The sequence below is a fragment of the Rubritalea sp. genome (genome assembly GCF_051252225.1).
GTDB lineage: Bacteria > Verrucomicrobiota > Verrucomicrobiia > Verrucomicrobiales > Akkermansiaceae > Rubritalea.
In genome coordinates this window covers 1-57,671 of record NZ_JBPOGE010000013.1, presented here as the reverse complement: position 1 = coordinate 57,671, position 57,671 = coordinate 1, and the positions used below count along the sequence as shown (strand labels likewise).

General features: G+C 48.4%; 41 protein-coding genes, 3 tRNA genes and 1 pseudogene (1 of these 45 running past the window's edge). 19 read left to right on the top strand and 26 right to left on the bottom strand.

Features of this window, described 5'->3' with window-relative positions; genetic code table 11:
• The 4 genes from ACSHX2_RS11640 to ACSHX2_RS11625 all read right to left on the bottom strand — a co-directional run.
• Nucleotides 1–567, bottom strand: partial view of an efflux RND transporter periplasmic adaptor subunit gene (locus ACSHX2_RS11640; protein WP_435693121.1) — the 5' portion only. It extends 549 nt beyond the left edge of the window; only the first 567 of its 1,116 coding nucleotides appear in the window; the start codon lies at nucleotides 565–567; its stop codon lies beyond the left edge, outside the window.
• Between the two features lie 38 nt (nucleotides 568–605).
• Nucleotides 606–1,910 carry a TolC family protein gene (locus ACSHX2_RS11635; protein ID WP_435693120.1) on the bottom strand — a complete coding sequence of 435 codons (1,305 nt, stop codon included), beginning with the start codon at nucleotides 1,908–1,910 and terminating at the stop codon, nucleotides 606–608.
• A gap of 173 nt (nucleotides 1,911–2,083) precedes the next feature.
• Nucleotides 2,084–2,452 carry a hypothetical protein gene (locus ACSHX2_RS11630; protein ID WP_435693119.1) on the bottom strand — a complete coding sequence of 123 codons (369 nt, stop codon included), beginning with the start codon at nucleotides 2,450–2,452 and terminating at the stop codon, nucleotides 2,084–2,086.
• 113 nt (nucleotides 2,453–2,565) lie between these two features.
• Complete coding sequence (locus ACSHX2_RS11625) at nucleotides 2,566–3,759, bottom strand: hypothetical protein (protein ID WP_435693118.1); 1,194 nt, start codon at nucleotides 3,757–3,759, stop codon at nucleotides 2,566–2,568.
• A 203-nt stretch (nucleotides 3,760–3,962) separates the two neighbouring features.
• On the opposite strand from ACSHX2_RS11625, the gene ACSHX2_RS11620 reads away from it, so the two are divergent.
• A complete protein-coding gene (locus ACSHX2_RS11620; RefSeq protein ID WP_435693117.1) occupies nucleotides 3,963–4,583 on the top strand; it encodes a hypothetical protein in 621 nt (206 codons plus the stop codon).
• 52 nt (nucleotides 4,584–4,635) lie between these two features.
• Here the strand turns inward: ACSHX2_RS11620 and nagA are convergent, their stop codons facing one another.
• From nagA to nagZ, 6 genes are all read right to left on the bottom strand, one after another.
• Nucleotides 4,636–5,778 carry an N-acetylglucosamine-6-phosphate deacetylase gene (gene nagA, locus ACSHX2_RS11615; RefSeq protein ID WP_435693116.1) on the bottom strand — a complete coding sequence of 381 codons (1,143 nt, stop codon included), beginning with the start codon at nucleotides 5,776–5,778 and terminating at the stop codon, nucleotides 4,636–4,638.
• Between the two features lie 27 nt (nucleotides 5,779–5,805).
• On the bottom strand, nucleotides 5,806–6,387 hold the full coding sequence (gene pgsA, locus ACSHX2_RS11610; protein ID WP_435693115.1) for a CDP-diacylglycerol--glycerol-3-phosphate 3-phosphatidyltransferase: 582 nt from the start codon (nucleotides 6,385–6,387) through the stop codon (nucleotides 5,806–5,808).
• A 128-nt stretch (nucleotides 6,388–6,515) separates the two neighbouring features.
• The gene (locus ACSHX2_RS11605) at nucleotides 6,516–7,277 is read right to left on the bottom strand and encodes a succinate dehydrogenase/fumarate reductase iron-sulfur subunit (protein WP_435693114.1); all 762 of its coding nucleotides are present in this window, start codon (nucleotides 7,275–7,277) and stop codon (nucleotides 6,516–6,518) included.
• Nucleotides 7,278–7,456: 179 nt separating this feature from the next.
• Nucleotides 7,457–10,582, bottom strand: coding sequence for a preprotein translocase subunit SecA (gene secA, locus ACSHX2_RS11600; protein ID WP_435693113.1), 3,126 nt, complete (start codon nucleotides 10,580–10,582; stop codon nucleotides 7,457–7,459).
• An 88-nt stretch (nucleotides 10,583–10,670) separates the two neighbouring features.
• Nucleotides 10,671–11,093, bottom strand: coding sequence for a transcriptional regulator MntR (mntR, locus tag ACSHX2_RS11595; protein ID WP_435693112.1), 423 nt, complete (start codon nucleotides 11,091–11,093; stop codon nucleotides 10,671–10,673).
• A 38-nt stretch (nucleotides 11,094–11,131) separates the two neighbouring features.
• Complete coding sequence (gene nagZ, locus ACSHX2_RS11590; RefSeq protein ID WP_435693111.1) at nucleotides 11,132–12,232, bottom strand: beta-N-acetylhexosaminidase; 1,101 nt, start codon at nucleotides 12,230–12,232, stop codon at nucleotides 11,132–11,134.
• A gap of 95 nt (nucleotides 12,233–12,327) precedes the next feature.
• On the opposite strand from nagZ, the gene gpmI reads away from it, so the two are divergent.
• On the top strand, nucleotides 12,328–13,863 hold the full coding sequence (gene gpmI / locus ACSHX2_RS11585; RefSeq protein ID WP_435693110.1) for a 2,3-bisphosphoglycerate-independent phosphoglycerate mutase: 1,536 nt from the start codon (nucleotides 12,328–12,330) through the stop codon (nucleotides 13,861–13,863).
• An 83-nt stretch (nucleotides 13,864–13,946) separates the two neighbouring features.
• On the opposite strand, the gene ACSHX2_RS11580 is transcribed toward gpmI, so the two are convergent.
• On the bottom strand, nucleotides 13,947–15,179 hold the full coding sequence (locus ACSHX2_RS11580) for a hypothetical protein (RefSeq protein WP_435693109.1): 1,233 nt from the start codon (nucleotides 15,177–15,179) through the stop codon (nucleotides 13,947–13,949).
• 202 nt (nucleotides 15,180–15,381) lie between these two features.
• On the opposite strand from ACSHX2_RS11580, the gene ACSHX2_RS11575 reads away from it, so the two are divergent.
• The 6 genes from ACSHX2_RS11575 to ACSHX2_RS11550 all read left to right on the top strand — a co-directional run bounded on the left by ACSHX2_RS11575 (nucleotide 15,382) and on the right by ACSHX2_RS11550 (nucleotide 20,884).
• Entirely contained in the window at nucleotides 15,382–15,717 is a 336-nt protein-coding gene (locus ACSHX2_RS11575; protein ID WP_435693108.1) for an MmcQ/YjbR family DNA-binding protein, read from the top strand.
• 87 nt (nucleotides 15,718–15,804) lie between these two features.
• Nucleotides 15,805–16,788: a DHH family phosphoesterase gene (locus ACSHX2_RS11570; RefSeq protein ID WP_435693107.1), complete on the top strand. Its 984-nt coding sequence runs from the start codon at nucleotides 15,805–15,807 to the stop codon at nucleotides 16,786–16,788.
• Between the two features lie 130 nt (nucleotides 16,789–16,918).
• A complete protein-coding gene (gene truB / locus ACSHX2_RS11565) occupies nucleotides 16,919–17,638 on the top strand; it encodes a tRNA pseudouridine(55) synthase TruB (RefSeq protein WP_435693106.1) in 720 nt (239 codons plus the stop codon).
• 42 nt (nucleotides 17,639–17,680) lie between these two features.
• Nucleotides 17,681–18,610, top strand: coding sequence for a riboflavin biosynthesis protein RibF (ribF, locus tag ACSHX2_RS11560; RefSeq protein WP_435693105.1), 930 nt, complete (start codon nucleotides 17,681–17,683; stop codon nucleotides 18,608–18,610).
• A gap of 64 nt (nucleotides 18,611–18,674) precedes the next feature.
• Nucleotides 18,675–20,657 carry a DNA gyrase/topoisomerase IV subunit A gene (locus ACSHX2_RS11555; protein ID WP_435693104.1) on the top strand — a complete coding sequence of 661 codons (1,983 nt, stop codon included), beginning with the start codon at nucleotides 18,675–18,677 and terminating at the stop codon, nucleotides 20,655–20,657.
• Between the two features lie 17 nt (nucleotides 20,658–20,674).
• Nucleotides 20,675–20,884 (top strand): hypothetical protein, encoded by a 210-nt coding sequence (locus ACSHX2_RS11550; RefSeq protein ID WP_435693103.1) that lies wholly within the window; start codon nucleotides 20,675–20,677, stop codon nucleotides 20,882–20,884.
• Between the two features lie 34 nt (nucleotides 20,885–20,918).
• On the opposite strand, the gene ACSHX2_RS11545 is transcribed toward ACSHX2_RS11550, so the two are convergent.
• The 7 genes and pseudogenes from ACSHX2_RS11545 to abc-f form a co-directional block, all read right to left on the bottom strand.
• Nucleotides 20,919–22,259: an MATE family efflux transporter gene (locus ACSHX2_RS11545; RefSeq protein ID WP_435693102.1), complete on the bottom strand. Its 1,341-nt coding sequence runs from the start codon at nucleotides 22,257–22,259 to the stop codon at nucleotides 20,919–20,921.
• Nucleotides 22,260–22,516: 257 nt separating this feature from the next.
• A pseudogene (locus ACSHX2_RS11540) lies at nucleotides 22,517–22,717 on the bottom strand (hypothetical protein); the annotation flags it as partial.
• A gap of 132 nt (nucleotides 22,718–22,849) precedes the next feature.
• Nucleotides 22,850–24,103: an aspartate aminotransferase family protein gene (locus ACSHX2_RS11535; protein ID WP_435693101.1), complete on the bottom strand. Its 1,254-nt coding sequence runs from the start codon at nucleotides 24,101–24,103 to the stop codon at nucleotides 22,850–22,852.
• Between the two features lie 124 nt (nucleotides 24,104–24,227).
• Nucleotides 24,228–24,992, bottom strand: a complete 765-nt coding sequence (locus tag ACSHX2_RS11530) for an Hsp33 family molecular chaperone HslO (RefSeq protein ID WP_435693100.1) — start codon at nucleotides 24,990–24,992, stop codon at nucleotides 24,228–24,230.
• A gap of 165 nt (nucleotides 24,993–25,157) precedes the next feature.
• Complete coding sequence (locus ACSHX2_RS11525; protein WP_435693099.1) at nucleotides 25,158–25,520, bottom strand: Hsp20/alpha crystallin family protein; 363 nt, start codon at nucleotides 25,518–25,520, stop codon at nucleotides 25,158–25,160.
• A 25-nt stretch (nucleotides 25,521–25,545) separates the two neighbouring features.
• Nucleotides 25,546–25,917, bottom strand: coding sequence for an Hsp20/alpha crystallin family protein (locus tag ACSHX2_RS11520; protein ID WP_435693098.1), 372 nt, complete (start codon nucleotides 25,915–25,917; stop codon nucleotides 25,546–25,548).
• Nucleotides 25,918–26,215: 298 nt separating this feature from the next.
• The gene (gene abc-f, locus ACSHX2_RS11515) at nucleotides 26,216–27,826 is read right to left on the bottom strand and encodes a ribosomal protection-like ABC-F family protein (protein ID WP_435693097.1); all 1,611 of its coding nucleotides are present in this window, start codon (nucleotides 27,824–27,826) and stop codon (nucleotides 26,216–26,218) included.
• 173 nt (nucleotides 27,827–27,999) lie between these two features.
• Here abc-f and ACSHX2_RS11510 point away from each other — a divergent pair, with 173 nt between their 5' ends.
• The 3 genes from ACSHX2_RS11510 to ACSHX2_RS11500 all read left to right on the top strand — a co-directional run bounded on the left by ACSHX2_RS11510 (nucleotide 28,000) and on the right by ACSHX2_RS11500 (nucleotide 31,251).
• Entirely contained in the window at nucleotides 28,000–30,858 is a 2,859-nt protein-coding gene (locus ACSHX2_RS11510) for a DEAD/DEAH box helicase (protein ID WP_435693096.1), read from the top strand.
• A gap of 194 nt (nucleotides 30,859–31,052) precedes the next feature.
• Nucleotides 31,053–31,126 (top strand) — tRNA-Arg (locus ACSHX2_RS11505).
• A 51-nt stretch (nucleotides 31,127–31,177) separates the two neighbouring features.
• Nucleotides 31,178–31,251: transfer RNA gene (locus ACSHX2_RS11500), tRNA-Arg, on the top strand.
• Between the two features lie 69 nt (nucleotides 31,252–31,320).
• On the opposite strand, the gene ACSHX2_RS11495 is transcribed toward ACSHX2_RS11500, so the two are convergent.
• The 7 genes from ACSHX2_RS11495 to ACSHX2_RS11465 form a co-directional block, all read right to left on the bottom strand.
• Entirely contained in the window at nucleotides 31,321–32,343 is a 1,023-nt protein-coding gene (locus tag ACSHX2_RS11495) for a class I SAM-dependent methyltransferase (protein WP_435693095.1), read from the bottom strand.
• Between the two features lie 45 nt (nucleotides 32,344–32,388).
• Entirely contained in the window at nucleotides 32,389–32,895 is a 507-nt protein-coding gene (locus tag ACSHX2_RS11490; protein WP_435693094.1) for a hypothetical protein, read from the bottom strand.
• Nucleotides 32,896–32,920: 25 nt separating this feature from the next.
• Nucleotides 32,921–33,820 (bottom strand): site-specific tyrosine recombinase/integron integrase, encoded by a 900-nt coding sequence (xerA, locus tag ACSHX2_RS11485; RefSeq protein ID WP_435693093.1) that lies wholly within the window; start codon nucleotides 33,818–33,820, stop codon nucleotides 32,921–32,923.
• 73 nt (nucleotides 33,821–33,893) lie between these two features.
• The gene (locus ACSHX2_RS11480) at nucleotides 33,894–34,322 is read right to left on the bottom strand and encodes a Fur family transcriptional regulator (protein WP_435693092.1); all 429 of its coding nucleotides are present in this window, start codon (nucleotides 34,320–34,322) and stop codon (nucleotides 33,894–33,896) included.
• A gap of 43 nt (nucleotides 34,323–34,365) precedes the next feature.
• Nucleotides 34,366–35,079, bottom strand: a complete 714-nt coding sequence (locus tag ACSHX2_RS11475) for a transglycosylase domain-containing protein (protein WP_435693091.1) — start codon at nucleotides 35,077–35,079, stop codon at nucleotides 34,366–34,368.
• A gap of 145 nt (nucleotides 35,080–35,224) precedes the next feature.
• Nucleotides 35,225–36,874, bottom strand: coding sequence for a hypothetical protein (locus ACSHX2_RS11470; RefSeq protein WP_435693090.1), 1,650 nt, complete (start codon nucleotides 36,872–36,874; stop codon nucleotides 35,225–35,227).
• A gap of 18 nt (nucleotides 36,875–36,892) precedes the next feature.
• Nucleotides 36,893–37,876, bottom strand: a complete 984-nt coding sequence (locus tag ACSHX2_RS11465) for an ABC transporter ATP-binding protein (RefSeq protein WP_435693089.1) — start codon at nucleotides 37,874–37,876, stop codon at nucleotides 36,893–36,895.
• A gap of 116 nt (nucleotides 37,877–37,992) precedes the next feature.
• On the opposite strand from ACSHX2_RS11465, the gene bioA reads away from it, so the two are divergent.
• The 8 genes from bioA (at nucleotide 37,993) to ACSHX2_RS11425 (ending at nucleotide 56,769) form a co-directional block, all read left to right on the top strand.
• Complete coding sequence (bioA, locus tag ACSHX2_RS11460) at nucleotides 37,993–39,285, top strand: adenosylmethionine--8-amino-7-oxononanoate transaminase (protein WP_435693088.1); 1,293 nt, start codon at nucleotides 37,993–37,995, stop codon at nucleotides 39,283–39,285.
• Nucleotides 39,286–39,384: 99 nt separating this feature from the next.
• Nucleotides 39,385–39,461, top strand: a tRNA-Cys gene (locus ACSHX2_RS11455).
• A 286-nt stretch (nucleotides 39,462–39,747) separates the two neighbouring features.
• Nucleotides 39,748–40,524 carry a LuxR C-terminal-related transcriptional regulator gene (locus tag ACSHX2_RS11450; RefSeq protein WP_435693087.1) on the top strand — a complete coding sequence of 259 codons (777 nt, stop codon included), beginning with the start codon at nucleotides 39,748–39,750 and terminating at the stop codon, nucleotides 40,522–40,524.
• A gap of 313 nt (nucleotides 40,525–40,837) precedes the next feature.
• Nucleotides 40,838–41,005, top strand: a complete 168-nt coding sequence (locus tag ACSHX2_RS11445; protein ID WP_435693086.1) for a hypothetical protein — start codon at nucleotides 40,838–40,840, stop codon at nucleotides 41,003–41,005.
• 453 nt (nucleotides 41,006–41,458) lie between these two features.
• Nucleotides 41,459–48,052 carry a YDG domain-containing protein gene (locus ACSHX2_RS11440; protein ID WP_435693085.1) on the top strand — a complete coding sequence of 2,198 codons (6,594 nt, stop codon included), beginning with the start codon at nucleotides 41,459–41,461 and terminating at the stop codon, nucleotides 48,050–48,052.
• Nucleotides 48,053–48,093: 41 nt separating this feature from the next.
• A complete protein-coding gene (locus tag ACSHX2_RS11435; protein WP_435693084.1) occupies nucleotides 48,094–54,240 on the top strand; it encodes a YDG domain-containing protein in 6,147 nt (2,048 codons plus the stop codon).
• A gap of 9 nt (nucleotides 54,241–54,249) precedes the next feature.
• Nucleotides 54,250–56,001 carry a ShlB/FhaC/HecB family hemolysin secretion/activation protein gene (locus tag ACSHX2_RS11430; RefSeq protein WP_435693083.1) on the top strand — a complete coding sequence of 584 codons (1,752 nt, stop codon included), beginning with the start codon at nucleotides 54,250–54,252 and terminating at the stop codon, nucleotides 55,999–56,001.
• Nucleotides 56,002–56,019: 18 nt separating this feature from the next.
• Nucleotides 56,020–56,769 (top strand): FKBP-type peptidyl-prolyl cis-trans isomerase N-terminal domain-containing protein, encoded by a 750-nt coding sequence (locus tag ACSHX2_RS11425; RefSeq protein ID WP_435693082.1) that lies wholly within the window; start codon nucleotides 56,020–56,022, stop codon nucleotides 56,767–56,769.
• Between the two features lie 675 nt (nucleotides 56,770–57,444).
• Here the strand turns inward: ACSHX2_RS11425 and ACSHX2_RS11420 are convergent.
• A partial coding sequence (locus ACSHX2_RS11420; RefSeq protein WP_435693081.1) for a GNAT family N-acetyltransferase occupies nucleotides 57,445–57,671 on the bottom strand: 227 nt, incomplete at its 5' end.

Genomic DNA, 57,671 nt, shown 5'->3' with positions numbered 1-57,671 from the left:
TGCTTCAGAACCCATACGGATAAGTTTTCCTTCAAACTCTTCATCGCCGAGTGAGATGACTTTGATGTGCGCTTTAGTGCCGATTTTAAGCTTGGAGGCTTGGCTTTCAGGAACACTGGCTACAGCCCAGACTTGCTTGAGGTCTACGATGTCCATCAGCTCTTGTGCTGGTTCTACTGGCTGACCGAGTGTGACGTGGCTTTCTGTAATGACGCCGCTCATAGGGGATTTGATATCAATGACTGGAGGTGGGGAACCTGGTTGGCGGCTTTCGACTCTGAGCAGGGTTTCATCCTTGCTTACGATATCTCCAACAATAGGTGGCGTCTGGACTACACGACCTGAAAATCGAGTGCTAATGACGGCGTGTTTGTTAGGGATTGGGCGGATATGGCCAATCGCGAAAACAGTTTGTTCGAAAGAAGTTTTTTGAGTTTTGATGGTTTGAATCCCAAGGTTCTCGACACCTTGTTCGGTGAGAATGACGGTGCTGGTAGCATCCACGCTTTCTTCGGCGTGAGTGAAGCTGATGGCGATAGCGCTGATTATAGCGAAAATAAATTTCATAGAAGTGGTGTGGTTAGAGAACCACGATGTAAGAGGTGTTAGAGCGCAGAATCTTGTTGGCCGATGGCTGCAAAGTAGCGGACGAGAGCAGTATGGAATGCCTGCTGGTTATTGATGTTTTGCGACTGGAGTGTGAGCTGTTGGCTACGGGCCTTGAGCACAGAAGTGAATGGGGCTTGGCCGTTCTTGTAGGCTTTTTCTAACTGGGCAGCATTTTCATCGGCAAGTGGGAGAATTTTAGAATTGAGCTTCTGGGCTTGATTCAGCCAGCTCTGCATTTCTGCATGCTCAGTGGCTACTTCTTGTTGGATAGATAGAGCGAGCGCAGACTTCTCATTGCTAATGCGTGTGGCGGCGGCTCGAGCAGACTGGATATTGCCTTCATTTTTATTATAGAAAGTGAGCGGTACGCTGACACCTACGCCGACGGTTCCTCCAGTTTCGATTCCTTCTGGAGCGTCTTCTTCACGGTCGACAAGGGTGAAGAGGCGTCCTTCTACATCTTGGTAGCGGTTCGCCTTGGCTAGAGCAATTTGGTGTTCAGATTGTCCAATTTCTAACAATTTAGCGCGATACTCGGGACGGTTACTGAGGATAAGCTTTGATGTTGGCATCTGGAGCTTTGGTAAATTGCCTGTGAGTTGAAGCGGGCGGACGGGGTTCAAGCCGATGTAAGCTTTGAGTTTATTGAGCAAAATGGCTTCCTCGGTGCGAATACGTTCGAGCTCGGCATCGAGTGTAACGGCTTCCACTTTCGCTTGATTTGCATCGAGAGAGGAGAGCATACCTTCTTTGACCGAGTCTTCGATTAACTCGGCGAACTCATTGAGAACATCGCTTTGTTTTTTGAGGTAGGCGACACGCTGACGGTTGTATTGTATTTCGACTGCTAGAATTTGTGCTTGGGTTGAAAGTGCCCGTTGAGCGACTTTGACCTCTTCTTTAGCAATGGCGAGTTGCTGGGTGGAAATGTGTTTTTCTAATCGAAGGCGGTTTGTGATGGGGAAGCGCTGCGCGAAAGTGACCTCTAGGCCACCCTCAGAGCTGTCCACGTTCGTATAGAGGTTAAATTCTAGTTCAGGGTTGGAGAGGCGGCCAGCTTGTACGACTTGCCCTTGGGCTTCTTGAATCCGTAGGCGCGCTGCTCGTAGCTGTGGGTTATTCTGGCTGACTCGGGTGGCGATGTGGCTCATGTCGAGCTTGGACGATTGGTCGATTGCTGCATCCTTGCTGAGCGATAAGTCTGCAGCTTCAGGTTTAGCAATGATGAGCTCAGGTGTAGAGCTACAGGCGCTGAGAGCAAAGGCTCCGCTGAGCGCTACTCCGATGGTGAAATTTTTCATAATCTTTGAATCAATGCTCCTCATGGCATTGTTAGAAATGGTGTGTCTATTGGACTGGGGATAACGGATATTCCGTTAGAGTGCCTCATAGTAAAAACGTAGAGAGGCTGAAGTGTGATAGACGGTGTCGTGGGTCAAGAGTACGACACAAGTCTCCTAATCAAGTGAGGAGATCAAAGAAGAAAACGGCAGTGCTGGGAGCAAAATTCTACAGCACTACTAGGAGGGGGGAGAGAGAGGTTCTGGGCAATCGGTGGAGCCTTGTTTATATGAGGGGCAAAGTCAGGAAGGCTATTCCATGTGAAGATTTCCATGAACTCAGGAGCTTCATAATCCATGCGTGGAGCAGGCATAGAGGCTGGCTCTACAGGAGCGTGGTCATGGCATATACAATCACAATCTCCCTCGTGCTCATGATGAGTGTCATCTAGAGTGATCACTTCATTGAGTCCGTCGATCGACTTTTCTATATGCACATGCTCATCATGCTGGTGATGTTCACCATGTCCATCACAGGCATAGATTCCTTGGAGAGAAACCAAGAAACAGAGTGTGAATATGGACCATAAAGAACGCATTGCTATGGCAAGCAATAGAGTAGGATGAGAATTTCGGCAAGAGAGATTTGTGATGTAAAGCTTGAATGACTACTCAGCTAGTTGATGAAAAAGGAGAGTCCTAGGAAGTTTCCGTTGAAGCTTTGGTCGAGTTGTCTCCAGAGCGAATCTTTGGTGAGTTCTCCTTTTTCTAGGTAAGGGACCGCGGCGTGACCGGTGATCCAGAGTACGACATCGGTTTCTGTGCTCTCTTCGATCACACGCTTAATATTGATGCCTTTTTCCTTAAAGCGCCAATGGGGGACGAGCTTTTCACCGTTGAGAATAGCCTGGTATTCTGTGAGGAAGAGGTGCCAGTCAGTGATCATCTGGGCAGTGATTTTGATGCCAGTGACTGAGTTTTGCTGAGGTGATGGAAGCCATTCCTTGCGGTCGTCTGTCTCGGCTTGGATAGAGACCCACATCTGCTTGCTGTTCTCTACCATGTTGAGCAAGTGTTGGCGTGCTTCCTTAAGACGCTCTGGTTCAATCACTGGCATTTGGGCTAGATGTAGGGTGGCAATGAAATTGGCAATGTCATCGTATTCTTTATCGTCAGCGCCAAAAGAGCTGAGAGCATTCTTGGGTTTTTGGAAGAGGTTGGGCGAGATGGCATTGAAGGCTTTTTCGAAATCATGGGCGAGGACGAGGTCGGTAAGACCGAGACTGACCTGCACATAACCTTTTAGCCAAATGAGATCACTGCGGTCGAAACCTATCGTGCCGTCAAATTGCTCTAACTCTTTAACTGCATCTTGATTCACTGGTTGATTGGAATTGAGCTGGAGGAAGAGCGCCATGGAGCTTTCGAGCTCAGTTCTCTGGCCATCTTGGTCAACGTCGAAGCGTACTTTAGTGAGGTCGAGCGGAAGGTAGAAATCGTCATCGCCCACATTGGTGAGAGTTTTCTCAATAGTGTGGAGGTCTTGGTGAAAGTTGTCAATGAGCGCTCTAAACTTCGTGTAATCGATCTCTTGAGGGTTTGGGTTATGGGAGATAGGTGTGAGGTTGCGAATCCCCATTGTCTGGCTATTGACCTCAAACCCGTAGTTGTAGAGACCTTGCTGGAGCGTCTCTATACTGGTTCCAAGTTGGCATAGAGCTGAGGTGAATTTGCTTTGATTGCTAGACTCCTGAGCATGCTCGGTGGCAGCTTGTTGGAATGCGCCTTTTTCCAACGTGACTTGTAAATCAGAGGGGGAGGCGGCGTTTAGGTAACTGGAAAAGAGCAGAGTGGCGTAGATCGCTTTCATAGTGCTCGCTACTCTAACGAATTTCTTTAATTTGAGAAATCGATTTTATTTATGGAAGTATCGACGGGGGTGATGATGGGTAGTGTGACTTTGATGCTTTAGCTTTGAACGTATTCAAGATTACTTACCGCTTGTCACCAGCGTTCTATATTTACCATAATGGTTTAATACAAATATGTGTCGAATCAAGAATGCTCTATGAAATGAAGTATCTCCTAATATCTTTAACTTTATGTTTGGTCTATTCCTCTTGCCGCGAAAGGCTCGATGAAACCACAGTTGAAAGAACTCTAGAGAGTGAGCTTGAATCCCCTAGGGTGGTTATTAAGGGGATTGATTTTGAAAATGCTGAAAGTATTGCCGCGGTTCTTAAAGGGGTGAACATGGTTAGAGCTAAACAAAATGTGACTCTATATTTGGATGGTACCAGAGAGTTAGATATTATTGAGGAATCTAATTTGCTAGAGTGTGGAATGGGGTTTTGGGTATATAATGACGGCATTTTATCAGAGGGTGATACGGCTAAAATGAGTCGTGATGAATTCATGTTGAGAATTAAGGGCCTAGTTGAAGCGCTTAAATATTCCGGAACCTCTAAAATTCCTTTGTTTATTAATTTTGATAAAGATGTTTCGGGATCAGATGGCTTTCAGTTACTTAAAGATTTATGTGATCATGGGATTGCGCTCACCCTTTCAAGAGAGAAGACAAAAGCAGAACGAGCATTACAGCTTGAAAGAGAAATTAAGAATAGATCTAAAAGCCCCCCTAGCGCCCCAAGTAGCGCTGCTGTAGGAGGCCTGATTTTCGGAGAATCACACTAAACAGTGTTGTCTCTATATGGGCCTAAGACAAATGTAGCTAAGCTCAGCTATCTCAGAACCTCTGCTCGCCATCGACGAATGTGGCGGTGGGGTGGAAGTCCTTATCGAGGATTGCAATGTCGGCGGTGTGGCCTTGTTCGATTTTTCCGTGATTGGTGAGGCCGAGTGCTCTGGCTTGATTGAGAGAAGTGGTTTTGACGAGCTGGGTGAATGGTAGGCCGGTGATTTCCGCAGCTCGCTTGAAGCCTTGGTTGAAGGTTAGGGTGGAGCCGGCGAGGGCTCCGCTGTTCTTCAACCTTGCGACTTTGTTTTTTACGGTGACTTCGAGTCCGCCGAGAGTGCAGTTGCCATTATCAATCCACGAGCCGGCCATGGAGTCGGTGATCAGCTGGATGCGGTCGATGGATTTGACTTTAAAGATGAGCTGGATGAACTCGGGTGCGAGGTGGATACCATCGCAGATGAGTTCTAGGCTGAGATCGTCGTCGAGCAGTCCTGCGCCGACTGTGCCAATTTCTCGGTGATGGAGGCCGGACATGGCATTACCGAAGTGGGTGAGCTGGCTGAGTCCAGCCTGCTTGGCTGTTGCGATTTGTGCAGAAGTGGCAGCTGTGTGTGCTGCGGAGCATAGAATACCGAGTTGCTTAGCGGCTACGATGAGTTCGCAGGCATTTGCTTGGCAGGGAGCGAGAGCGAGAACGCGAATGGGGGTGATGGCGTGGATAGCTTCGACTTCTTCCAGCACTGGTTGACGGACGAATTCTGGATTCTGGGCACCAGCTTTGTTGACATTAATATAGGGACCTTCGAGGTGGATGCCAGGGGTTTTGGCGAATTCTTGGTTCGCTCGGTATTGCTCACATTTCTCTGCGATCTCTAGTAGCCGTTGCTGTGGCTGGGTGAGAGTGGTGGGAAGCCAAGTGGTGACGCCTTCAGCGAGCTTGCGCTGGGCGATGTGACGGAGCGAGTCGAGCTTATTATCACAGACGTCGCAGCCATCGGCACCGTGAGAATGGATATCGATGAAGCCGGGAAAGGCATAGTGGCCTTTGGCGTCGAAGATAATGTCAGCGGGCGGAAGTGGTTCGCCTGACTGATAGACCTCTGAAATGTAGCCATTCTTGAGAAGGATAGCGCCGTTCTCTATTTCAAGATCGGGGGAGATGATGTGTGCATTTGCAATGAGGGTGGTCATAGCTATTTGGGCTGCACACTGGTGATGCTAGTGCTGGAGGAGTTTGCGGTTATTGTAGATGTAGTTGTAACCAGAAATAAGAGTAAGCGCAGCAGCGAGCCACATGGTGGCAGGAATGATGTGGTGCTCTGGATCTGCAATCCATGAGAAGGCTGCAACAGCGGGGTTCTCAGCATTGAGATAGCCAAAGCTAATGTGCGTGAGGCAGCCGATAACGAAGATGAGCTGGAAGGTAGTTTTCCATTTTCCCAGTTTGTCAGCGGCAATGACGACTCCTTGTTCTACTGCAATTTGGCGCAGGCCTGTGACCATGAATTCGCGACCAATGATGAGGCAGGTTACCCAGACTGGGCAGAAGCCTTGAACGGATAGGTAAATGAAACCAGCTGAAACGAGGATCTTGTCGGCTAGCGGGTCGAGCAGCTTGCCGAGAGATGTGACGAGGTTGAGTTTACGCGCGAGATAGCCATCGAGCCAGTCAGAGATAGCGGCTATTACGAAACTCCAAAGTGCAAGGTGTGCTGCCCATGCTGCATCAAATGAGACAGCCGCGATAAAGATCGCTGTTAAGAACAGTCGTAGAACGGTGATGGAGTTAGGCAAGTTCACTCAAACCACTGTGCATAATGTTAGGAATGGGGCAAGGCTAATGAAGGGGTAAGGTGGTCTCGCGCCCCATAAAAAACACCTTCAAGCAGAACGCAGGAAGGTGTTTTTGAAATTTGATGGAGCTGAGCTTAACCGAGTCCGTCTTTCGCAGAAGCGAGGAGGTAGTCACGGTTGAGTTTAGCAATATTGTCTACGCCGATTTCCTTAGGACAAACAGCTTCACATTCGTACTGGTTAGTACAGTTACCGAAGCCTTCTTCGTCCATTTGAGCTACCATAGCGAGGGTACGCTTAGTTTTCTCTGGTTGGCCTTGTGGAAGCTTATTGAGGTGTGCTGCTTTCGCTGAGACGAAGAGCATAGCTGAAGCGTTCTTACATGCTGCAACACATGCGCCACAACCGATACAGGCAGCTGCGTCAAATGCTTCATCAGCAAGTTTCTTCTCGATCGGCATGGAGTTTGCGTCAGGAGCAGAACCGGTGCGGACGTCGATGAAACCACCAGCGGACATGATGCGGTCAAAGGCACTACGGTCAGTGATGAGATCTTTAACTACTGGGAATGCTTTTGCGCGGAATGGTTCGATCCAGATGGTCTCGCCGTCCTTAAACTTACGCATGTGAAGCTGGCAAGTAGTGATGCCTAGTTCTTTAGAGTGTGGCACACCATTGATGGTGAGTGAGCACATACCACAGATACCTTCACGGCAATCATGGTCGAAAACGATTGGGCTACCACCGTCGTTGATGACGCGCTCGTTAACGATGTCGAGCATTTCGAGGAAGGACGCTGAGGTAGGTATATCCTTCGCCTCGTAGGTTTCGATAGTACCACGGTCATTTGCGTTCTTTTGACGCCAGACTTTGAGTGTGAGATTGAGGTTGGCCATGTCTGTGTAGTGAGGGCTGCGTTAGACGCAGCGCATCGGTGTTAAGTTGAAAGTGTGTGCGGTTGGATGAGTCCTACTGGTCTGGCATTTTTAAAGGCCAAATTCAGTATTTTGAAAAGAAGGAAACAACAGGTTTGTAAAATAATTTAAAATCTCGTTCAGCTTCCGAATGAATTTAATTAATCCTCTTTCTTGAAATTCTTCAATTGGATTGGCTTGCGTTTTGGTAATGTGATTTTCACAGGCTTGCCGTTCTTCATTGGTTTGAGTGCGATTTGCTGTGACGCCATTGCCTGCCCCATATTTGACTCAGTGATTGGATTGTCACTAGGTCCGTCGAGCTGCTGCGGGAGGCTCTGAAGGAGTTGCTCAAACTGGTCGAGGCTCTGGGTGGAGCGGAAGAGGTTTGTAAGTGCATCTCCCTTGATGGAATCCATTAAGGTTTCGAAGAGTGCGTATGCCTCATTCTTGTACTCTACTAGTGGGTCTTTCTGACCTTGTGCGCGGAGGTGTACACCCTCGCGAAGTGCATCCATGTTGTAGAGGTGTTCCTGCCAGAGGCGATCGATAGCGGTGAGTATGATCTGACGCTCGAGGTGGTCGAGGTATTCTGCAGGTTGGTCTGCGACCTTGAGCTCGTATGCTTTCTTTACTTCCGCAATGAGCCACTCGGCATTGCCGTCAGCATTGCGGTCTTGAAGACCACTTTCCTCCATGCTGAGTGCAAGCGGGAAAGTGGAGTTAATCCAACCAAGAAGTTCTGTGTAGTCAGGAGCTCCTTCATCGCGCTCTTCCATGTATTCATAGACAGTCGCAGGAATCATCTCTTCGATGACTTCGTTGAGGAGTTCGCGTGGATCTTCGGATGAGAGCACTTCATTGCGGTAGCCATAGACTACTTCACGCTGCATGTTCATGACATCATCAAAGTCGAGCACGCGCTTACGCCATTGGTAGTCGCGCTGTTCAACACGCTTTTGTGCAGTTTCGATGGAGCGGTTGAGCCACTTGTGCTCGAGCGCTTCACCTTCTTCCATGCCGAAGCGTTCCATCATGGTAGTCATGCGGTCTGCTGCTGCGAAGTTACGCATGAGATCATCTTCGAATGAGATGAAGAACTGTGAAAGACCTGGATCGCCCTGACGAGCACAACGACCACGGAGCTGACGATCAACACGACGTGAAGGGTAGCGCTCACAACCGATAACGTAGAGGCCACCAAGTTCGGAAACGCCTTCACCCAGTTTGATGTCCGTACCACGACCAGCCATGTTTGTAGAAACCGTGACGGCTCCTTTTTGGCCAGCATTGGCAATGATTTCCGCTTCTTGCTCGTGGAACTTCGCGTTAAGAACCTTGTGGTTAATCTTATTGCGCTTGAGGAGGCGGGAAAGGGTTTCAGAAGCATCGACAGATGCAGTACCCACGAGAATAGGCTGACCACGTTCTTGCGCTTCAGTGATACTCTTCACCACGGCATTGTATTTCTCGCGACGAGTCTTGAAGACTTGGTCGTTGTCATCTACGCGGGTGTTAGGCTGGTTTGTTGGAATCGGGAGAACATCGAGACGGTAGATGTCGTGGAACTCCGCTGCGTCAGTTTCCGCAGTACCTGTCATTCCTGCGAGCTTTTCGTAAAGTCGGAAGTAGTTCTGAATGGTGATGGTCGCGTATGTCTGCGTCTCACGCTCTACTGTAACGCCTTCTTTGGCTTCGATTGCTTGGTGGAGACCGTCTGACCAGCGGCGTCCTGCCATTTTACGGCCAGTCTGCTCATCGACGATGACTACCTTATTTTCCTCGATCACGTATTCTACGTCTTTTTCGTAGATACAGTATGCTTTGAGGAGTTGGGAAATGGAGTGCATCTTCTGCGCCTGGTTATCTAAGCGGTTTTGGATATGCTCTTTCTGTGCCGCTTTATCCTCAGCACTGAGTTCTGAGTTCGCGTCGATGTCAGCATACTCTTCAGCTAGATCAGGTAGGACGAATGCTTCAGCGTCACTCGGGTCGAGGAAGTTGCGGCCGTGATCCATGAGGTCAGCGTCGTGACCTTTTTCATCGATCGTGTAGAAGAGTTCTTCTTTGACAGCATAGAGATCTTTTTTCTGCGTGTCCTGATACATGTCGAGCTCAGTTTTATCAATGAGTCGACGAGAGTCAGGGTCCTGCATGAAGCGGGCTAGCTGCTTGGAGCGTGGCTGACCGAGTTTAATTTTAAAGAGTGCACGGCCAGCTGTGGCGTCGTCGCCAGCTTCGAGAGCTTTTTTAGCTTCTTCAGCGAGTTCGTTACAGAGAGTGTTTTGTTTCTTAACGAGAGTTTCGATACCGCCTTTGTAGACATTGTATTGCTCAGCGTTTGAGATGGTGGACGGGCCGGAAATGATGAGAGGAGTACGGGCTTCATCAATGAGGATGGAGTCCACTTCATCAATGATAGCAAAGTAATGACCGTGTTGGACCTGTTCATCCTTCGAGGAGGACATGCCATTATCACGGAGGTAATCGAAGCCAAACTCAGAGTTCGTGCCGTAAGTAATATCACAGAAGTACTGAGCCGCGCGCAGATTTGGTGGTTGTTGGTTCTGGATACAACCAACTGTGAGGCCGAGGTATTGATAGAGTGCGCCCATCCATTCGGAGTCACGCTGAGCTAGGTAGTCGTTGACTGTGACTACGTGTACGCCAAGACCGGTGAGGGCATTGAGAAATACAGGGAGAGTTCCGACGAGTGTCTTACCTTCACCAGTTTGCATTTCTGCAATCATTCCATTGTGTAGTGCGATGCCACCAACGAGCTGGACATCGAAGTGAACCATGTTCCAAGTAGTTTCGCTGCCACCGAGATGGATAGTGCGGCCACACATGCGACGCGCTCCGTTCTTCACTACAGCGTAGGCTTCAGGGAGGATTTGCTTGAGATAAGTGTCACGCTTTGCTGGGAATTCACCTTCGATGTCAGTAAAAGCAGTTTTGGCAGCTTCGATGGATGCTGGAGTGGCTTCTACTGTAGGGAGAGATGCATACTCAGTACGTAGGTCTGCGAAGCGGATTTCAAGGATTTCAGCGAGAGAAGCGAGTGCTTCTGGGTCCATGGACTCGATGGTGCGCTTAGTCGGTGCATCGAGTGGAAGATAGCGATGGAGATGGTGCTGCCATGCGGTAACTTTAGCTAAAACAGTAGCTTCTGACTCTTGCTGGAGAGCTTCCTCTATTTCGTTGATCTTAGCAACGATCGGGTTCATGCGCTTGATCTCGCGCTGATTCTTATTACCGACGATTTTTTGGAGAATCCATTTAAGCATAGCTGTGTGCCCGGATTAGAATGATGGGCTCGAGCTGCATACACCCGTTAGTCCCGATAGGCAAGGGACTTTGTGTTTATGCTGAGGCTTAAATTTTAGCCTTCAGTTTGGTGAGGAGCTCAGGGTTACTTTTGAGCTCGGCAACGAGGGTAGTGATGACGCCTAGAGTCGATTTAGAGATGTGGTGCTCCATACCTTCGACATCTGCATAGATAGTTTCTTCATCAATATCGAAAAGGCGTAGAAACTCAGTGAGTTTGTCGTGACGCTCGATGATGGCATTAGCTATGGTGTGGCCTTTTTCTGTAAGCACGGTGCCGCGGTATTTCTCGTGATTCACGAGACCTTCGGTGTCGAGGCGGCGTAGCATGTTGGTGACTGATGCCTGGGAGATGCCGAGATTTTTTGAAATGTCGATAGGCCGGGCATAACCTTTTTCTTCGATCAGATTGAGGATCTGTTCGAGATAGTCGTCCATGGCTACTGAGCCAGATGTGCGGGATGAGCTCACTGCGTTGGAATGTTGAATGTTAAATGATGGGTGTTGAATTAATAATCTTCGACGGGGCTGCGGGAGTTGGCTATGGAATCGCTCTGATCGCCACGTGCAGCTTCTTCTCCTAGTACTTCGATACGAAGTTCCATGATTTCCTCATCAACTTTGTCCCAGCGTTTTTGGTCAAATACGGAAAACTTTGGTAGCTTTTTCTTCACTTTTCGCACGCGCTTGAGTGAGGCTTGGACATCGTAGATAGAAAGTTGATTGAGCGCTTCAAGTGCCTTTTCAGCTGTATCAGTTTGATGGCAAATGAGCGCCATGTCGTTGCCCGCTTTGATGGCCATCTGTACATCTGTGCCGCGGCCGTAGGTGTTAATGATCGCGCCCATGTCTAGATCGTCAGTCATGACTAGACCGTTGTATCCGAGTTGTTCGCGTAGGAGGCGCGTTACGACATTGTAGGAAAGAGAGGCCGGGAGACCCGGTGTTTCTGGATCGAGCTCAGAGAAATGGGTGTGGGCTGTGAGTATGCCATTCATTTCTGGTGAGAGTGCGGTGTAGGGGATGAGGTCTGTGGCGAGGAGCTCGTCTTTTGTCTTGTTAGACGTAGGGAGCTTGATGTGTGGATCGACATCTGCGAGCCCACAAGACGGAAAGTGTTTGCCGCAAGTGAGAGTTTTCATGCGGCGGAGGTTTCGATTATAAACGCCGGCATTATTGATCACTTCTTGGGCATCGCGTCCATAGCAACGACCGCGCAGCGCATTGTCAGCATCTGGGTCATAGGAGATGTCTAACACGGGCGCTAGATTCATGTTGATTCCTAACATCGAGAGAATTTGGCCTGTCTGGATGCCGTGCCAGGCGAGAGATTCAGGTTTGCCTGCGATACGGAACTGTTCAGCGGAAGGGGGAGTATTACCAATTTCTTTCGTGCGGGTAACGCGGCCGCCTTCTTGATCAATCGCTATAATCGGTGGCACGTCGCAAATTTCACGGAGTGAATCTGTAAGTGCACGTACTTGCTGAGGACTCTCTACATTTCTTCCGAATAGTACAAATCCACCAGGTTGGATGCGGCTGAGATAGTGCTTCTCATTGCTTGAGAGTTCCGTGCCTTTGATGCCGAGAATGAGAAGTTGGCCGTACATGCGGGGAAGCTTGTCGTAGCTTCCCTAAGTTGCAAGTTTGAAGTTAGTAGTTCCCAGTTGCCACTCAGGGGAAATGGATCTATAAACCGCCTTATATGGCCAAGCAACCAGTAGTACTGATTATTCGCGACGGCTGGGGTGTGAACCCCGGTGGCATAGAAACCGCAGAGCGCGATGGAAACTCCACACTCCTCGCCGATACACCATTTCATGACAAATTGTTAGAAACCTACCCTCAAGGTTTTGTCAGCGCATCCGGCATGGATGTCGGTCTGCCAGATGGGCAAATGGGTAACTCAGAAGTGGGGCACCTCAACCTTGGCGCAGGGCGCATTGTTTATCAAAGTCTGACCCGTATTAATAAGTCTATTGATGATGGTGATATGCCAACTATCGAGTCGCTCAAAAAGGCCTTTGAAAAGGCAAAGGGTGGCACACTGCATCTCATGGGCTTAGTTTCCGATGGTGGTGTGCATAGTCATCAAGACCATCTTGCAGCCTTTGTTAAAGCTGCAGCAGAAGCTGGAGTTAAGAATATTTCCATTCACGCTATTACTGATGGCCGTGATACTTCACCTACAGGTGGTGTAGATTATCTTAAAAAGTTAGAGGCTGATATCGAAGGAACCGGAGCAAAGATTGTCACGGTGATTGGTCGTTATTATGCGATGGACCGCGATACACGCTGGGAGCGTAATAAGCTCGCGTGGGATGCTATTGTGTTAGGTCGCGGCAAGAAATTTGAAGGAAAAGCAAGTGAGGCGCTCGCGGCTGAATACGCAGCGGGTGAGACTGATGAATTCATTAAGCCCATCATTCTTGCGGATGCAGATGAACAGCGTATCACTGATGAAGATGTGGTGTTCTGGTTCAACTTCCGCGCGGATCGAGCACGCCAGCTCTGTAATGCATTTCTCAACGGTGAAGCCTTTGTCGCTTTCGATAAAGAGGTGAATCCAAATCCGTATTTCCTCACACTTACTGAGTATGATGAAAACTACGAATGTGACGTGGTTTATCCATCTAGCAGTATGACGAACGTGTTAGGTGAGGTTGTTGCAGATGCTGGTCTTAGTCAGCTTCGTATCGCGGAAACTGAAAAGTACCCGCACGTGACCTATTTCTTCAATGGTGGAGCTGAGACTCCATTTATGGATGAGGATCGTGTGATCGTTTCATCACCGAAGGTGGCGACTTATGATCTTCAGCCAGAGATGAGCGCACCAGAGGTGACTGAAACCTTAGTCAAACAGCTTAAGGATTATGACCTAGTGATTCTCAATTTTGCCAACCCAGATATGGTCGGACATACGGGAATCGTAGAAGCGTGTAAAAAAGCGTGTAATGCGATCGATCAAGGTGTGCAAGCTGTGGTGGAAGAAACCTTGCGCCTCGGTGGTAAGCTTCTGATCACTGCAGATCACGGCAACTGTGAGAAGTTGATTAACCCAGATGGTTCACCGCACACAGCGCACACCACTAACTTAGTGCATGCTATTTATGTGGGAGCAGATCACGAAAATGTGAAGGTCAAGGACGGCATCCTCGCTGACGTTGCTCCGACGCTTCTCGATATGCTTGGTGTTGCTCAGCCTAAAGAAATGACTGGCAGCAGCCTGCTCGGAAAATAATTTTCTAACTTATTTAGAACTCTACAAAAAAGCCTCAGCAGAATGTTACTGCTGAGGCTTTTTGTTAGTTAGAATGTGCGGGGCTATGCTTCAGCCGGAGCTTCTTCAGCTGCCTTTTCTTCAGCTGCCTTTTCTTCAGCTTTTTCCTGCTCTTCTAAAGCCTTCATTGCTTCTAGGATTTGCTGTTCGATAGTTTGAACGCCGCGTTCAGACCAGAGGATGCCTGTGGAATCTGTTGTTAGGAGTTGTGCCGCGCCATGAGTGACTTTAGTCATGTGTTTGCGTGCGGTGTTTAGTTGGTTTTTAGTGACTTCGTCAGCACCATCTAACATGCCTTGTTGTTCCATGCTGCCAATAGCTTGATCAAAGAAGTTATAGAAGCTCTTTGATGCGTAACCGAATATTTGCCCGTCTGATGGAAGGCCTTTCATCGTGGCCTTGAAGGCATCGCTTTGAGCGAGAGTATTTTCTCCGCTAGAGCATTTATTCAAGAAATCACTGGTTGAACTGAGCCAAATGAAGTCACCAGCTTTATCAACTTTGAGTACTGGTGAGTAGCCCATGAACTGAGCTGCCATTTCTTCTGGAAGTGCGTAAGTACTGGTCTCACCTTCGTCAGTTTTTGAAAATGGTAGACCGCTGCCGCCGATCACCATAGGTCCTACCTTTTCCCAGATCCAGCTGAGACCATCTATGCGGATGGTGAGATTCGGCTTATCGAGTTCGCCAAATGGAGTTGGGATTTTTTGTGCTTCATCGAGATCGAGGACAAAGTTGAGTCTTAGGTCGAGCTTCTTGAGAAGGTCGGAACCAGTCATGCCGAGTTGAGGGACTTCTTCCTTCATTCCATTTTCAATTTCAGCAAGGTCTTCTTCACCGCTAAGTTTAGCAATGCTTTTGATCATTGGCTCTACACTTGCGAGGTTGAAACTGATTTGGCCGGCTAGGTCGGCTCCGGCGGGCGCGATGTCTGCAGCGGAGAGCCCTTTATGTTTACTGCTGCTCAGGAGTTTGAAAATTCCTTCATGGTTACCGCCATTATCAAGTTGGATTTTATTGATCCACTCGGTGCCATCTGGAGAAGATGACTGAGAGTACGATTTGATAGATTCAAGTCCAAGAATCTTGTAGAGCTCTTCTTTGTTGAGGTCTTCTGGTAGTTCGTCTTTTGCTGAGGTGTCGAGCGCTTTACCGATGAGATCTGTGTAATCGCTGATGGGTCCTTGTTTGTAGTTAGCAGCGGATTTATCAACTCCTTGAGCGTAAATAGGTGCGGCTGCTAGGCCTAGTGCGAGGTATATTGGTGTTTTCTTCATGTGATATAAATGTGTGGAAATCCCTAACAAGAAGCGCATGGTTATGCGACTACAAGATGTGGGAAGGTTTGTATTCGATGAAATAATGTTGTGAGCTTGGTCGCAAGAAGAAAGACTAAGTTGGTAACGATTGGGGGTAGTTTTCGCCTGAAATCTGTGATAATTCGAGAGGGTGGATTTAAGAGATATGATTGATGGCTGTATGGCATTGCCAGAGGTCGAAGAAACAACGCCTTTTGGACCCGACGCACTAGTTTACAAAGTAGCGGGGAAAATGTTTGCCGTGACGCAGCCTGATGATGTGCCATCACGGATGAATTTAAAATGTGATCCGGATCGCGCGTTAGAGCTTAGAGATCAATATGATTCGATCAAGCCTGGCAGGCATATGAATAAACGCCATTGGAATACCGTGTTGCTAGATGGGGGAGTTCCAGATGAATTACTGACGGAACTAGTTAAGCATTCTTACGAGCTGGTTGTTGCTAGGATGAAGAAGGTAGAGAGAGAACGTATACAGCAGCTTTTAGTAGATTAGCGGGTAATTGGCTGTAGGTTTCGCTTGCTAGAAATGCCTCACTGGAGAGAATGCCGCACATTCGAATCCTCTCAATCACACTTTTTTATGAGCAACGCAACCTTCGCAGAAATCGCCCAAGCTCTCCGTGAGCATAACTCTTTCATTATCATGAGTCACGTCCGCCCAGATGGTGATGCTATAGGCTCCCAGCTCGCGCTCGGTCACGCTCTTGAAGAGATGGGTAAGACGGTACACTACATCAACGAAGATGGGTTGCCTGAGAATTTGGCGTTCTTGCCACACTCTGATCGCATCGTTCAGCCGCAAGGCGAAGTGCTCGATGTGGAAGTCGCGATCGCTCTCGATTGTGCCACCAAGCCACGTCTCGGTGACAATGCTCTCAAGGCCGCATCCAAAGCAAAGCTCTGGATCAATATGGATCACCATAAATCCAACCCTGGATATGGCGACCTCAACTTCATCGATTCCAGCTCACCGGCGACGGGCCAAATTCTCTACAATTTCATCACTGCTGAGAATTTCCCGCTATCGGATGTTACTCGTGATGCTATCTATGTAGCCGTTTCCACTGATACAGGATCTTTCCAGTACAGGGGGACTACTGTAGGTACCTACGAAATGGCTGCTGATCTAGTGCGCCGTGGACTTAATGTTGGTGAGATTAACGCAAAAACTTACGACAGCCATCCGTACCGCCGAGTTGAGCTTACTCGCAGACTTCTAAATACTCTAGTAATGGCTGAGGACGGTCGTCTTGCTGATTGGCAGCTGGTCTATAAGACTCAAGAAGAGCTTGGACTTAAGCCTGAGGATAGTGAAGGCCTCATCGACATGATTCGCGCGATTGAAGGAGTTGAAATTGCTGTCTTTTTTGAGGAACTTCAAGACGGTCAGATCCGAGTCAGTATGCGTTCAAAGAACCCTGCAGTGGATGTTTGCGAAGTAGCAAAAGTGTTCGGCGGTGGTGGTCACACGCTCGCTGCTGGTATTCGTACAGAAGGAACGCTTGAAGGTGTGCGCGAACAAGTTCTCGCTGAGCTTCGCAAGCGTCTCGATGCCTGTGCTTAATTGACTCGCAGATCATTTATTTTTTGAGCACCGAGGTCTAAGTGATTCCGGTGTTCATTTTTTCTAGTAATAGAATATCTTTCTCAAGGGTCGCCTCGGTGGCCACACACACTCCAATAATAGTAAAAGTATGTTAGAAGAAGTTCCAAGTGGTGTTCTCGTAGTCGATAAGGACTCAGGTATGACCTCGCACGATCTGGTGGCGATCACTCGTCGGCAGTTGAAATTCAAGAAGATTGGTCATTGCGGTACGCTCGATCCTATGGCGACAGGTGTCATGATGTTGGTCATTGGCAAGGCCACCAAGCTCCAAGACCGTCTGATGTGTGAAGACAAAGTGTACGATGGCTCACTCAAGCTTGGTGAAACTACTGGGTCGCAGGACAAGGAAAGTGACATTGTGGAAGTGAAAGAGGTGCCTCCGCTAACGGATCAAGATGTCGATGACGCTTTCAACCATTATGTCGGAGACTTCGAACAAATCCCTCCAATGGTGTCAGCGATTAAGCTCAATGGCGTGCCGCTGTACAAGCTTGCGCGACAGGGGAAAACAGTGGAGCGGAAGCCGCGTGCAGTGAAGGTGATGGATTACAAAATTCATCGAGTTGAACTCCCCGAGGTCGACTTCACCATTAATTGTACCAAAGGCTTCTACGTGAGAACTTACGCGCATGATATTGGGCAACGATTAGACTGCGGTGCGCATTTGATCGCTCTTCGTCGCACGCGCTCAGGGAAATTTGATCTGAGTCGTGCTATCAAAACCGAAGATCTCAAAGTCGCCACACGCGAGCAGATTATTGAGAAAATGATCAAGTTAGACGAGATCGCCGAGATGCTGGCGGAGTAAATAGTTTTACGTGTCTGGTATTAAATTTTACGCTGTTTCTTAATGCAAGTTTTCCACTCCACCGCTGAGCTATCGAAACTCAATGCCCCGTTACATTTGGCGCTAGGAGTGTTCGATGGTGTGCATGTGGGACATCAAGAAGTGATCCGCTACGCTGTGGAAGGCGCGCGCGCTGAAGGTGGACTCGTGGGAGTGATTACGTTTGAGCCACACCCTATTCGAGTGATGGCGCCAGAGCGCGCTCCTCGTAGGATTCTTGCTTCTATTGAACATAAGGCGAATTTACTAAAGGACCTCGGAGTTGATTTTCTCTGCGTGCAAGAATTCACATTGGATTTTGCTCAGTGTGAGGCTCGAGATTTTATTGATGAACTAGCAGGTTCCGCTGGGATGCTCAAGCGCGTCGCTGTCGGTGAAGACTGGATTTTTGGCAAAGCAAGGGGTGGAAATGTCCAGCGCCTTCGCGAGTGGGGGAATGAGCTTGGCTTTGTGGTGAACGCCGCTCCACCGGTGATGATACAGGGTGAGCGGGTGAGTAGTACTCGTATCCGACAAGCCGTTCGTGATGGTAATCTAGCAGCTGCGAAAGAAATGCTAGGCCGTGATTACACGGTGCAAGGAACCGTGGAAAGAGGACGCCAGCTTGCTCGCCAGTTAGGTTTCCCAACAGCGAATGTAGTGGCGCACAATGAGCAGCTTCCACCTGATGGTGTGTGGCAGCTAGAAGCAGTCATCGAAGGACAGCATTACAAGGCGATTGGAAATCTTGGCCGACGTCCTACTGTCGAAACAGAAGCAGCACGACGCTTGCTAGAAGTCCATGTTTTTGACTTCGAGGGAGATCTCTACGATCTGGTGATCGAAGCGAAGTTTATTAAATACATCAGGCCTGAGCAGAAGTTTGCCTCCGTTGATGAATTGAAAGCGCAGATTGAGGCTGATGTCGCGTCTGTTCTTGTTGAGTCCGCTTAAGGGGGCGCGAATCCCCTTGACGCTGAGGGTAGGCTTGGAGAGATTAAACTATCTTAAATAATTTATGAGCCAGGAAGAATTACCAGAAGTCACATTGCGCGATATGTATTCGGACTATTTCCTCGATTACGCGAGTTACGTGATCTTGGAACGAGCCGTGCCGTATGTTGAGGATGGTTTGAAGCCGGTTCAGCGACGTATCCTTCACTCGCTCAACGAACTTGATGATGGTCGTTACAATAAGGTGGCAAATGTCGTGGGTAACACGATGAAGTACCACCCGCACGGTGACGCTTCCATCGGTGACGCCATGGTGGGTCTCGGCCAAAAAGAGCTCCTCATTGATACTCAGGGTAACTGGGGAAACGTTCTTACGGGCGACAGGGCTGCCGCTCCTCGATACATCGAAGCGCGTCTCACACCATTTGCGAAAGACATCACTTTCAACCCAAAGACGACAGTCTGGACTGCAAGTTACGATGGCCGAAACCAAGAGCCAGTCTGTCTTCCTGTAAAATTCCCACTCCTGTTGGCGCAGGGTGTTGAGGGTATTGCCGTTGGTTTGGCATGTAAGATTCTACCACATAATTTTAATGAGCTGATTGATGGATGTATCTCTATTCTTCGTAAAGAGGTCGTAGATATCTATCCGGATTTTCAAACCGGCTGCATCATGGATGCTAGCGATTACCGCGATGGGCTCCGTGGTGGCAAAGTACGAGTCCGTGCACGGATCGAGATCGACAGCAAAAAGCTATTGCGCATTATAGAAGTTCCCTACGGGACGACTACTGGTGGCCTGATGGATAATATCGTCAATGCCAATGAAAAGGGGAAAATAAAAATCTCTAAGGTGGTCGATAATACAGCGGCAAATGCTGAAATTTTAGTGCATCTTCCAGTAGGTGTGGAGCCTGAAGTAGCTCGTGACGCGCTCTATGCATTTACTGATTGTGAAGTGAGTATTTCGCCTAACAGTTGCGTGATTCACGAAGGGAAGCCAAAGTTCATGGGGGTAAATGATATCCTCAAGCATAGTGCATTTCATACCAAAGACTTACTTCAGAAAGAGTTGGAGATTCGTCTCGCGGAGCTCAATGACAAGTGGCACTTTAGCTCACTTGAGAAAATTTTCATCGAGAATGAAATCTATCTGAAGATGAAGCAGTGCTCTAGCATGGAAGAGGTGATCTCTGTGATCGATGAGGGGCTAACACCATTTAAGAAGTTACTCTTACGCGAGGTCATGGAAGACGATATTGTCAAACTCTCCAAGCTGCCATTCCTGCGCATGACTAAGTTTGACAGCACGAAGGCTGATGAAGCTCTCAGAGCGCTCGAAGACAGTATTGCAGAGGTGGAGAAGCATCTCAATAGCCTCACGCGCTATACCATTTCTTACTTTAAAAATTTACAGAAAAAGTACGGAACTGGGCGTGAGCGCAAGACCGTGATTTCTAGTTTTGAAAAGGTCGACCGTACGCAAGTAGTAGTCGCGAATGAGACTCTCTTCATTGATCGCAAGAACGGTTTTGCTGGCTTTGGTCTAAAGAAAGAAGAACCTCTGGAGAAATGTTCTGAGCTCGATGACTTCATAGTGATCGGCACTGATGGTAAGATGAAGGTGATGAAAATCGCTGAGAAACTTTTTGTCGGCAAGCGCCCGCAACACATCGCAGTCTTCCGTAAGGATGAAGATAAAGTTTATTCTGTGATTTACCGTGAAGGTCGTGAAGGGCCAGTACGAGCAAAGCGATTCAAAATCGGCGGGGTGACTCGCGATAAAGAATACGATCTAGCGACCGAGAGTAAGGGTACTCGCATTCTCTACTTTGCAGTCCACGAGAATGAGGCTGAGTCTAACGATAACGTAGTATTAGTTCACCTCAAGGCTCAGCTCCGACTGCGCAATCTCGCACGGCCATTCAAGTTCGAAGACATTGCAGTAAAAGGTCGTGGCGTTCGCGGGAATCTCGTCACTAAGCACGGTGTGGATCGGGTAGTGCGTGCTCCTAAGAATCAGGAGCTAGATCTAGGCGAATCCTAAGGATGAATGGGGCTCCAATGGATCGCTCCGAGTACTGGATTCGATTCGTTTGCGGATTCATCGTCTTAGGCTTACTCAGCTTTTTTTCCATTTTTAAATGGATCGAGAGTGTTGACCTCTGGGGGATTGTCGGCTACTTCCTGACCCTGCTCGGCACATGCCATTACGCGGCAAAACACGGCGATGACGCGTGGCGCAGCCTGTTAGGCTGGTTTCACTGGTGGTGACTTTGTTTAGCCTGCGCAAGTTCGAGTGGTTCCTCTAGCGTAACTTCTTGAGCACACTTTCTGCATAAGCAACGGTAACTAGCGCCATCGCTACGTTGATCGCACACATTGCGATCCAGAAGCCAGTGAGGTTCACGTCGAAATGGTAGACGGCGATGCTGAAGACGATAACTGGCAGGAGGAGCTTGCGAATGACTGCCTCAATAAAGCCATACATCGGTCTCTTCATCGCCTGAAGGAAGCCAATGTAGACAAAGCCGACGACGTAGGCCCACTGGATGCAGGCGACGATGCGGACGTATTGCTTACCAAGCTCTCTAACGGTTGGGTCATCGGTAAAGAGCATGACGAGTGGCTCCGCAAACACGAAGAGCAATAGGGATGCGGTGATGATAAGGTAGATGCCGTATTTGAGACAGAGGCGCACGCAGTCGTGCACGCGATCGAGCTCTCCCGCTCCATTATTTTGTCCAACAATAGCGACAATGGCGGAGCTAATGCCGATCGCTGGAAGGAGAGCAATCTGTTCGATGCGTGTACCGACTCCGAACGCTGCAACTGCGGCGTGGTCGAAGTATTTGAGGAAGTAGGTCGTCACAAAGAAGCCAAGGGCGATGGACATGAGGTTGAAGGCAGTAGGGATGCCTTGGCGCAAAATTTGAGCGTAGATATTCCACTTGGGGAGAAGGTGGTGAAAGCAATGAAGTGTGACATAGCCGCGCTTCACCACCACAGTACAGAGAACCAGAGCGCTGAGTGCTTGAATGCAGACAGTGGCCCAAGCAATCCCGCGGATGCCCATGGCTGGGAGGCCAACTCCTCCATAAAGAAACCAGGGGTCGAGAATGAGGTTTGCAAAGAAGCCTACGATGAGTATGCGGCTATAGGTTTTGCTGTCACCATGCGCCAGCAAGATCGCATTCATCATACTACAGAGCATAAAGAATAGAGCGCCACTAAAGAGCGGGCGGATGTACTGTGTGGCGATCTCTAGGTAGTTCCCCGATGCTCCGAGAATCTGGAAAAGTGGGGTTGAAAAACACAAGCCAATGGTCGCTACAATGGCAGAGCTAATACAGGCAAGGGAGAAAATTTGCGCGGAGAGCGCCACCTCGGCCTCTTTGTCTTTTGAACCAATCGCATTGGCAATCAAGGCGGAAGACCCACGTGAGAGACCACCGCTAATAGCGATAATGATGAAAAAGACAGGGAAGGAAAGCGCCATGGCGGCGAGCGCCTCGGTAGAGATCCGCCCTGCGTAAAAGGAATCCACCACATTGTACATGGTGTTGAAGAAATAGCCGACACTCATGGGGAGTGCGATCCGGCGAATGTGTCCAGGGAGTGGACCAGAAGTGAGCGAAGGACCTGCCATATGCCGTGCGAAGCTGGAGGAGATCTACCAGAAATGCAAGCCGAGCGCGTAGGGAACGCTGGGTTTGTTGTTGCTGAGCTAAGTCTCGGTCGCTTTATGCTCCCCAGAAAAAGCTTATACCAAACTGAGTTCCAAAAGAGACAAATGTGATTTTACTGAAGCTTGGGGAATAGCGCGTTGCGGAAGAAGTGAAGGCTGGGCGCTATCCTGTTGAATCTGCGTTATTCCTCAGTCACGGTGCTCGCACCGCTCCTTCGTCACGCCTTGATTGACCAGGAAATCACTCCAGAATTAGTCTCTTTTGAATCGCAGAGTGGTATTAGGCTGGTGGTGTCGGTGAGGGGTTGTTGGGTGGTTTTGGCGGATTGGAGATTGGCTTTGAGGGTGTCGCAGAGGGTCATGAGTGAGTCGACTTTGGCGACGATGCGGTGTTGCTTGGCTAGTGGAGGTATTGGAATTGAAAAACCTCTCTTTAAAAGCGAGTGAGGCAGTCGGCTATAGGGATGCCTGCCATCGCATTGAAGTAAAAAGCGCCTCGAGCAGGGGTGCTGCTGAGGCGCTTGGGTGATTTTTGATTGGAAAACAGGAGGTTAGGCAGCGAGCTCGTCGAGTGCTTTTTTGAGAAGCTCGAGGGCTTGCGCGACTTCGTCTTCGGTGACGTTGAGGGCGGGGAGCCACCGGAGTGTCTCTGCGCCGGCTGGGACGGTGAGTAGGCCTTTTTCTGTGAGCTTCAGAACCAATGTCAGTGCTGGCGTGATGCCTTCGGCGTTTTTGATCGCCTCAGGATTAAGAGCAAAGCCTAGCATGAGGCCCTTTCCTCTCAGTTCTACGATCGCTGGATGATTCCATTCACCAATGGCAGTTCTGATTTGTTGTTCTCTTGCGAGGACATTGTCATTGAGTTTGGAGGCTTTAATTTCTCCAAGAACCGCGAGTGAGGCTGCGCACCCGAGTGGGTTTCCGCCGTATGTAGAGCCGTGTGTTCTAGGGCCAAGTTGGCTGCTGAGGTTTACTCCCTTAGAGATTTCTCTGTCACTTACCCAGAAAGCTCCGATTGGGAAACCGCCGCCCATGCCTTTTGCCCATGAAATGGCATCAGGTTTCACGTCGGGAGCTATCGCTCTCCACGCCATGCCGTGACCGAGCCTGCCGAAGCCTGCCTGGACTTCGTCGAGCATTAGCAAGAGGTCGTGATCGATGCAGAGTGCTTGGAGGCCATTGAGGAATTCCTCAGTGGCTGCGAAGATTCCGCCTTCGCCCTGGATAGGCTCTAGTAGGATCGCAGCAGTCTTATCCGTGATCTGAGCTTTGACAGAGTCTAGATCATTGTAGATGGCATAGTTGATTCCAGGGAGGATAGGGGCAAATCCTTCTTGGATAGCGTCCTGACCAGTGGCTGTCAGCGTGCCCATGGTTCTTCCGTGGAATGAGTTCCTGAAGGTGATGACCTCATGTCTAGGGCTGCCATCAGTAGCTGGTTTGGCATTGCCAAATTTCCTAGCGAGCTTGATGAGTCCCTCGTTCGCTTCAGCTCCGGAATTTGAGAAGAATACCTTCCCTGGAATTTGGACGAAGTCTTCTACGATCGTTTTAGCGAGCTCAGCCTGCTGAGGAATCTCATAGAGGTTCGAGCAATGCATGAGCTTGGCTGCTTGATCTTGAATTGCAGAGACGAGTTTCGGGTGACAGTGACCGATCGAGCAGACGGCTATGCCTGTGCAGAAGTCGAGATACTTCTTTCCTTGGTCGTCCCACAGGTAGGAGCCCGAAGCCTTTTCAGGAACGATGGGAAATCTGCCGTAGGTAGGAAGTACGTATTGAGTGAATGTGTCGTGGGTGGACATTAAAAAAAAATGGTTTGGTTGAAAGTGGGTTTGTTAGACTTTTTCTAACATCTATCAGCATGGTAGCGAGTGCTTAGTCTGAAGACCGAACACTACCAACTGAAAGCTCGAATAGGCAAGCCGCCTATTCGTCGAACATATCAGGTGTGATGATATGCTTGCCTCCGCAGCGGGGGCAAGTGATCTCTAGTGCGTCATCGTCCTGGAAAAGCTCTTCTGTGTTGCCTTTGTATTGGCCAAGCGCAGGGAGGAATCTGTCAGGGGAGCAACCGCAGTGGAATCGGAATTTGCGTGTTTCCAAAACCTTGGTTTTCTCTGTTTCCAAGATTTTTTCTACGTCTTCAGTAGTGAGCTCATTGAGCCACTCGAGGTCGCAATCCGGCTGGGCAGCGATGAGGACAAAGTTTTCATCAGGTAGACGGAATGCTCGTGCTGGTCGCTGCTCGCTTTGCTGGTAGTAATTTTCGATCCATGTGAGTGGGTCGTTGTTCTCGATTTCGATCGTAGAACGACGAGCTTCCGCTCCCTCAACCACTGTCTGGCTGTAGAGAATGTTCCGATCAGCTTCCTTTACTCCTTCAGTAAATAAGTGACCAGTGACGCTTTCCTGTATGGAGCCACCGGTTACGAAGAGATTCACACGGGGCGCGCGGAGGTTTACGGTCCACGCTATCGTTTCAGCCCACGGGCGAGCCACGAGATGAAGAGTCAAAAATGCCAGCTGCTCCTTGAGCATCGTATCAAGCTGCTCTTTATGGCGCAGCTTACTCTCCATGAGATGGATGTAGTAGTCTGTATAAATGGGCGCAAATTGGCCACGCACCATCAGTGCATTCCGTTCGCGGATGAAAATGGATTCTACTTTGGTGAAATCTTCTACTGTGTCCATGGCTTCTCAGGGTATATTGGTCAACTGGGTGTGTTCATAACTTGGAACTCGAAACTGGCAACTTCAAACTCGATTTCATCGTCGATCAAAAAGAATACTCCCACACCCTCGGAAGGGTATGGGAGACCTATTCTACTACACAATGAAAAGTGAATTATTGAGAAATCAATCAGTGACGTTTATTTGTCGCGGTAGGCTTTCTTCGCGCTTGGAAAGGGAGAGTTTGAGGACTCCATGCTCGAGTTGGGCTGTGGTGGAGCTGAGATCGAAGTCGCTATGGACATTCAGCTTGAGCTGGTAGGAGCTTGGTCGTTCCACTTGATTTAAAAGTGTCCATGCTTCCGGCTGAGCATTCTCTCTAGTGGCGGAGATTTTTAGCTGTGTTTTCTCAGAAGTGATGGAGATGTCTTGCTTATTCACACCGGGTAAATCGATATGAATGTGCACGCCTTTTTCGTGGGTGACTGTATTGTATCGCGGGTTGAGTGTGGTGGATTTCTGTGGGGAAGTTGTGTTTGTTTCGCTCATTTGCTTAATCTTTCTATTTTTAAATTTATTGAATGTTGATGGACTTGCTCTCGAGCTCTTGCTCCTCTTTTCGAGGTAGTGTGATTTCAAGGACGCCGTCTTCGAGTTTCGCTTGAATGTTCTTCGCATCTACTTCTTCGCCCAGGGCGTAGCGTTGGGTCACTGATGGTCGCTTATTTTCCTGTTCAGTGTTTTGCTCCGCTGTGAGCACGATTGCTTTATCTTCGAAATCGAGACTGAGATCTTCTTTTTTGAAACCAGGCAGATCGATTCGGATCAACCAGCCTATGTCGGTGGAGAAAAGTTGGTGGTTTGATTGCGGGCGAGCTGTCGTATCGAAGAAGGTGTTAAATTCGTTTAGCAAGCTGCGTGTCGTGAATGGTGATAATGTTCTCATATTGTTTTATTTGGGTTATCTTCATAATTGCAGGTTGTGTGCCAAAATTCGACACGATAACTTAAATTGGTTAATTATAAGTAAGTTACAGTTTTTATGTGTAATTCTACTAAAACTGTACCAATCAAATATTGAAACAAAATGACACCATGTGTGACAAAATGACGTGAATATTTGTCACACATAGTATCAATGATTGTATTAGCCCCATTCTCTTATCTTTGAGAGCTAGGGTCACAAAAAAAGCGCAACCTCGGTTAGAGACTGCGCTTTTAAAGAAGATGTTAACTAATCGCTATTAGTCAGCTGTGACTGCTGATCGGTCATCGTTGAGGCCGGACTTCTCTAGGAAGTAGTCATAGCCACCACTGTACTTGGTAAGTTTACCGTTGTTCACGTGGACTGTAGTTTCTGCGAGGTTACGGATGAAGTGCACATCGTGTGAGATGAACAGGAGTGTTCCTTTATAGGACCTGAGCGCCTGGACTAGAGCTTCAATAGAAAGAAGGTCTAGGTGAGTAGTAGGCTCATCCATGAGGAGAAGGTTTGGAGGATCAACGAGGAATTTCACCAAGTTAAGACGGGACTTTTCACCACCAGAAAGGACGCGAATACGCTTGAGCACATCGTTCTTACGGAAGAGGAAAGAACCGAGGATGGAGCGCGCTTCGTCTTCACGGAGATCAGGGTTGGATGCGAGTACCTCATCTAGCACTGTGTTTGACTCATTAAGTGTGAGGGCACGGTGCTGTGAGAAGTAACCGATCTTCGTAGCATAGCCTACTTCGACTGTGCCTCCCTGGACTTCTTCATAACCCGCAATGATTTTCATCAAGGTGGATTTACCCGCTCCGTTAGGGCCAACGAGAGCAATCCTGTCACCGCGCTCTACGATGAAGTCGGTCTTATCATAAATGACTTTTTCTCCATATGCTTTGTGGACCTTTGTCAACTCGGCGAGGATTTGGTTAGAGCGTGGTGGATCAGGAATGTTGAAACGGAATACTTTACGCATCGAGATCGGCTTCACGAGATCACCCTTGAGTTTCTCGATCATTTTCATGCGCTCGTTCACCTGAGAAGACTTAGAACCGACGTTGCGGAACTTATCGACGAACTCTTGGATTCGCTCGATTTCCTTTTGCTGGTTACGGTATTTCTGAACCTTCTGGTCGTAGCGCTTCTCGCGCTCCTTCTCGAATTCAGAATAGTTTCCTGTGTAGTTGACGAACTTCTGATCATCGATCTCGTAGACGGTTTCGATGATTTCATCCATGAAGTCACGATCGTGAGAAATGACTAACAGGGCACCAGGGTAATTTTTGAGGTAGCGTTGGAGCCAGATCAGGGAGATGAGGTCGAGGTGGTTTGTCGGCTCATCGAGCATGAGAAGGTCTGGCTCTTGGACGAGAAGGCGCGCAAGATTCGCGCGCATGATCCAGCCACCAGAGAAGGTGTTTGCTGGCTCATTGACTTGCTCTTGCTTGAAGCCTAGACCCGCGAGAATTTTCTTAGCTTTTGGCTCTAGTGCGTACCCATTATTCGCATCAAATGTGTCTTGTGCGTCTGCATAGGCTGGGTCGCTTTCCTTACCAGCAGCTTCTAGCTCACGCATGGTTTTGATGGCTTGAGCCATTTCAGGAGTGACGCCGATAGCGAGCTCGAGGATGGTTTCTAGACCTGGATTACCCGCTTCCTGAGCGAGATAGCCAGTGATAGCGTATTCATCGATGTCAGCTTCACCGGAGTCTGACTCATCTTGGCCGAGGATGATGTGGAAGAGAGTGGACTTGCCGGCGCCGTTAGGACCAACGAGGGCAACACGTTCACCCCAGTTAATGGTCATTTTAGCATCTTCGAAAAGAGTTCTCCCACCGATTGTCTTGGTGAGGTTGCGGATCGTTAACATGGGTGACACTTGCCGTGGATTAGCGAGTTTTTCAATCACAATTTAGGTATTATCAGGATACAGGATTTGTGATTTCACTGATCAATTGCTTTGAGCCTTAGGTCGGGCTGAGTAGGAGATTAATATTTCTCTGTGATTGCTGCGCTGGAGTGTCATTGATACAAGTCCTCTAGATGTCTAACAGAGCATTGATACAGTGGCTTAGCGCCTGCTACCGTGAGGACCGTATTCGAGTCGGTATACGCGATTTTTTTGGTCCGGTGAAGTACCGTAGAATGAGCAAGGGGGAGGAGATGCTCCTCAACGGTGTGATGCCTGATGCTGTCTTACCGCCAAGTTACGCCAGTGATGTCAGTAGCTATAGTGAAATGCACCGACGCGAGCGCGAGTTACTCTACGGGGCATTATTTGTATGTGGGAAAACCGCAGAGGGCGTGCACCGTGCTCCATTGTTATTATTTAGCGCAAAAATAGAAGAAGTTGGAGACTCGTATTTTAGTCTAAAAATAGCCCTTCGTGGTGCGCGGCTGAATCCAGTGGCAGTTGATGCTCTACAAGGACCTAAGGAGCTTAATGAAGCACTTCGAGATATTGCTATAGGCGATGGTTTGAGCGAAGCTATGGTCGGCGAGATTCGTACTGTGATTGAGGAATATTGTCCGCATGTGGATTGTGAAAGTTTACTGCAGTGGCCTTATCTCGAAATGTCAAAAGACGTGGAGTCAGCGGGGAAAGCTAATGAAGTGAAGGTTCTCTCAGCTGCTGGTTTGGCGAATATTGAGCGCCAGGTTTCGACCCGAGGTTTGGTGCAGGAGCTAGTTGATCTGGCTGAGGTTGATGATGCGAAATTGAGTCCAGCCTTGAGGCGGGTGCTGGGAGGTGTTGTGCCTGTAAAGCGTGAGGGGAAGCAGAGTACACATTTTATACCTGCGTCTTTGAGCAGTCAGCAGGAGAAGGTTGTGCGTTCTGCCCGTTATCAGCCACTGACTGTATGTCACGGCCCTCCAGGGACTGGAAAGTCATACACTATCGCTGCGATCGCTTTAGATCATGTGATTCGAGGTGAGAGTGTCTTAGTGACATCACGTGGTGATCACGCAGTCAATGTGCTGCACAAAAAAATAGATAAAATGTTGGGTTCATTGCACGCCACTGTTCGCGCAGGCAGAAGTGAGCATTTACGCAATTTAAAGAGCTTATTGAGCGAGCTGATGGAAGGTGGGGACGGTTTCGTAGTAGACGGTCCAGTATCGATGCATGTGCTTTACCGAGAAGTAGAGAAAACCGTGGAATTGATCCGAGATGCTGAGCGAGTACTCGAGAAAGAATTTGAGAAGGCTATAAAACGCGCGGATACGCACCTAGATCCTTCGCCAAATCTTGTGGATAGTCTTAAAAAAGTTTGGGATAACTACTCGATTAAGCGTCGTCCTTTGTTGTCGGAAATGCGCTACCATTACCAGGAGTTGCAGCAGGAAAGAGAGAGACAGCTTGCTTATTATTTAGAGCTCAAGCTGAAGTGCCAGATCACGAAGGTGCTTGATGAAAAGCACTCTCGAGAAGAGCTGAAAAAACTGTGGGCTGGAGTGCGCAAAAGAAAAGGAAAAGCTCAGCAAGAGATTCTAAGTAAGGTTGATTACAGTATTGTTCTTAAGGCATTGCCAGTTTGGCTTACGAGTACGGAGGATATGCACCGAGTACTACCAGTGACTCCAGAATTGTTCGATGTACTGATAGTCGATGAGGCGAGTCAGTGTGATTTAGCGAGTATCCTTCCTGCGCTTCAGAGGGCTAAGAGAGTAGTTATCGTGGGTGACACGAAGCAGCTGCGTCATGTGAGTTTCTTATCCAAGCATGCATTGGTGGCTGCAGCTAAAGATTACGCAATAAGCAAAGAGAGAGTAGAGAAGTACCATTATCGGAAACGCAGTTTGATGGATTTGGCGATTGATCTCGTAAATGATCAAAAACAAACGAGCTTTCTCGATGAACATTTCCGATCTCAGTATGGCATCATTGCTTATAGTAATCGCCGGTTCTACGGTGAGCGCCTGCAGATCATGCGCGACAGACCTTGGCTGAATCATCGTGGAGGAGGAGTCTCCTTAATATCCAAGCATGTTTTTGGTGGAAAGCGGGATGCTAGGGGGGTGAACCAGCCAGAGATCAAAGCTGTTCTGAATGCTTTAGACGCGATGTTAAGTAAACACCGCAGAGGTGAGCTGCCATCTATTGGAGTTCTGTCTCCTTTTCGTGCTCAGGTTGATGCACTCACTCAAGCCGTTTTTACTGAGTTTCGAGGAAAGAAGCTTCATCGGCTTCAGCGAGAGGGTAAGCTATTGGTTGGCACTGCACACAGCTTTCAGGGTGAAGAGCGCTCGGTTATGCTGATTTCTCTGGTGGTTGATCCAGACACAAATGCTGCGAGCTTGAGGTTTTTAGAACGAGAAGATGTCTTCAATGTGGCAATCACTAGGGCTCGTGATGAACAATGGGTTTTTCATTCAGTGGATTATAAAGATCTTAAACATGATTCCATGCTGGCTGATTATTTGATGCATATTGAAGCAGGAGTGTCTGACGATCGTGTCAGCTCGCTGGAAAGGGATGCGTTTGCAGCTGAGGTGTTAGTCGAGCTTAAACTCATGGGCAAGAAAGCGACTTTAGGAGGCGAGGTTGCTGGTGTGGTCATCGATATTGTTGTGCATCACCCTGAACAACCGATGGCTATTGATTTGATCGGTTACCCTGGCGACATGCAAGCTGCAGTGCATTCTAAGAAAGCCCATATGCTGAGTCGCGCTGGTCTGAGCTTATTGCCGCTGGGTTATTTCGAGTGGCAAAAGCGGCGGGAGGAATGTCTCGTCTTACTCCAGCAGTATCTTCCCGAGTATGATGCAAAAGTGGAGGGAATTGAGATAAATGCGCAGCAAACGTCACCGGTGAAGAGGCTAAAAACGTTGAAATTGTTGTCCTATGTGAAAAAGAACAATCACCGCCATTACGGAATGAAGCCACCGAGCAATAAGTGAAGCGCGCATGGTGTATTTTTTTCCATTCGTTGAAGTAGAGGCAAGTCTCTCTCTTTTAGGTTTGAGTGCGCTTTAAGGCTTGGACATACGTAGCGATTGGCTGATTCAATATCAAAAAAAGTGTAGCGTTTTCTTGACGTGGTGGGGGGAATGTGGTTTTCTCCGCCCGCCGCAGCACACAACGTGTTCTAAAAGCACCCGTAGCTCAATTGGATAGAGCATCTGACTACGAATCAGAAGGTTAGGGGTTCGACTCCCTTCGGGTGTATTTTCTCTCTGAGAAAAGGACACAAGTTTCGGCGCATTAGCAATATTAAAGGCACCTGTAGCTCAATTGGATAGAGCATCTGACTACGAATCAGAAGGTTAGGGGTTCGACTCCCTTCAGGTGTACTTGCTAACTAAAAAAGCGAAGCTTAAACAGCTTCGCTTTTTTGTTTTAATGAGAGATGTGTTCGAAGCTTATGCTCTGGCAAAAATGCATTTGAAGCCTTTGTCCTCGCCTAGAAGGCGGTGGGAACGAAACTCATCACGGATGAGCTCTTCGTAAGGCAGGTGGAGGTTGGCCACGAGATAAAGTGAGCCGCCAGGCTTGAGGATGCGTGCTGCTTCACGGATGAAGGTCTTACCTAGCTCGAAGCTCTGGTCCTGCGCTTCATGGAAGGGAGGATTCATGATGACCCAGTCGAACTTGCGAACGTGGTGGGTGCCACCGGTGACATCACACCATTGGTAGAGAGCATTGTCGTGGTCCGCTAAATTTTGTTGAGCGCAGTCGAGAGCACGCTTATCGAGTTCGTAGAGGACGACTTCGCGGATGCGATTGCGCGGGGTTTCGAGAACTGCTTTACTCAAAAATCCGTAGGCTGCACCGAGGTCGGCACCCGAGCCATAGAAGGATTCTTTCTTTAGAATTTCAGCGAGAAGTAGTGAGCCTGTGTCTATTTTCTCTGCAGAGAAAATGCCGGGAGTGGTGAGGAAATTTGTGTCTTTGATCGCTTTAACACGCCCGAGGCTGGCCCATTTTCGAGCGAGTGTGGCATCGAAAGCTGCGCTGGTATCAAAGATGCGGCATTTTGACTTACTGCAGGTTTCAACATCTCCAAAGAGCTTGGTGATGTCTTTCTTGAGACGTGAGGCTCCCATGCGGTTAGGCACGACAGAAATCCAGCGTCCGCCGGGATTGAGCTGTTGGCAGAGCTTACCGATTTGCGCGAGATTCTCGGTGGCAAATTTAGTCGCGAAATGGATGATGAGATCGTACTTTTCCTGTGTTTCTTGCACAGGTGTAGTCCCTTTCTGGGTCCAGCGTACGTTCTCGTTAGCGAGGTAGCTGATGACGTCAGGCTGAGTGTCGCTGAGTGACTCTAACCAGACGCCTGGGGTGCCTTGTACGATGAGAGTTTTGCCAGTAGGCTTGGGGATTTCATCCTGTTGGAAGTAGAACTTGAGTGCGCTGGCTGAGAGTTGAGTCGCTTGAGTCATAGAAGATGCTTTTCAATAGTGAGGCTCGAAGGTTTTGGCGAGTGCTTATTCGAATTTGGCAGCAGCAAGTAGCCAGCGGTTATTGGTATAGCTGAATTCAAAGGTGCCTTTGAGCTTCGCGCTTTGTTGCGGTTTCTTGTTTAGTTTCGCATCAAGCTTGAAGCTAACATCTACGATTGCTGAGCTTTCGTCATGCTCACGTAGCTGAATCTCTGTATCGGTTACAGTGATCCATTCGGCGATTTCTGTAAGGTAGAGCAGTGCTGATTTCGCTCTATCACGAGGGAGGGTGATTGCTTCATTTGTAGAAAAAGGATGTTTGAAACTGGTCTGCATTTCTGGGTAGAGAATGGTCAAATGTTCATCGATTAGATCGCGGAGGTTTTCTGCTTTGAATGAACGCTCTAAGCGGCCTGTGCCCGGCTCCATTGCTACGCAGTCAATAATGGACGCGCTCCTTCGCATGATGACCTGTGGGGCGGAGAACCACCAGAAAAGGAACGCTAGGATAAGTGCTAGCGGGGTGAGGATGAGAATGAGTTTTTTTTGCATGAGTGTGGCAGAGTAATTGTTTTGTTTATTTCGCTCGTGGGTGCGCTTTATCGTAAGATTCTTTCATGCGCTTAGTACTGACGTGGGTGTAGATCTGCGTTGTTGAAAGTGACGCATGGCCAAGGAGTTCCTGAACCGATCGCAAGTCTGCTCCATTATCCAATAAGTGAGTGGCGAATGAATGGCGCAACTTATGGGGAGTGATGTGAAACGGGATGCTGGTCATGCGCAGATATTTCTTGAGCATGGAGCCAATGGATGTGGTGGAAATTTGACGGCGGCTTTTATTGATGAATAGTGGGCCTTCATTGATGCCAGATAAGACCCTGTAGTTTTGGATGGCGCTAAGCGCGTGGTTGCCGATGGGAACGATGCGTTCTTTCGAGCCCTTCCCGATGACGCGTGTGATTCCTGCGGAGTGGTCAATGTCTTCGACTTTGAGCTCAGCAAGTTCGGATAGACGTAGTCCAGTTGAATAGAAAAGTTCCAAGATCGCAGTGTCTCGGAGTGGTAGCCAGTCAGGAGCTTGTTTTGAAAGTTCAGCCTTGAGCGGCGCTTCTAGTAGCTCAACGACCTGAGTTTGATTAAGAATAGTAGGGAGTTTACGTTCTTGCTTGGGTAGCTGGATGTCCGAGAGTGGTGACTTCGGGAGCCCATGGCGGTGAATGAGGTATTTGTAAAATGAACGAAGAGCTGAGAAGCGCAGCCGAATGGTCGAGCGCGCCATTTCTAACTGCATGCAGTAGTAGAGATAACTGCGGAAATGATCGGGAGTGCATTGCTTCCAGCCAGGGAAAAGAGTTTTCTCCATGTAGTTCTGAAAGGCGGCTAGAGCTTGGCTGTAATTACGTAAGGTACGTTCAGATGCTGACTTCTCGACACGCTGAAACTGGAGGAAGGAATCAGTCAGTTGGTCGTCTGTCATTGTTGATGGAAATGGGATACGCCTCTAGTTTGTATAGTGTCAGAAAATACTGAGCACTGTCTTAGGCTACTATTTAGGCGGTGCAGCTTGGGCAGATTCCAAAAAACTCTAATTCATGGTAGAGGCCACTGAAGCCGGAGGATTGAGCAATTTCCTTTTCGAGTGCGTGCACGGGACACGGCGCGTTGATCGCTTCGATCTTTCCGCACTCTGTGCAGATTAGGAAGTCTTGGTGCCTACCAGTCAGAAGTAAGGTGAAGTAGGCTGCGCGTTCGTGAAGCCCGAGGCGACGGACTATTCCTTTATCTGTAAGTCGCTGGAGGAGGCGAAAAACGGTAGCACGATCACATTGGGTATTGAGGTTTTTGTGCTCAGATAGCTCAGCGAGTGTCATCGGGCGGGGGGAGTCGAGTAAGGTGTCGATAAGTAGTTCGAGCGCTTTGGTGCGACGAAGTCCAGCTTCCTTACATTGGGTGATGATGCTTGCAGTGTCGTGGCTCATTAGGAGTGACTGTGCAATGGGTGTGCGGAGAGTGCAAGATAGATTAGTGCTGAGGACTCTCTTTCAGAGCGAGTTTGTTACTCTTAGATTCCGCGTGAATGTACAAGTCGAGGGGAGCGGCTTGAGCTGCCATTACCTGCTCTGCTGAATAGCCGCGTACAATAGACATCCGCTCAAGTATCCAGTTGCGTCTTTTTATAGCGCTTTCTGGATTTTTTCTGGGATTTAGCCTAGAGGGTGCTTGTGGAAGTCCTGCTAGTAAGGCGGCTTCAGGTAGGGTGAGTGTGTGCAGTCTTTTATTAAAGTAATGTTTGGCTGCTTGTTCTGGGCCGCGTGTGCGATTCCCATATTCTAGCAGTTCAAAGTAGGTGAAGAGGATAGCTTCTTTATTATGACGCATTTCTAAGTTTCGAGCATAGAGTGCTTCGGTGCATTTAGTTTCGAGTGTGCGAGGGGGTGTGTGCGTAAGAAGTTTGACTGTTTGTTGTGTGATGGTGGAGGCTCCACTGACAAAGCGCTGGGCTTCTATCGCGTCTTTTATCGCCCGCATATTAGCGCAGAGGTCTATTCCGCCGTGGTGGTAGAAACGCTTATCTTCTGCAGCCAGAGTGGCATCTACCAGGAGGGTCGAGAAATGTTGTTCAGCGGAGAGTGGTTGCTGGCAAATACTACTATTGATGGCCTGTAGATCAAGAGGGCCAACAGAGAATGGAAGTACGTACCAAGTATAAAGAGCGAGTGCTGAAAAGATTCCCATACATTTCATTACGCGCGCGGAAGCTGGCCTGGCGTAATGATTGCGTAGATAGGAGGGGGAATGGAGGTTGATGTACACGGGAACTCGATATTGTAGCGGAAATTCTGCCAAGGTCAGTCGAGAAGTGTTGCCTGCCTTTTGTGTCTTAAGCCTTTTGGAATTTCCTGTGTCGTTTGATAAGCTGTATCGTAAAGATAATGCCAATGAGGGAGTAAATGATTAAACCAACTTCAGAGCCGTAGATAAACGCACTATTCGATTTGCTGACGGGGTTGTCTGTGACAATATACCCAGGTGTGAAATTCATAGCCAGTGGGGAGAAGCCGTAGAGGAAGATTGCAAAATTTTCAACGACGTTCCAAGCATTGAGTAAGATCCCGAATGCTAATGGAAGAACCCATGCGAAACCTGCGATGATGCCCGTTAGTTGTCGTCCTAGATATTCTAGAACAAGAGCATGCACAACGAGTGGGATGATGGCCACGAGGATGAGTATGGGTTTGGCTGTTAGCCAAGCAGCGTTAGTAGTTACCGCCTGGACAGTAGGGCTCTGCTGCATGTGGTAGGCGTAGGCGAGCCAAGCGATCGTCGAGATTAAGGCGATGCATAGGCTGGTGGGGAGGCCTGTGCCGGAATCTGAGCGTAAGTTCTGCAGTCTGCTAGAAGGACGGTTTGGGTTTCTCAGGCCAGCTAGGTAGAAGAATTTATCTGGTGTGTATACGTATTGTAAGAGGATAGCCGCCGTGAATCCAATGGATCCATAAAGTGACAGTATGGTCGCGGCTATGTACTGCTTATTCGAGGCCAGAGCTTCTCTAGCTACAATAGCTCCTGGGCTTAGTCCCTGGATATCTATATTAAAAATTGTGCCATTACTGGTGTTTGTCCAGATGCTACCAAGGATGATGATGTGCAGCAGAATGGTGATGACGATACATTGAGATTTACTGAGTAGATGGGCATCTGTATTTCGCCAGCGTCTTAGTAGTAGGCTGTAGAAGATCCAACTGAGGAGGCCCTGGATGCAGATACAGTATATGGTGTTACTGACTTCCCAGTTGAAGAAAAGGGCTGAATGGGATGCAGTGATATTAAACTCGCTGAGCTTTTGAGCAGCTGAGAAAATGGTAGGACGAATGGTGAGGTATTCAAAAATGACAAAGCCAAAATTTGATAGCTGGGGAAGTGCGAAATAAAGTAGTGCGACCAATCCTTGTGAAATGAGAGCTGAAAACTTTTTACCCATTATGAGACCTACTGACATAGCAAGGAGGTAGAACATGCATGTCGAGGTGAGTAAGACCGTGTATATGGGCCCCCAAATTGCCGTAGGTATATCTCCTGTCTGTATGACTAAGAAGGTAGCCGGGAGGGTGACTAGGAAGTGATAGAATTGGCGAATCGGGAGACCGGTTAGGTAGCCAATGATTTTCGTGGCTGGGCTGAGAGGTGTGAGTTGCTGGTAGGTGAGTACACCATCAATCGATTCCCGGGCCATGCCGGATGCTACTTCTCCCGTACCTACAAAATTAAGGATGAAGAGCTGGAGGAACACAATGAGACCAAAAGGGTATATGGCGGTCTCTGCCATACTTTCGTGCTGAACGTGTGTGAGAGAAATCCCAAGGGTGATTAGATAGAAAAATATGGAACTTCCACCATAGAGCAGGAGTCCTGTAATCAGTGAAGAGAGCCTCAGTCTCGAACGGCGGTACCGATGAAAAATGGGGTTTTTCCAGATTTGCCAACACTTGGGTAAGGTGTCGAGGGTGTTAGGCTGTGCGATAAATGACATTGGTTAGGAGAGTTGTTGCTAGTGACCATCGTACTCTAGATCGAGTAGGATTTCTTCAAGACTGCGCTGTTGTTCGGTTATCCTACTTACAAGGAATCCTTGAGTGATCATTTCATGAATCAGCAGAGAAAGCTCGCTGTTGGTACCATCGAAATGGAATGAGAAATTGAGTATATCGATCCCTTGTACGCTAGATATTTGGTGGTTTTTCTCTAGGAATTTATGCCAGTTATTACTAGGGGGCTCTGCTAGCTGGATCTTAATTTCAGGGAGAAGTCCTGTCATTCTGTGGAGGACTTCATCTACATTTCCTGAATCTAGTAGCGAGCCTTTGTGCAGGATACCTATCATGTCACACATCTGGGTTAATTCAGGTAGGATATGTGAGCTAATGAGGACCGTGGAGCCTTGCTGGCAAATATCGCGGAGCACATTCCTAAGTTTCACCCGTGACTTGATGTCCATACCACTGGCTGGTTCATCAAGGATGAGTAATTGAGGTTTATGCAGAATTGTCTTTGCTAGCACTAGACGCTGCATCATCCCGCGAGAGAGTGCAGTGCACATTAAGTTTTTTTCACCACTGAGGTCCACCTGCTCTAGGCAGGTGTTAATGCGCTCAGTCTTGGTTTCACCTCTGAGTCCGTGAGAGCCAGCAAACATATCGAGGAATTCCCACACTTTCAGGTCTGAGGATACGGGTGCCATGTCTGGCATATATCCAATGTTAGCTTGGGCTAGCCGTTGGTGAGTGGTGGCATTGTAGCCATTGAGAGTGATCGTGCCGTGAGTCGGCGTGAGCAGGGAAGCAAGTGCCTTAAATGTGGAGGTTTTACCTGCGCCATTAGGACCTACGAGACCATAGATTTTACCGACAGGGATTTCCAAATTGATGCCATTCACGGCGAGGTGTGAACCATAATCAATCCGAAGGTCATGTACGAGCACAGATGGCATGACCGTGGGAGCTTCTTCGACAGGGCTTGGTATAGTCGATGGCATAGAATAAGACACATAACATAGATTGGAGGAATGTGTTAGGGGAAAGTGTGTATGCCCTACTTTCACTAAAGAATTTCAGTTGCAGTTCAATTACGAGCTGCGTAAGTCTTGAGTAAATGAAGGTTCAGCTCGCAGACTCAGTCGCTATGGATAAGCAGTATTGTTGGCATCCATTTACCCGACAAGGGGAGTGGACTGCTGAGGGGCATGATCCATTAATGTTGGTGAAAGGAGAGGGAGTTTGGTTAGAGGATGCTGAAGGGAATCGCTACATTGACGGAAATGCTTCTATCTGGACGAATATTCACGGCCACGCACATCCTCGCTTAAACGAGGCTATCAAAGAGCAGCTTGATAAAGTGGCTCACACGTCTTTCTTGGGTTACAGCCATCCCTTGGCTGCTGAGTTAGCTAAAAAGTTGGCGGGCTTTTTCCCGTACACCTCGCTGCAGCGCACTTTTTTCTCGGATGATGGTTCCACAGCGATCGAGTGCGCCTTAAAAATGGCGATCCAGTATCGACTGCAATCTGGTGAGCCAGAGCGTACCGAGTTTGTGGCCTTTGTGGATTGTTATCATGGCGACACAATGGGAGCTGCGTCACTGGGTGGAGTGGATGCTTTTTTCTCTAGATTTCGGAAGTTTGGGTTTCCTGTGCGCTTTGTGAGTTCTGTCACTGAGCTGAAGGAGTTAGATGGGCTTGATAGAGTGGCTGGAGTGGTCATTGAGCCCTTAGTGCAAGGTGTGAACCAGATACACGTGTGGCCAGATGGGATGCTCGCGGAGCTTCGCGAATTTACGGAGCAGCAGGGAGTGCATCTTATTCTCGATGAAGTAATGACCGGATTTGGACGAACTGGGGCAATGTTTGCCTGCCAGCGCGAGAAGGTAATTCCTGATTTTCTTTGTTTGGCCAAGGGCCTAACTGGAGGCTATTTGCCGATGGCGGCCACCATGGTTCGCGAAGAGATTTATGAGGCATTTCTAGGTGGCGCTGAGAATGCTTTTTACTACGGGCATAGTTACACCGCGAACCCACTAGGCTGTGCAGCTGCATTGGCTAATCTACAAATTTTCGAAGAAGAGAAAACTCTCGAAGGGCTTAAGGAGAAAAGTGCGTATTTGAAGAAAGGTCTGGATGCGCTTTCAGCCCAATTTCCCGAAGTCTGGCAGCTGCGCCAATGTGGTATGGTTGCGGGTATTGAGCTTCGTGACGCTGACGGTGTGAGCTTCGATAGGTCTATGAGAGTAGGTGAGCGAGTCTGTCTCGCAGCCCGTAAATGGGGACTTTTGACGCGACCAGTGCTCGACACCATTGTGTTCTTGCCACCTTTGAGTATTTCTTTTGAAGAAATCGACCAATCCTTGGATGCTATCGCTCAATCAATTACTGAAATATTAGGCGATTAAGTATAATTCTAAGTAATTGCATTATTGACAGCGTAAAGGGTAGAGGTTACGAACTGCCCGCACTCGAGAGTTCTTCTCAAGTGCACAACATCTAGCGATGGCGGAGTGCCCAAGTGGTCTAAGGGACCGGTTTGCAAAACCGACATTCGCGGGTTCGAATCCCGCCTCCGCCTCCAGCTAGATCTTAAGAGTTTAAGAATCAGCTTGTTCCTTGTTTTGTAAAGGTTTAATGCTCTGGAATGGGACACAAAGGTGGGACACATTCAGAAGATATTCCATTGAATAAAGGAGTCATTAAACAACCAAGTGGCATTTACCAGCTATAGAGAGAGGTGAGTACGACTTTAGTATGAGAGATTCCAGCCTCCTTCAGCGCCACCATATTGCTTCGAGAAAGGTTGGTGCTGGAAATTTAGCGTACCTTTCGTCTTTATTACAAGTGACCTCTATATAAACAAAGGTATGTTGATAGATTCAAAAATCTACAAGTTGTGGGATAAGCTCGCTGATTTTAGTGCAGAGGAGGTGGAAGAAAGTATGCAATTTCTACTCGCTGAAATCTGTGATATTTTGGATGCAGACAATGCTTCATGGGCTGCGGTGGTGAAGTTATCAGCTCCGGAGAAACGTGTTACTATCGATGGTTGGCGTCCGCTAAAGATGCATATGCTTCGTCCTATGGAGACGATGGATGAGATGAGTAAAGATGTTCGGAAACGTCTGGAAAAAGGTGAAATAGATCCCACTGCTGTTTCCTTTCAAAAAGACATGGGCACTTTCCGCATCCTACGCTGGAGAGAAATGGCTCCACCTGAATGGTATGATAGTGATCACTACAAGGCTCTTTATAGTCATATAGGCCTTGGTGATATTCTTTTTGTGATGGTACCGATCAATAAGGATTCTGAGTCTACCTTTGGGTTTTATCGTCCAGGGCGTGAACATGATTTCACGAAAGATGATGCGGAGCTCCTGGCGGCGATTAATGCGCCTCTTAAGTGGTTGCACCATCGGGTCATGTTGAGTCAGGGCTTAGTCATTGCCGAGAAGCCCCTTTCTCCGATGGAGCGTCGGGTGCAGAGGCTTCTTCTCACCGATCTTTCCGAGAAGGAAATAGCGGATCGGCTGAATCAAAATATAACGACAACGCATAAACACGTCACTACAGTCTTCCGTAAGATGGGGGTTCGTGGTCGTGCTGGTCTCACTGCTTTGTGGTTGGGATCAGGTAACGGATAATCCATAGACACCTCTGATTAGGGGGGATGACATGTAGCTGATGATAAGGGATGACTCATGGGATGAGATTACTATTCCTTATTTTTACGTGTTTACTAGTTACGCTTCCCTCTCTTCTAGCAGATGTGATTTATGTAAACGCTGGCTTCCGCATCAGTGGTGATGGATCTTCCTGGAGTAGTGCATATGTGAACCTACAGGACGCTCTTAGTAATTCAGTTAGTGGGGATGAAATCTGGATGGCGGCGGGTACTTATTATCCTGATGAAAGATTAGGCCAGAATGATGACGACAGTTCTGCTACCTCAACCCAGTGCTAGAAAGCTCCACGACACTTCAGCCTAACTCTTGGCAATCTATTACAACGGGAATACCTAGTGTAAGTGGTAGCCAAACAATGATCACTCTAGATCTCAGCGCCTTGTTAGAGCCGGAGATATTCTTCCGCCAACGCTTTACTGACGACGATTTAACTCCTTAAAAAACCAATGCAAGGGGCTGAATATCTCAAGATATCCCCGCCGCTTTGAGGTTAGTTAGGCTGTTGATAATCTCACATACACCTCTGATTAGAGGGGATGACATGTCGCTGATGATGTGGAATAACTCCCTGTATGAATTTTAAACGTTCGTTAGCGATTTTATTCTTAATATTTGCACCTGTTACGTCAAAGGCGGCTGTCAGCATTGTCATTCTAGAGAAGGGGTCGGATATTACGTTTAACTCTGCAGGAAGCTTGGATACGAAAAAGACCGACTTCTTAAATTTCCCATAAAGGAGCAAAAAATGTCACGCGAACAAGCGCGCCTGTTTCAACGGCGTAGATGAAGCGTATGTGTTTATGCCTCTAGATCAATGGTCTGACCAATGATGGCTTCAGCACGGTATCTAGAAAGTTAAAATACAGAATTTCCAACAAAATCAACATTTCCCATGAAAACAAGTTACCAAGTCACATCTTCACTCACATTGTTGGCCTATATTCAGTTGGTAGTATTATCTCCCTCCCTTTTACTGGCTAACCCATCAGGTGGAGTGGTGAGCTCGGGAGATGCTACTATTCATTCGTCAGGGAACACTCTGACGATTGATCAGCTGACTGATCAGGCGATTATTAACTGGCAGGACTTCTCCATTGGTAGTGGTGAGCTCACGCAGTTCAATCAGCTCAATAGAAACTCAGCTGTTCTGAACCGCGTGGTGGGGAATAACCTCTCAGCGATCCATGGTCGCTTGCAGGCAAACGGGCAGGTTTTCCTGATCAATCAGAATGGTATCGTTGTTGGTGATCAAGGGGTGATTCAGACAGCGGGATTTGTAGGTTCTACGCATCGCTTGAGTGATAGCGATTTCCTCGCTGGTGGAGATCTTAACTTTACGGCTGGTGATCAGGGTGGAGCGATTATTAATCTAGGTGAGATTTCTGTTTCGGGAGGTGATGTGTTTCTCATCGCGGATCAAGTGGCGAACCACGGTAGCATCACAGCTACTGATGGAACAGTGGGCCTCGCAGCAGCAGCGGGTGCCGAGGTGACTCTAGCAGATTCTGGAGAGCAGCGTTTGCTGGTGCAGCCTTCCACGAGTGTGACGGGTAAAGATGGAGTGGTGAATCAGGGGAGTATCAATGCTGTGAATGCAGAGCTGAAGGCAGCTGGGGGAAATGTCTATGCATTGGGGATCAACAACAATGGTGCTATCAGGGCAACTGGTGTTCAGAATGTGGGAGGTCGTATTTTACTCACATCGAAGGGTGGAAAAATTAAGCTGGGTAGCAATAGTAACATCAATGCTTCAGGTGCAGAGGGTGGAGGGCAGGTCAACATTGGGGGGAGTAAGTTGGGTGAAGGTCCTATCGATAATGCTGCTGAGGTCATTGTGGAGGCGGGGTCAGAGATCGCAGCCAATGCTACCGTCAATGGTGATGGTGGAGAGGTGATTGTTTTTGCTGAGAAGGTAGCTGATCTTGCTGGTAGTATTTCAGCTACAGGCGGAGTGCTCGGTGGTGATGGAGGCTTTATTGAAACCTCTGGTAAGGAAAACTGGAGCTATGCAGGCTGGGCGAGTGGGGTGAATGTTTCAGCTACGCTGGGGATGGCGGGAGAATTTCTGATCGATCCCAATGATATCACGATCTCTAGTGCAGGAACGGGGTCATCAGGTAATAATGCTCTGAATAATACCGATATTGTTAATTTTTTGAATGGAGGCAGTAGCCTTACGATTGCTACCGATAGCTCAGCAGTTGGCGGAGATGGAGATATCACGGTAAATAATGCGATTCTTTATGATTCAACCGCGGATTTCACGCTGCTTGCCGGAAGAGATCTTAATTTCAATGCCAGCGTGCAGAATAGTAATGACACCGGTGGAGATCTAAACCTTGTCGCTGGCTGGGACGGAACGACGGGTTATAACACCGCTAATTTCAATAATGCAGATCTAAGCAGCACGACGATATTTGGGAACAACTCAGGAAGTATCAATATCGGGGATGGCACACAGATAAGTGGCATCGCAGTGGGTAGCCGTAGTGGGGAAACAAACGTCTTTGGCTACGATCTTCGTTTGAGAGGAGGTGATACTAGTGACGAGGCGTTTGCTCAGCTTGGGCTTCAAATCTCGGATCAAGGAGCGGGCTATACTATTACAGGAAGCATTGCAGCACGTATGATTAACGAGGTCACTGCAGAATCAGGTGATGCGGAATTCAGCTACACTCAAATCGGACATGTGGGAGCGGATAGGATTTTTGATTTTAGGATAGACGCAACAACAGATGCGAACATTACGATAGCAGCTGGCGGTGACTTGAGCTTCTTGGGTGGAGGTGATCTATATAGCTACAGTCAGTTGGGGCATGGCGGACGCTCTGCCGATGGTTCTAAAAGCGGCGATATAACGATTACTGAAGCAGGTGATTTAATTTTTACGGGTGGGAGCGCGAATATAACATATAGTCACTTAGGCCATGGAGGGATATCTACCGATGGGCGAATTACTGGGGATATCACGATCAATCAAGTCGCTAACTTGATCTTTACAGCGGGGAGTGCGAATTCAACCTACAGCCAGCTGGGTCATGGGGGCGAATTTACCGATGGAAATCATAGTGGAGCGATCACGATAACGGAAGCGAATGACCTGATCTTCACGGGTGGAGGCGGAATAGATGCCTACAGCCAGCTGGGTCATGGGGGGACGAGTGCCGATGGGGATCACAGTGGAGCGATCACGATAACGGAAGCCAATGATTTGACCTTCACGGGTGGCGAAGGTTTGTATAGCTATAGTCAGCTGGGTCATGGGGGATATGATGCCGATGGAGATCACAGTGGAGCGATCACGATAGCGGAAGCCAATGATTTGACCTTCACGGGCGGCGGGGATAATTTTACCTACAGCCAATTGGGTCATGGGGGTGATAGTGCCTTTGGAGATCACAGTGGAGTGATCACGATAACGGAAGTCAATGATTTGGTCTTCACGGGCGGCGTAGGCTTTGCTGCCTATAGCCAGCTGGGTCATGGGGGGAGGTCTGTCTTTGGAAACTATAGTGGAGCGATCACGATAACGGAAGCCAATGACCTGACCTTCACGGGTGGCGGCGGTGGGTTTGCCTACAGCCGGTTGAGTCATGGGGGGGTGCAGGCCGTAGGAAGTTACAGTGGAGAGATCACGATAACGGAAGCCAATGATTTGACCTTCACGGGTGGCGGGGGTGAGTTTGCCTACAGCCAGCTGGGTCATGGAGGGGCGGGCTTAGGAAATTACAGTGGAGCGATCATGATAACGGACGCCAATAATCTGAGCTTCACTGGAGGGAGTGGTGGTAATGCCTACAGTCTTCTTGGTCATGGAGCCGCAAATTTTGGAAGTGCAGACCAAGCCATTGGCTTTCGCTCTGGTGATATTACGGTAACGGCTAGTGGGGAAATCTCTCTGCAAGATGGAGCCAATGCAAATGCTAATTATGCATGGATTGGTCATGGGTCAGCTAATAATGCGGCGACGGATGCTGACATCACACTGACGGCAGCGAGCTATGATAGGGACTCGGGCTCAAGCATCGCAGTAGGTGAAGATGGTAGTATCCGGCGTGGAATCATTGAAAATGGTCTGCTCGGTGGAGATGTCACGATCGCTGCTACAGGATCGAGCCTGGAGGTGATCGATGGAAGTGGGAATCTAGATAACCTCTCTGGTGGTGAAGTGAATGATGGTAACTTCAGCGTTACAAATAATTTAACACTGCTTGCGAGTCATGATCTTAACCTGAATGTGAGTATCCAAAATTTTCTGGATGTCGATGGAGGAGGGATCCATCTCATCGCAGGCTGGGATGGTGTGACTACTTATGATTTTACTACATTTGATGGTGCTGATCTGAGTAGTGGGACATTGTTTGGTAATAACTTAGGGAGTGTTCACATTGGTGATGGGACTCAGACGAATGGCATCGCAGTGGGGAGCCGTAGCGGAGAAACAAACGTCTTTGGCTATGACTTCAATTTGAGCGGCAGCAATACGACAGATGAGGGCTTCGCACAGCTAGGTTTTCAAGTGTCAGATCAAGGTGCAGATTATAACATTACTGGGGGCATTACAGTAGGTGTGCTGAACGATATCACAGCGGCATCTGGCAGTGAGATATTCAGCTACACTCAGGTCGGGCATGTGGGGGCGGATAGAGGTTTTGATCTTAATATAGAAGCAACAACGGATGCGATGATTACGATCGCAGCAGGAGGAGACTTGACCTTCAGGGGCGGCGGAAAATTTTTCACTTACAGCCAGCTGGGTCATGGGGGGTATAGTGCCTTTGGAGATTACAGCGGAGCGATAACGATAACGGAAGCCAATGATTTGACCTTCACGGGCAGTGGCGGAAATAGTGCCTACAGCCAGCTGGGTCATGGGGGGGTATTTGCTGATGGGAATCACAGTGGAGCGATCACGATAACGGAAGTCACTGATTTGACCTTCACAGGTGGTGGAAACGAGTCTGCCTACAGCCAGCTGGGTCATGGGGGGGGGGGTGCCGAAGGGAATCACAGTGGAGCGATCACGATAACGGAAGCCAATGACCTGACCTTCACGGGAGGCAATGTCCGGTTTACCTACAGCCAGCTGGGTCATGGGGGTATGCTTGTCGAAGGAAATCACAGTGGAGCGATCACGATAACGGAAGCCAATGATTTGACCTTCACGGGCGGCGGCGGAAATAATGCCTACAGTCTTCTTGGTCATGGAAGTGCAGATTTTGGAGGTATAGACCAACTTCCAGCAAGTGCAGCCCAAGCCACTGGCACGCGTTCTGGTGACATCACGGTAACTGCTAGTGGTGAAATTTCTCTGCAAGATGGAGTAACGCCTGATTCGAGTTTCAGCTATGCATGGATTGGTCATGGGTCAGCTGATAATACGCCGACGGATGCTAACATCACACTGACGGCAGTGAGTTATGATAGGGATTCTAGCTCAAGTATTCTAGCAGGTGGTGATGGTAGCATTAGGCGTGGAATCATCGAAAATGGTCTGCTCGGTGGAGATGTCACCATTGCTACTACGGGATCGAGCCTGGAGGTCATCGATGGGAGTGTCGATCTGGCGAACCTCTCTGGTGGGGAAGTGAATGATGGGAGTTATGATTCCGCAAACGACCTTCTTATCATCGCAAGTAACGATCTGATCCTAGCAGCTGGGGCTACGCTCAACAATGCAGGTGCTGGTAACATCATTTTCAGTGCAGGTGAGAATTTCCATAACGATACGGGGTCTCTCACTCCAGTGACGACGACTTCTGGTCGATCACTGATTTACTCATCAAGACCTGATGTAAATCGTAATGATATCGAGATCACCAATATGGATTTCCTCAGCTTCGGGCAGACTTTCAGTCTAGCTAACCCAATAGCCTCAGGGCTGCCTAGTGGATATGGCTTGATTTACACTGAGATACCTATGGTTACGACTACTGCAGTAGACCAAGTCATCACCTATGGTGAAACAGCCCCGACGAGCACGGTGATACAATCAGCTAGCTATGGGGGGAATGTGATTGATACTGCCGAATGGGGACTAAGTATCTCTGGATCTACCACAAATGTTGCGGGGATCAGTGGAGTCCTTGATGCAGGTAGCTACAATGATGCTTATACGGCGAATGCTACAGTTGTTGGCTTAGGTGGAGAGGCCGTGGAAGGTGTCACCGAATTATTTATTAGTGGTGACCTAACTGTGAATCAGAGAGGGCTGACTATTTCTAGTAATGCAGATGATAAAGTCTACGACACGACTACGGGTGCTGATGTCACCTTCGGTGATGATCGGGTAGTGGGAGATGCGCTAACGGTCACGTCGATTTCGGATGAATTTTCTGATGAAAATGTAGGCATAAATAAAGTAGTCACTTCTACAGGGCTAGCCCTTTCTGGTGCTGATGCAGCTAATTACTTCATTACGAATGCTACGAATGAAGTGGAGAGCACCGCTGACATTACTGCGGCGACTTTAACGATTAATGGAGTCAGCGCAGAAAACAAAGTCTACGATACCAATACGGTGGCGACTCTCACAGGAGGAATGTTGGGAGGGATCTTAGGAGCCAATAGTGTTGATCTTGTTAGCGGCACAGGAGAGTTTAGTGATCGGAATGTAGGAGTGGGCAAAGTCGTCACTGCTTCAGGCTTTGGGCTGAGTGGAGTAGATGCAGGGAACTACGTGATCACAGGGCAGCCAAGTGGCCTGACAGCAGATATCACAGCAGCAACGCTGACGATTAATGGAGTCAGCGCAGAAAACAAAGTCTACGATACCAATACGGTGGCGACTCTCACAGGAGGAATGTTGGGAGGAATCTTAGGGGCCGACAGTGTTGATCTTGTTAGTGGCACAGGAGAGTTTGGTGATAGGAACGTAGGAGTAGGCAAAGTCGTCACCGCTACAGGCTACGCACTGAGTGGAGCGGACTCAGGGAACTACGTCATCTCAGGTCAGCCAAGTGGTCTGACAGCAGATATCACAGTCGCTACACTTAACGTGTCTGGCATTACTGTTCTGGATAAGTTCTATGATGGAACTACTTCGGCGATCCTTGTTGGAGGTCAGTTAGATGGAATTCTGGGTGGTGATGATGTTGATCTCGTAGTGGGCTCAGGGCTATTCCTTGATCCTGAGATTGGATACTTCAAACCTATTGCAACCACAGGCTACGGTATTGCAGGGGGAGATGCGGGTAATTATCAGATCAGCGGCCAGCCAGCCGGAGTTACAGGAAATATCTTACCGCGCACGAACAACCTTTTGTCTAATGATCATGATTATTACCGCTACTGGATCAACCAGTTTAATGATGATGCTCAGTATGTAGGAGAGGGGACTGAATACTTCGGGTGGTTACCAGAATACAGTGAAGAGGTCTGGGAACTGATCAAAAAAGAGCAAGCTGATGGGAGTGGGCTCGATCAAGATGAAACCAAACGTCTTGAGGAACTACTCAGTGAAGCATTCAGCACGGTATCTAACTAATTCGGATACTAAACCATTCGCTCAATCGATCTACACACAAGATGACAACAATATATAGAAAACTTAAATGGGGTGTCATGGGAGTGACTTTGCTATCACCTTCTCTCTTACATGCTAATCCATCAGGTGGAGTGGTGAGTTCGGGAGATGCTACTATTCATTCGTCAGGGAACACTCTGACGATTGATCAGCTGACTGATCAGGCGATTATTAATTGGCAGGATTTCTCCATCGGTAGTGGGGAGCTGACTCAATTTAACCAGCTTAGTAGGAGTTCGGCTGTTCTGAACCGTGTGGTGGGGAATAACCTTTCAGCGATTCATGGTCGCTTGCAGGCAAATGGGCAGGTTTTCCTGATCAATCAGAATGGTATCGTTGTTGGTGATCAAGGGGTGATTCAGACAGCGGGATTTGTAGGTTCTACGCATCGCTTGAGTGATAGCGATTTCCTCGCTGGTGGAGATCTTAACTTTACGGCTGGTGATCAGGGTGGAGCGATTATTAATCTAGGTGAGATTTCTGTTTCGGGAGGTGATGTGTTTCTCATCGCGGATCAAGTGGCGAACCACGGTAGCATCACAGCTACTGATGGAACAGTGGGCCTCGCAGCAGCAGCGGGTGCCGAGGTGACTCTAGCAGATTCTGGAGAGCAGCGTTTGCTGGTGCAGCCTTCCACGAGTGTGACGGGTAAAGATGGAGTGGTGAATCAGGGGAGTATCAATGCTGTGAATGCAGAGCTGAAGGCAGCTGGGGGAAATGTCTATGCATTGGGGATCAACAACAATGGTGCTATCAGGGCAACTGGTGTTCAGAATGTGGGAGGTCGTATTTTACTCACATCGAAGGGTGGGAAAATTAAGCTGGGTAGCAATAGTAACATCAATGCTTCAGGTGCAGAGGGTGGAGGTCAGGTTAACATTGGCGGAAGCAAGCTGGGCGAAGGTCCTATCGATAATGCTGCTGAGGTCATTGTGGAGGCTGGTTCTGAGATAGCAGCAGATGCTCTTGAAAATGGTGATGGTGGAGAGGTGATTATTTTTGCGGAACATACCGCGGATTTAGATGGTGGTATTTCTGCTAGAGGTGGAGCTCTCGGAGGCGATGGCGGGTTTATTGAGACCTCTGGCAAGGAGAGCTGGAATTACCAAAATTGGCTTGGTCAGGTGGACGTTACAGCTGCGAATGGTAAGGGTGGAGAGTTCTTGATCGACCCCAATGATATCACGATCTCTAGTGCAGGAACGGGGACATCGGGGAGTAATAATCTGAATAATACCGATATTGTAACGTTTCTCAATGGAGGCAGTAGCCTGACTATCGCGACTGACCCTTTAGCCACTGGAGGCAATGGTGATATTACCATCAATGACGCGGTTTTGTATGACTCGACAGCGGATTTCACTCTACTTGCTGGGAGAAACCTGAATTTCAACGCTAGTGTGCAGAATAGTAATGACACGGGTGGCGATCTAAACCTTGTGGCAGGCTGGGATGGTATGACTGCTTATGATTTTGCTACATTTGATGGTGTTGATCTGAGTGTTACAGATTTGTTTGGTAATAACTCAGGGAGTGTTAACGTTGGTGATGGTGCTCAGACAGTGGGTATCGCAGTGGGAAGCCGCAGCGGGGTAACGAATGTATTCGGCCATGATCTCACTCTGACGGGGGGCGGGGCTGCTACGTTTGCACAGCTAGGTTTTCAGGCCACAGATCAAGGCTTCCTGTATAACATTACCGGAGGCATTACGGTAGGTGTGCTGAATAATATCACAGCATTATCTGGCAGCGGGAACTTCAGTTATACTCAGATCGGGCATGTGGGAGCGGATAGAACTCCTAATAATCTGAATAGAGAAGCAACAACGGATGCGACGATTACGATAGCAGCAGGAGGAGACTTGAGCTTCACGGGTGGCGGAATAGATGCCTACAGTCAGCTGGGTCATGGGGGGTATTTTGGCAGAGGTAATTTCAGTGGAGCGATCACGATAATGGAAGCCAATGATTTGACTTTCACGGGCGGCGGAGGATATGGTGCTTACAGCCAGCTGGGTCATGGGGGGAGGTTTGGCAGAGAAAATAACAGTGGAGCGATCACGATAATGGAAGCCAATGATTTGATCTTCACGGGCGGCGGAAGAAATGCCTCCAGCCAGCTGGGTCATGGGGGGGTTAATGCCTTAGGAAATAACAGTGGAGCGATCACGATAACGGAAGCGAATGACCTGATCTTCACGGGTGGCGGAATAGATGCCTCCAGCCAGCTGGGTCATGGGGGTCATGGTGTTGATGGGAATCACAGTGGAGCGATCACGATAACGGAAGCCAATGATTTGACCTTCACGGGTGGAGGCGGAAGAAATGCCTACAGCCAGCTGGGTCATGGGGGGTGGGGTGCCTTAGGAAACCACAGTGGAGCGATCACGATAATGGAAGCCAATGATTTGACCTTCACGGGTGGAGGTGGAAATTATGCCTACAGCCAGCTGGGTCATGGGGGGTGGGGTGCCTTAGGAAACCACAGTGGATCGATCACGATAACGGAAGCCAGTGATTTGATCTTCACGGGCGGCGGAGTAAATGCCTACAGCCAACTTGGTCATGGGAGTGCAGATTTTGGAAGGACAGACCAAGCCACTGGCACGCGATCTGGTGATATTACGGTGACGGCTAGTGGGGAAATCTCTCTGCAAGATGGAGCTAATTCAAATGCTAATTATGCATGGATTGGTCATGGCTCAGCTGATAATGCGGCGACGGATGCTGACATCACACTGACGGCAGCGAGCTATGATAGGGATACGAGCTCAGGCGTCACTGCCGGTGGCGATGGTAGTATCCGGCGTGGAATCATAGAAAATGGTCTGCTTGGTGGAGATGTCACGATCGCTGCTACAGGATCGAGCCTGGAGGTGATCGATGGGAGTGTCGATCTGGCGAACCTCTCTGGTGGGGAAGCGAATGATGGTAACTTCAGCGTTACAAATAATTTAACACTGCTTGCGAGTCATGATCTTAATCTGAATACGAGTATTCAAAACTCTCTGGATGTCGATGGAGGAGAGATCCGTCTCATCGCAGGCTGGGATGGTGTGACTACTTATGATTTTGCTACATTTGATGGTGCTGACCTGGATGTTACGACTCTGTTTGGAAATAACTCAGGGAGTGTTAACATAGGTGATGGTGCTCAGACGGTTGGCATCGCAGTGGGTAGCCGTAGCGGGGAAACAAATGTATTTGGCAATGATCTTACTCTAACAGGGAGTGATGCTACGGATGAAGGCTTTGCTCAGCTAGGCTTTCAAGCCTCAAATCGAGGTGCAGGTTATAATATTACTGGAGGCATCACAGTAGATGTGCTGAACGATATCATAGCAGAATCTGGCAGTGGGCAATTAAGCTACACTCAGATCGGACATGTGGGTGCAGATAGAAATTTTGGTAATCAGATAGAAGCGACAACGGATGCAACGATTACGATAGCAGTAGGAGGAGACTTGACCTTCACGGGCGACGGAGCTGCTGCTTACAGCCAGCTGGGTCATGGGGGATTGTTTGCCAGAGGAAATCACAGTGGAGATATTATGATAACAGAAGCCAATGATTTGACCTTCACGGGTGGCAGTGGAAATAATTCCTATAGTCAACTGGGTCATGGGGGGAGGACTGTCTTTGGCAATCACAGTGGAGCGATCACGATAACAGAAGCCAATGATGTGACTTTTACGGCTGGAGGAGGTTCTGAGTCCTACAGCCAGCTGGGTCATGGGGGGGCATTTGCCTCAGGCAATCACAGTGGAGTGATCACGATAACGGAAGTCAATGATTTGGTCTTCACGGGCGGCGTAGGCTTTGCTGCCTATAGCCAGCTGGGTCATGGGGGGAGGGCTGCCTCAGGCAATCACAGTGGAGCGATCACGATTACGGAAGCCAATAATCTGACCTTCACGGGCGGTGGCGAACTTCTTGCCTACAGTCAGCTGGGCCATGGGGGAGAGGATGCCTCAGGAAATCACAGTGGAGCGATCACGATAACAGAAGCCAATGATTTGACCTTCACGGGCGTAGGGGGGAATTTTGCTTACAGCCAGCTAGGTCATGGGGGAGTGGGTGCCTCAGGAAATCACAGTGGAGTGATCACGATAACGGAAGTCAATGATTTGGTCTTCACGGGCGGCGGGAGCATTGGTGCCTCCAGCCAGCTAGGCCATGGGGGGAGGGCTGCCTCAGGAAATCACAGTGGAGCGATCACGATAACGGAAGCCAATGATTTAATCTTCACGGGAGGTATTGGGAATGGAGCCTCCTACAGCCAGCTAGGCCATGGGGGGAGGGCTGCCTCAGGAAATCACAGTGGAGTGATCACCATAACGGAAGCCAATGATTTGACCTTCACGGGTGGCGTAGGAAATAATTCCTACAGCCAACTGGGTCATGGAAGTGCAGATTTTGAAAATGGTGGCCAATCCACTGGCACCCGTTCTGGTGATATCACGGTAACGGTTAGTGGGGAAGTTTCTCTGCAAGATGGAACCAATTCAAATGCTAATTATGCATGGATTGGTCATGGGTCAGCCGATAATAACGCGGCGATGAATGCTAATATCACACTGACGGCAGCGAGCTATGATGCTGACGCAAACATTCTAGCAGGTAGCAATGGTAGTATCCGGCGTGGAATCATCGAAAACGGTCTGCTCGGCGGGGATGTCACCATTACTGCTACAGGATCAAGCCTAGAGGTGATCGATGGAAGTGGGAATCTAGATAACCTCTCTGGTGTTGAAGTGAATGATGGGAGTTATGATTCAGCAAACGACCTTCTCATCATCGCAAATAACGATCTCATTCTAGGCGCAGGTGCTACCCTAAATAATGTAGGTGCGGGTAACATCATCTTCAGTGCAGGTGAGAATTTCCACAACGATACGGGGTCTCTCACTCCCGTCACGACAAGCATTGGCAGATCGCTGATTTATTCATCACGGCCTGATGTAAATCGTAATGATATCGAAATCACGAATATGGATTTCCTCAGCTTCGGTCAGAACTTCAGTGTGGCTAATCCAATAGCCTCAGCGCTACCGAGTGGAGATGGCTTGATTTACACTGAGATACCTATGGTTACGACTACTGCAGCAGACCAAGTCATCACCTATGGTGAAACAGCCCCGACGAGCACGGTGATACAATCAGCTAGCTATGGGGGGAATGTGATTGATACTGCCGAATGGGGACTAAGTCTCTCTGGATCTACCACGAATGCTGCGGGGATCAGTGGAGTCCTTGATGCAGGTAGCTACAATGATGCTTATACGGCGAATGCTACAGTTGCAGGCTTAGGTGGAGAGGCCGTGGAAGGTGTCACCGAATTATTTAATAGTGGTGACCTAACTGTGAATCAGAGAGGGCTGACTATTTCTAGTAATGCAGATGATAAAGTCTACGACACAACTACGGGTGCTGATGTGACCTTCGGTGATGATCGGGTAGTGGGAGATGCGCTAACGATCACATCTATCTCAGATGCCTTTTCTGATGAAAATGTAGGCATAAATAAAGTAGTCACTTCTACAGGGCTCGCCCTTTCTGGTGCTGATGCAGCTAATTACTTCATTACGAATGCTACGAATGAAGTCGAGACCACCGCTGATATTACACCTGCTCTGCTTACTATTTCAGATGTTAGCGCTATTGATAAATACTATGATGGGTCAGTCTTAGCGATTCTCATGGGAGGTCAGTTAGATGGTATTCTAGGAGGTGAAAGCGTAGATCTCATCACAGGTTCTGGCGTTTTCTATGATGCAGAGAGTGGATATGGTAAGCCGATTCTGACGAGTGGCTACGGGATCTCAGGTGCAGATTCTTCTAATTACCAGCTCAGCATGCAGCCAGCGGGTGTGACAGGGAATATTCTCCTCAGCTCGGTCGTCCACAATACAGAGGATCCTGGTGAATACCGTAACCTGATCAATCAGTTCGTAGCAGATGAAGAGCAGCTAACGGATGGTGTGAACTACTTCGGGTGGTTGCCTCAATACAATCAAGAGATCTGGGAACTGATCGGAAAAGAGCAACGCAAGCAGGCAAATGGGGAAAGCGAAGAAGGGCTTAGCGAGGAGGATGAGAAACGTCTCAATGATCTACTTAGCGAGGCATTCAGCACTGCTGCTAATTAATTTACTAAAATGACAACGACACATATGACGTCCAAATGGATTATCACAGGAGCGACTCTGCTATCATCGCTTTCTATTCATGCCCAGAGCTTTGAAAAAATAGTACCAAAAGAATTACCCAATATAAGCCCTGACGCTGAGCTACCCAGTGCAGGAGCACTCCCTGCTGCTGAGACAGATAACACACAGATTTTGCCATCGCTCAATGGTGTGGTGATCCATCGCAATAAATCCGATGTGAATCTTAGGGCATCGGTTCCAGTGGGGGATAAAGTCACCTTGCCGAATGATGCGGAAGGCGTGGTGATATTCCAAAGTGCGGCTCTTCGTAAGATGCTAGCGCAATACATGGGGAAGCCCGTTAGTATGCAGTCCTTGAGTGAGATGAAGCGTAAGCTGGTGATGCATTTCCGAAATAACGATCGTCCGGCTGTGGATGTCATTTTACCTGAACAGGATATTTCTAATGGCGTGGTGCAGCTGATCGTCATAGAATCTCTCTTCGGAAAGGCAGGTGTAGCAGGGAATAAACATTTTTCAGATAAGACGATCTTAAACAAGCTAACCATACCAGAGGGTCAAAGTATCAGTGCGCAGGCCTTGCTCGATGATGTGGACTGGATGAATACGAATCCCTTTCTCAATGTGCAGCCTATATTCTCGCCTAGTGCAGCTGCTTATAGCTCAGATATTATTCTTAAGGTGAACGATCAGCGTCCTTGGCGATATTACATAGGCTATGAAAACTCGGGGATTGTTCTCACGGGAGAGGAGCTATACATTGCTGGATTCAACTGGGGAGATGCTTTTGGGCTAGGGCACTTGTTCAACTATCAGTTCACCATGGCAGCTGATGCCGGCGAGCTGAGTGCTCACGCTTTTGCCTACAGTATTCCTTTTGCTAATAAATCGAAATTAGATTTCTACGGTGGGTTCACTCAGACGGAGGTAGAGAATGAGCCTTTCACTATCGAGGGTGATAGTCGTGAGCTAGGAACACGCTATACGATAGGGCTAGATCCATATCAGAATATCACGCAGAAGCTTTATGCTGGAGTGGGGTGGATGAGCACGCAAAATGCTCTGGAGTTCGGTGTCATACCTGTATCGGACAACGAGGTGCAGCGCGGGCAAGTGGAGCTAGGTTATCAGATGATGCATCGTATCGAGGGCTCCAAGTCTTACGCTGATGTGGCCTTAGTCTCAGGGTTCGGCGGCATCTTTTCAAATTCCAGTGATGATGACTTTAATAGCAACCGTTCAGGTGCGGATAACAGCTACTCCTATTTGAAGCTGAATGTAGGTTGGTTGAAACAACTACCGCATGGAATGGTCTATGATACTCAAATTGTAGGGCAATTGAGTGATGATAAACTGTTGTTTAGTGAGCAACTAACAGTTGGTGGGTATAACTCTATTCGTGGATACAATGAACGTGAATTCAGCCAAGCTGACAGCGGGATCATTTGGCGAAATGAGCTGAATTTTAAATCGATGCACTATGATTTCAATGAAGCGCACAAAGCAGAGTGGCAGCCATTCATCTTTACCGACTATGCAGTGGTGACAGCGAAAGGAGATGAAATCGTGCGTCAAGACGGCTCAGCAGCTGACACTGGGATCATGTGGTCAGCGGGCGTGGGAGTTAATGCGATGGTGAGTAAGCATATGACATTGCGTGCCGAATATGGATGGCAGCTCCGAGACGCGGGCTCATATGATGACGGACGTTTCCACATCGGGACAGTTGTTAGCTTTTAATCATAAAAATATAATCAAATGAAAACACATAGATTTATCCTATCCATATTTGCCGTTTTTTCAACTAGTCCTCTGGTGTCAGCAGAGGAAGAAAAGCCACTTGAGGTGACCTCCGAACTGCGCGAGCAGGTGTCGTCCGGAGTTGCCTATTTGAAAGGAAAGGAATTAGTCGCTGAGTTACGCAAACAGGGGTATGAAGTGAGTGACTTTTCTCTCGAAGCATTTGCGGAAGGCTTTGCTGAGGCAATGATGGGAAAAGACTCAAGCATCAAAATGGCAGACTTTCGAGTGGCTCTTAATCTCATGAATGCGAAGCTGCAAGAACGTGAACTTTTATTAGCGAAGAGTAATCTGGAAGTCAGTGCGAAGTGGATGAAAAATAACGCTAAAAAAGAAGGCGTTAAAATTACGAAGAACGGTATGCAGTATGAAGTCATTAAATCCGGAGAGGGAAAGGTGACTGCTTTTAATACAAAGGAATTAGAGCCTAAGAAGAGGAACCGATTTTTTATTAGCTATGCCAATGCAGACACAGAGGGAGTTGTCTTTGAAGGTTCTCCGCAAAAGAAATTGGTAGGACTGACGGAAACCCCGATTAAAGGTTTGGCGGAGGCTCTGAACATCATGCCTGTTGGATCACACTGGAAACTTTATCTCAAGCCCCAGCTTGCATACGGAGCTCGCCGTGTAGGAGCTGTTTTAGAGCCCAATGCTGTTGTGGTGATGGATGTTCTTCTTTCCGATGTTAAGCCAGCGAATAGCGAATAGTGGCAGGTGGTTTTTTTGGCTTATGAGTTAATTTCCGACTTGTTGTCGTATGATTTTCGGAAGATTCCCACGCTTTCATCGTAATATATTTCCAAAACCATCATACTAAAAATGTCGAGTATGATGGTTTTGGCATTTCTGGATGGGGCTCTGCCCCTAACTCCGAAATTTTCTGAGGCATAATACAGGATCTCGATAGAGCGGAGTTTGGAATGCAGAAGGCCGCATTCACTGTTTCTTGGTGAATACGGCCTCGTTTTACGACACTATCGGTCGCCAGTGCATTGGTTTTCCCTGGGCATAGTTGCGTCTCCGCAGAGCCTGCCTCCGTTTAGCCAAAAATGTACGATCAATTTGGAGTTAGAGCTTACTCCTTTCCTTGTTGGTGAGGGCTATGGGCTGAACGGGTTCTAACTGCTGATTATGCCGCCAATGAGGCTGCAGTTATCCCTGGGTATAATTGGTCGTAAGTATCATCAAAAAAACATTTACTGACATAACCTGTGTGTTAGTAAATGTGGGACACAAAAGTGGGACACAAAAGTGGGACACAAAAGTGGTACACAACTGTCCGTTTACGTGCTTCATGAAGGGTTATGATCCTATATGGAATAAGGAATGTTAAAAATGTGAGGTGAATCCCGCCTCCACCTCCATCGCTAAAAAAGGTCACCATTAGGTGGCCTTTTTTGTTGGCGGATAGGGGTGAGAACGCCCAGCCCCCCCATCCACGTTGCTTAATTTTTTTCGTATGTAACTAAAGATAACCAAGGATTCGTTTCGTGTCATCGGCAACAGGTAACGCATGACTTGTGGATCGGAGTCCATCTCCGTGAACAACTCAAGGTCTGTGTCATTCCACTGGCGTAGGATCAATGCATTCATTTTTTGCTGAGCGTTAG

What these genes read in the sequence shown, in the direction of transcription:
- ACSHX2_RS11635 (WP_435693120.1), bottom strand. Translation starts at nt 1,910, where the DNA reads ATGAAAAATTTCACCATCGGAGTAGCGCTCAGCGGAGCCTTTGCTCTC.
- ACSHX2_RS11625 (WP_435693118.1), bottom strand. Translation starts at nt 3,759, where the DNA reads ATGAAAGCGATCTACGCCACTCTGCTCTTTTCCAGTTACCTAAACGCC.
- ACSHX2_RS11620 (WP_435693117.1), top strand. Translation starts at nt 3,963, where the DNA reads ATGAAGTATCTCCTAATATCTTTAACTTTATGTTTGGTCTATTCCTCT.
- nagA (WP_435693116.1), bottom strand. Translation starts at nt 5,778, where the DNA reads ATGACCACCCTCATTGCAAATGCACACATCATCTCCCCCGATCTTGAA.
- ACSHX2_RS11605 (WP_435693114.1), bottom strand. Translation starts at nt 7,277, where the DNA reads ATGGCCAACCTCAATCTCACACTCAAAGTCTGGCGTCAAAAGAACGCA.
- secA (WP_435693113.1), bottom strand. Translation starts at nt 10,582, where the DNA reads ATGCTTAAATGGATTCTCCAAAAAATCGTCGGTAATAAGAATCAGCGC.
- nagZ (WP_435693111.1), bottom strand. Translation starts at nt 12,232, where the DNA reads ATGTACGGCCAACTTCTCATTCTCGGCATCAAAGGCACGGAACTCTCA.
- gpmI (WP_435693110.1), top strand. Translation starts at nt 12,328, where the DNA reads ATGGCCAAGCAACCAGTAGTACTGATTATTCGCGACGGCTGGGGTGTG.
- ACSHX2_RS11580 (WP_435693109.1), bottom strand. Translation starts at nt 15,179, where the DNA reads ATGAAGAAAACACCAATATACCTCGCACTAGGCCTAGCAGCCGCACCT.
- ACSHX2_RS11575 (WP_435693108.1), top strand. Translation starts at nt 15,382, where the DNA reads ATGGCATTGCCAGAGGTCGAAGAAACAACGCCTTTTGGACCCGACGCA.
- ACSHX2_RS11570 (WP_435693107.1), top strand. Translation starts at nt 15,805, where the DNA reads ATGAGCAACGCAACCTTCGCAGAAATCGCCCAAGCTCTCCGTGAGCAT.
- truB (WP_435693106.1), top strand. Translation starts at nt 16,919, where the DNA reads ATGTTAGAAGAAGTTCCAAGTGGTGTTCTCGTAGTCGATAAGGACTCA.
- ribF (WP_435693105.1), top strand. Translation starts at nt 17,681, where the DNA reads ATGCAAGTTTTCCACTCCACCGCTGAGCTATCGAAACTCAATGCCCCG.
- ACSHX2_RS11555 (WP_435693104.1), top strand. Translation starts at nt 18,675, where the DNA reads ATGAGCCAGGAAGAATTACCAGAAGTCACATTGCGCGATATGTATTCG.
- ACSHX2_RS11550 (WP_435693103.1), top strand. Translation starts at nt 20,675, where the DNA reads ATGGATCGCTCCGAGTACTGGATTCGATTCGTTTGCGGATTCATCGTC.
- ACSHX2_RS11545 (WP_435693102.1), bottom strand. Translation starts at nt 22,259, where the DNA reads ATGGCAGGTCCTTCGCTCACTTCTGGTCCACTCCCTGGACACATTCGC.
- ACSHX2_RS11535 (WP_435693101.1), bottom strand. Translation starts at nt 24,103, where the DNA reads ATGTCCACCCACGACACATTCACTCAATACGTACTTCCTACCTACGGC.
- ACSHX2_RS11530 (WP_435693100.1), bottom strand. Translation starts at nt 24,992, where the DNA reads ATGGACACAGTAGAAGATTTCACCAAAGTAGAATCCATTTTCATCCGC.
- ACSHX2_RS11525 (WP_435693099.1), bottom strand. Translation starts at nt 25,520, where the DNA reads ATGAGCGAAACAAACACAACTTCCCCACAGAAATCCACCACACTCAAC.
- ACSHX2_RS11520 (WP_435693098.1), bottom strand. Translation starts at nt 25,917, where the DNA reads ATGAGAACATTATCACCATTCACGACACGCAGCTTGCTAAACGAATTT.
- abc-f (WP_435693097.1), bottom strand. Translation starts at nt 27,826, where the DNA reads ATGTTAACGATCCGCAACCTCACCAAGACAATCGGTGGGAGAACTCTT.
- ACSHX2_RS11510 (WP_435693096.1), top strand. Translation starts at nt 28,000, where the DNA reads ATGTCTAACAGAGCATTGATACAGTGGCTTAGCGCCTGCTACCGTGAG.
- ACSHX2_RS11495 (WP_435693095.1), bottom strand. Translation starts at nt 32,343, where the DNA reads ATGACTCAAGCGACTCAACTCTCAGCCAGCGCACTCAAGTTCTACTTC.
- ACSHX2_RS11490 (WP_435693094.1), bottom strand. Translation starts at nt 32,895, where the DNA reads ATGCAAAAAAAACTCATTCTCATCCTCACCCCGCTAGCACTTATCCTA.
- xerA (WP_435693093.1), bottom strand. Translation starts at nt 33,820, where the DNA reads ATGACAGACGACCAACTGACTGATTCCTTCCTCCAGTTTCAGCGTGTC.
- ACSHX2_RS11480 (WP_435693092.1), bottom strand. Translation starts at nt 34,322, where the DNA reads ATGAGCCACGACACTGCAAGCATCATCACCCAATGTAAGGAAGCTGGA.
- ACSHX2_RS11475 (WP_435693091.1), bottom strand. Translation starts at nt 35,079, where the DNA reads ATGGGAATCTTTTCAGCACTCGCTCTTTATACTTGGTACGTACTTCCA.
- ACSHX2_RS11470 (WP_435693090.1), bottom strand. Translation starts at nt 36,874, where the DNA reads ATGTCATTTATCGCACAGCCTAACACCCTCGACACCTTACCCAAGTGT.
- ACSHX2_RS11465 (WP_435693089.1), bottom strand. Translation starts at nt 37,876, where the DNA reads ATGCCATCGACTATACCAAGCCCTGTCGAAGAAGCTCCCACGGTCATG.
- bioA (WP_435693088.1), top strand. Translation starts at nt 37,993, where the DNA reads ATGAAGGTTCAGCTCGCAGACTCAGTCGCTATGGATAAGCAGTATTGT.
- ACSHX2_RS11450 (WP_435693087.1), top strand. Translation starts at nt 39,748, where the DNA reads ATGTTGATAGATTCAAAAATCTACAAGTTGTGGGATAAGCTCGCTGAT.
- ACSHX2_RS11440 (WP_435693085.1), top strand. Translation starts at nt 41,459, where the DNA reads ATGAAAACAAGTTACCAAGTCACATCTTCACTCACATTGTTGGCCTAT.
- ACSHX2_RS11435 (WP_435693084.1), top strand. Translation starts at nt 48,094, where the DNA reads ATGACAACAATATATAGAAAACTTAAATGGGGTGTCATGGGAGTGACT.
- ACSHX2_RS11430 (WP_435693083.1), top strand. Translation starts at nt 54,250, where the DNA reads ATGACAACGACACATATGACGTCCAAATGGATTATCACAGGAGCGACT.
- ACSHX2_RS11425 (WP_435693082.1), top strand. Translation starts at nt 56,020, where the DNA reads ATGAAAACACATAGATTTATCCTATCCATATTTGCCGTTTTTTCAACT.